The sequence below is a fragment of the Brevibacterium sp. SMBL_HHYL_HB1 genome (genome assembly GCF_018208375.1).
GTDB classification, from domain to species: domain Bacteria; phylum Actinomycetota; class Actinomycetes; order Actinomycetales; family Brevibacteriaceae; genus Brevibacterium; species Brevibacterium intestinavium.
Genome location: NZ_CP062936.1, coordinates 172,070 through 229,740 on the forward strand (window position 1 = coordinate 172,070; position 57,671 = coordinate 229,740).

Annotated in this window: 52 protein-coding genes (2 of these 52 running past the window's edge); 27 read left to right on the top strand and 25 right to left on the bottom strand. The window is 66.7% G+C overall.

Annotated features, from left to right (window positions below; genetic code table 11):
• From galU to IG171_RS00810, 3 genes are all read left to right on the top strand, one after another.
• Positions 1–300 carry the end of a UTP--glucose-1-phosphate uridylyltransferase GalU gene (galU, locus tag IG171_RS00800; RefSeq protein ID WP_212129107.1) on the top strand. It extends 603 nt beyond the left edge of the window, so only the last 300 of its 903 coding nucleotides appear in the window; the start codon falls outside the window, past its left edge; it ends in the stop codon at positions 298–300.
• Between the two features lie 85 nt (positions 301–385).
• Complete coding sequence (locus IG171_RS00805) at positions 386–1,003, top strand: GNAT family protein (protein ID WP_212129109.1); 618 nt, start codon at positions 386–388, stop codon at positions 1,001–1,003.
• Between the two features lie 132 nt (positions 1,004–1,135).
• On the top strand, positions 1,136–3,265 hold the full coding sequence (locus IG171_RS00810; RefSeq protein ID WP_212129111.1) for a hypothetical protein: 2,130 nt from the start codon (positions 1,136–1,138) through the stop codon (positions 3,263–3,265).
• Between the two features lie 158 nt (positions 3,266–3,423).
• Here IG171_RS00810 and IG171_RS00815 read toward each other — a convergent pair whose 3' ends face one another.
• Together IG171_RS00815 and IG171_RS00820 are read right to left on the bottom strand one after the other, a co-directional pair.
• Positions 3,424–4,881, bottom strand: a complete 1,458-nt coding sequence (locus IG171_RS00815; protein ID WP_212129113.1) for an NAD-dependent succinate-semialdehyde dehydrogenase — start codon at positions 4,879–4,881, stop codon at positions 3,424–3,426.
• Positions 4,882–5,137: 256 nt separating this feature from the next.
• Entirely contained in the window at positions 5,138–5,464 is a 327-nt protein-coding gene (locus IG171_RS00820) for a GNAT family N-acetyltransferase (protein WP_212129114.1), read from the bottom strand.
• Positions 5,465–5,679: 215 nt separating this feature from the next.
• Between IG171_RS00820 and IG171_RS00825 the strand changes: the two genes are divergently transcribed.
• Positions 5,680–6,303: a GNAT family N-acetyltransferase gene (locus IG171_RS00825; RefSeq protein ID WP_212129115.1), complete on the top strand. Its 624-nt coding sequence runs from the start codon at positions 5,680–5,682 to the stop codon at positions 6,301–6,303.
• A 390-nt stretch (positions 6,304–6,693) separates the two neighbouring features.
• Here the strand turns inward: IG171_RS00825 and IG171_RS00830 are convergent, their stop codons facing one another.
• On the bottom strand, positions 6,694–7,860 hold the full coding sequence (locus IG171_RS00830; protein ID WP_212129116.1) for a putative sulfate exporter family transporter: 1,167 nt from the start codon (positions 7,858–7,860) through the stop codon (positions 6,694–6,696).
• Positions 7,861–7,946: 86 nt separating this feature from the next.
• On the opposite strand from IG171_RS00830, the gene IG171_RS00835 reads away from it, so the two are divergent.
• From IG171_RS00835 to IG171_RS00855, 5 genes are all read left to right on the top strand, one after another.
• Positions 7,947–8,864, top strand: a complete 918-nt coding sequence (locus IG171_RS00835; RefSeq protein WP_212129117.1) for a LysR substrate-binding domain-containing protein — start codon at positions 7,947–7,949, stop codon at positions 8,862–8,864.
• A gap of 129 nt (positions 8,865–8,993) precedes the next feature.
• Positions 8,994–10,223, top strand: a complete 1,230-nt coding sequence (locus IG171_RS00840; RefSeq protein WP_212129118.1) for a PLP-dependent aspartate aminotransferase family protein — start codon at positions 8,994–8,996, stop codon at positions 10,221–10,223.
• Positions 10,223–10,795, top strand: coding sequence for a GNAT family N-acetyltransferase (locus tag IG171_RS00845; protein WP_212129119.1), 573 nt, complete (start codon positions 10,223–10,225; stop codon positions 10,793–10,795). The genes IG171_RS00840 and IG171_RS00845 overlap by 1 nt, the downstream gene beginning before the upstream one ends.
• A 317-nt stretch (positions 10,796–11,112) precedes the next feature.
• Complete coding sequence (locus IG171_RS00850; RefSeq protein WP_212129120.1) at positions 11,113–11,874, top strand: enoyl-CoA hydratase-related protein; 762 nt, start codon at positions 11,113–11,115, stop codon at positions 11,872–11,874.
• 188 nt (positions 11,875–12,062) lie between these two features.
• On the top strand, positions 12,063–13,694 hold the full coding sequence (locus tag IG171_RS00855; protein WP_212129122.1) for a long-chain-fatty-acid--CoA ligase: 1,632 nt from the start codon (positions 12,063–12,065) through the stop codon (positions 13,692–13,694).
• Between the two features lie 412 nt (positions 13,695–14,106).
• Here IG171_RS00855 and IG171_RS00860 read toward each other — a convergent pair whose 3' ends face one another.
• From IG171_RS00860 to IG171_RS00875, 4 genes are all read right to left on the bottom strand, one after another.
• Positions 14,107–14,742 carry a hypothetical protein gene (locus IG171_RS00860; protein WP_212129123.1) on the bottom strand — a complete coding sequence of 212 codons (636 nt, stop codon included), beginning with the start codon at positions 14,740–14,742 and terminating at the stop codon, positions 14,107–14,109.
• Between the two features lie 756 nt (positions 14,743–15,498).
• On the bottom strand, positions 15,499–16,449 hold the full coding sequence (locus IG171_RS00865; protein ID WP_249203629.1) for an IS3 family transposase: 951 nt from the start codon (positions 16,447–16,449) through the stop codon (positions 15,499–15,501).
• A gap of 71 nt (positions 16,450–16,520) precedes the next feature.
• On the bottom strand, positions 16,521–16,961 hold the full coding sequence (locus IG171_RS00870; protein WP_212127466.1) for a transposase: 441 nt from the start codon (positions 16,959–16,961) through the stop codon (positions 16,521–16,523).
• 409 nt (positions 16,962–17,370) lie between these two features.
• Entirely contained in the window at positions 17,371–18,234 is an 864-nt protein-coding gene (locus IG171_RS00875) for a hypothetical protein (protein ID WP_212129124.1), read from the bottom strand.
• Between the two features lie 108 nt (positions 18,235–18,342).
• Between IG171_RS00875 and IG171_RS00880 the strand changes: the two genes are divergently transcribed.
• Complete coding sequence (locus tag IG171_RS00880) at positions 18,343–19,263, top strand: 3-hydroxyacyl-CoA dehydrogenase NAD-binding domain-containing protein (protein ID WP_212129125.1); 921 nt, start codon at positions 18,343–18,345, stop codon at positions 19,261–19,263.
• Positions 19,264–19,340: 77 nt separating this feature from the next.
• Here the strand turns inward: IG171_RS00880 and IG171_RS00885 are convergent, their stop codons facing one another.
• Positions 19,341–19,694 carry a nuclear transport factor 2 family protein gene (locus IG171_RS00885; RefSeq protein WP_212129126.1) on the bottom strand — a complete coding sequence of 118 codons (354 nt, stop codon included), beginning with the start codon at positions 19,692–19,694 and terminating at the stop codon, positions 19,341–19,343.
• A 258-nt stretch (positions 19,695–19,952) separates the two neighbouring features.
• On the opposite strand from IG171_RS00885, the gene IG171_RS00890 reads away from it, so the two are divergent.
• The 3 genes from IG171_RS00890 to betT all read left to right on the top strand — a co-directional run bounded on the left by IG171_RS00890 (position 19,953) and on the right by betT (position 25,288).
• Positions 19,953–21,332, top strand: a complete 1,380-nt coding sequence (locus IG171_RS00890; protein WP_212129128.1) for an NAD-dependent succinate-semialdehyde dehydrogenase — start codon at positions 19,953–19,955, stop codon at positions 21,330–21,332.
• A 155-nt stretch (positions 21,333–21,487) separates the two neighbouring features.
• Positions 21,488–22,867: a TIGR00366 family protein gene (locus IG171_RS00895; RefSeq protein ID WP_212129130.1), complete on the top strand. Its 1,380-nt coding sequence runs from the start codon at positions 21,488–21,490 to the stop codon at positions 22,865–22,867.
• 354 nt (positions 22,868–23,221) lie between these two features.
• Positions 23,222–25,288 (top strand): choline BCCT transporter BetT, encoded by a 2,067-nt coding sequence (betT, locus tag IG171_RS00900; RefSeq protein ID WP_212129132.1) that lies wholly within the window; start codon positions 23,222–23,224, stop codon positions 25,286–25,288.
• Between the two features lie 101 nt (positions 25,289–25,389).
• On the opposite strand, the gene IG171_RS00905 is transcribed toward betT, so the two are convergent.
• Positions 25,390–26,379: an aspartate dehydrogenase domain-containing protein gene (locus IG171_RS00905; protein ID WP_249203904.1), complete on the bottom strand. Its 990-nt coding sequence runs from the start codon at positions 26,377–26,379 to the stop codon at positions 25,390–25,392.
• An 81-nt stretch (positions 26,380–26,460) separates the two neighbouring features.
• Here IG171_RS00905 and IG171_RS00910 point away from each other — a divergent pair, with 81 nt between their 5' ends.
• A complete protein-coding gene (locus IG171_RS00910; RefSeq protein WP_212129134.1) occupies positions 26,461–27,102 on the top strand; it encodes a DNA-3-methyladenine glycosylase I in 642 nt (213 codons plus the stop codon).
• Complete coding sequence (locus IG171_RS00915) at positions 27,099–27,566, top strand: NUDIX domain-containing protein (protein WP_212129136.1); 468 nt, start codon at positions 27,099–27,101, stop codon at positions 27,564–27,566. Before IG171_RS00910 ends, IG171_RS00915 begins: the two co-directional genes overlap by 4 nt.
• A gap of 24 nt (positions 27,567–27,590) precedes the next feature.
• Here IG171_RS00915 and IG171_RS00920 read toward each other — a convergent pair whose 3' ends face one another.
• The gene (locus IG171_RS00920) at positions 27,591–28,088 is read right to left on the bottom strand and encodes a hypothetical protein (protein WP_212129138.1); all 498 of its coding nucleotides are present in this window, start codon (positions 28,086–28,088) and stop codon (positions 27,591–27,593) included.
• A gap of 357 nt (positions 28,089–28,445) precedes the next feature.
• On the bottom strand, positions 28,446–28,895 hold the full coding sequence (locus IG171_RS00925) for a WYL domain-containing protein (protein WP_249203905.1): 450 nt from the start codon (positions 28,893–28,895) through the stop codon (positions 28,446–28,448).
• Positions 28,896–29,041: 146 nt separating this feature from the next.
• Between IG171_RS00925 and IG171_RS00930 the strand changes: the two genes are divergently transcribed.
• Entirely contained in the window at positions 29,042–30,352 is a 1,311-nt protein-coding gene (locus IG171_RS00930) for an ISL3 family transposase (RefSeq protein WP_212129141.1), read from the top strand.
• Here IG171_RS00930 and IG171_RS00935 read toward each other — a convergent pair.
• Positions 30,279–30,992 carry an HTH domain-containing protein gene (locus IG171_RS00935; protein ID WP_249203906.1) on the bottom strand — a complete coding sequence of 238 codons (714 nt, stop codon included), beginning with the start codon at positions 30,990–30,992 and terminating at the stop codon, positions 30,279–30,281. The genes IG171_RS00930 and IG171_RS00935 overlap by 74 nt on opposite strands.
• A 287-nt stretch (positions 30,993–31,279) precedes the next feature.
• On the opposite strand from IG171_RS00935, the gene IG171_RS00940 reads away from it, so the two are divergent.
• The 3 genes from IG171_RS00940 (at position 31,280) to IG171_RS00950 (ending at position 35,132) form a co-directional block, all read left to right on the top strand.
• Positions 31,280–32,560, top strand: a complete 1,281-nt coding sequence (locus tag IG171_RS00940; protein WP_212127313.1) for an ISL3 family transposase — start codon at positions 31,280–31,282, stop codon at positions 32,558–32,560.
• Between the two features lie 10 nt (positions 32,561–32,570).
• The gene (locus IG171_RS00945) at positions 32,571–33,803 is read left to right on the top strand and encodes an integrase (RefSeq protein ID WP_212129151.1); all 1,233 of its coding nucleotides are present in this window, start codon (positions 32,571–32,573) and stop codon (positions 33,801–33,803) included.
• Between the two features lie 96 nt (positions 33,804–33,899).
• Positions 33,900–35,132, top strand: coding sequence for an MFS transporter (locus tag IG171_RS00950; protein WP_212129153.1), 1,233 nt, complete (start codon positions 33,900–33,902; stop codon positions 35,130–35,132).
• A gap of 5 nt (positions 35,133–35,137) precedes the next feature.
• Here IG171_RS00950 and IG171_RS00955 read toward each other — a convergent pair whose 3' ends face one another.
• On the bottom strand, positions 35,138–35,650 hold the full coding sequence (locus IG171_RS00955) for a MauE/DoxX family redox-associated membrane protein (protein ID WP_212129156.1): 513 nt from the start codon (positions 35,648–35,650) through the stop codon (positions 35,138–35,140).
• 129 nt (positions 35,651–35,779) lie between these two features.
• Here IG171_RS00955 and IG171_RS00960 point away from each other — a divergent pair, with 129 nt between their 5' ends.
• A complete protein-coding gene (locus tag IG171_RS00960) occupies positions 35,780–36,346 on the top strand; it encodes a TetR/AcrR family transcriptional regulator (protein WP_212129158.1) in 567 nt (188 codons plus the stop codon).
• 28 nt (positions 36,347–36,374) lie between these two features.
• Here IG171_RS00960 and IG171_RS00965 read toward each other — a convergent pair whose 3' ends face one another.
• The 5 genes from IG171_RS00965 to IG171_RS00990 form a co-directional block, all read right to left on the bottom strand.
• On the bottom strand, positions 36,375–37,826 hold the full coding sequence (locus tag IG171_RS00965; protein ID WP_212129160.1) for an MDR family MFS transporter: 1,452 nt from the start codon (positions 37,824–37,826) through the stop codon (positions 36,375–36,377).
• Between the two features lie 538 nt (positions 37,827–38,364).
• Positions 38,365–39,375: an aldo/keto reductase family protein gene (locus IG171_RS00975; RefSeq protein ID WP_212129162.1), complete on the bottom strand. Its 1,011-nt coding sequence runs from the start codon at positions 39,373–39,375 to the stop codon at positions 38,365–38,367.
• Between the two features lie 83 nt (positions 39,376–39,458).
• A complete protein-coding gene (locus tag IG171_RS00980; RefSeq protein ID WP_212129164.1) occupies positions 39,459–40,133 on the bottom strand; it encodes a GntR family transcriptional regulator in 675 nt (224 codons plus the stop codon).
• A gap of 38 nt (positions 40,134–40,171) precedes the next feature.
• Entirely contained in the window at positions 40,172–41,545 is a 1,374-nt protein-coding gene (locus tag IG171_RS00985) for an MFS transporter (protein ID WP_212129166.1), read from the bottom strand.
• Positions 41,546–41,838: 293 nt separating this feature from the next.
• On the bottom strand, positions 41,839–42,594 hold the full coding sequence (locus IG171_RS00990; protein WP_212129168.1) for a helix-turn-helix transcriptional regulator: 756 nt from the start codon (positions 42,592–42,594) through the stop codon (positions 41,839–41,841).
• A gap of 83 nt (positions 42,595–42,677) precedes the next feature.
• On the opposite strand from IG171_RS00990, the gene IG171_RS00995 reads away from it, so the two are divergent.
• Positions 42,678–43,478 (top strand): sulfite exporter TauE/SafE family protein, encoded by an 801-nt coding sequence (locus IG171_RS00995; RefSeq protein ID WP_212129170.1) that lies wholly within the window; start codon positions 42,678–42,680, stop codon positions 43,476–43,478.
• A gap of 5 nt (positions 43,479–43,483) precedes the next feature.
• Here the strand turns inward: IG171_RS00995 and IG171_RS01000 are convergent, their stop codons facing one another.
• A complete protein-coding gene (locus IG171_RS01000) occupies positions 43,484–44,170 on the bottom strand; it encodes a DUF5134 domain-containing protein (protein WP_212129172.1) in 687 nt (228 codons plus the stop codon).
• A gap of 207 nt (positions 44,171–44,377) precedes the next feature.
• On the opposite strand from IG171_RS01000, the gene IG171_RS01005 reads away from it, so the two are divergent.
• From IG171_RS01005 to IG171_RS01020, 4 genes are read left to right on the top strand one after another with little or no spacing between them, the layout of a single operon-like run.
• Positions 44,378–44,728: a BlaI/MecI/CopY family transcriptional regulator gene (locus tag IG171_RS01005; protein ID WP_212129174.1), complete on the top strand. Its 351-nt coding sequence runs from the start codon at positions 44,378–44,380 to the stop codon at positions 44,726–44,728.
• Between the two features lie 11 nt (positions 44,729–44,739).
• Positions 44,740–45,516, top strand: a complete 777-nt coding sequence (locus IG171_RS01010) for a M56 family metallopeptidase (RefSeq protein WP_212129182.1) — start codon at positions 44,740–44,742, stop codon at positions 45,514–45,516.
• A gap of 38 nt (positions 45,517–45,554) precedes the next feature.
• A complete protein-coding gene (locus IG171_RS01015) occupies positions 45,555–47,762 on the top strand; it encodes a cytochrome c oxidase assembly protein (protein WP_212129184.1) in 2,208 nt (735 codons plus the stop codon).
• Positions 47,752–50,040, top strand: coding sequence for a heavy metal translocating P-type ATPase (locus IG171_RS01020; protein ID WP_249203907.1), 2,289 nt, complete (start codon positions 47,752–47,754; stop codon positions 50,038–50,040). Before IG171_RS01015 ends, IG171_RS01020 begins: the two co-directional genes overlap by 11 nt.
• A gap of 29 nt (positions 50,041–50,069) precedes the next feature.
• Here the strand turns inward: IG171_RS01020 and IG171_RS01025 are convergent, their stop codons facing one another.
• Positions 50,070–51,074, bottom strand: coding sequence for a bile acid:sodium symporter (locus IG171_RS01025; protein ID WP_212129186.1), 1,005 nt, complete (start codon positions 51,072–51,074; stop codon positions 50,070–50,072).
• A 101-nt stretch (positions 51,075–51,175) separates the two neighbouring features.
• The gene (locus IG171_RS01030; RefSeq protein ID WP_212129188.1) at positions 51,176–51,955 is read right to left on the bottom strand and encodes a hypothetical protein; all 780 of its coding nucleotides are present in this window, start codon (positions 51,953–51,955) and stop codon (positions 51,176–51,178) included.
• 247 nt (positions 51,956–52,202) lie between these two features.
• On the opposite strand from IG171_RS01030, the gene IG171_RS01035 reads away from it, so the two are divergent.
• Both IG171_RS01035 and IG171_RS01040 read left to right on the top strand, forming a co-directional pair.
• Positions 52,203–53,447, top strand: a complete 1,245-nt coding sequence (locus IG171_RS01035; RefSeq protein WP_212129190.1) for a DUF1524 domain-containing protein — start codon at positions 52,203–52,205, stop codon at positions 53,445–53,447.
• 63 nt (positions 53,448–53,510) lie between these two features.
• Positions 53,511–55,112 (top strand): AMP-binding protein, encoded by a 1,602-nt coding sequence (locus IG171_RS01040; protein ID WP_212129192.1) that lies wholly within the window; start codon positions 53,511–53,513, stop codon positions 55,110–55,112.
• Positions 55,113–55,137: 25 nt separating this feature from the next.
• Here IG171_RS01040 and IG171_RS01045 read toward each other — a convergent pair whose 3' ends face one another.
• The 4 genes from IG171_RS01045 to IG171_RS01060 all read right to left on the bottom strand — a co-directional run.
• Entirely contained in the window at positions 55,138–55,485 is a 348-nt protein-coding gene (locus IG171_RS01045) for a PaaI family thioesterase (RefSeq protein WP_249203908.1), read from the bottom strand.
• Between the two features lie 54 nt (positions 55,486–55,539).
• Positions 55,540–55,992, bottom strand: coding sequence for a MarR family transcriptional regulator (locus tag IG171_RS01050; protein WP_212129194.1), 453 nt, complete (start codon positions 55,990–55,992; stop codon positions 55,540–55,542).
• Entirely contained in the window at positions 55,989–56,651 is a 663-nt protein-coding gene (locus IG171_RS01055) for an NAD(P)H-binding protein (protein ID WP_212129197.1), read from the bottom strand. Before IG171_RS01055 ends, IG171_RS01050 begins: the two co-directional genes overlap by 4 nt.
• A gap of 127 nt (positions 56,652–56,778) precedes the next feature.
• Positions 56,779–57,671: the 3' portion of a LysR family transcriptional regulator gene (locus tag IG171_RS01060; RefSeq protein ID WP_212129198.1), read on the bottom strand. It continues 28 nt past the right edge of the window; only the last 893 of its 921 coding nucleotides appear in the window; its start codon lies off the right edge, out of view — the gene reads right to left on this strand; the stop codon is at positions 56,779–56,781.

The following is a 57,671-nucleotide window of genomic DNA, read 5'->3' on the forward strand; positions in this document are numbered from 1 at the left end:
GAGGCCCCGTCGAACCTCGCCGTCATCGGCCGCTATGTGCTGGCCCCGGAGATCTTCGACGTCCTCGAGACCACGGGGCCCGGCCGCGGCAACGAGATCCAGCTCACCGACGCCCTGCAGGAGCTCACCGGAGCGGCGAACGGCCACGGTGTCTACGGAGTCGTGTTCAAGGGCGCCCGCTATGACACCGGTGACAAGCTCGACTACCTCAAGGCCGTCGTGCAGATCGCCTGCGACCGCGAGGACCTCGGCGAGGATCTCAAGGGATGGCTCAAGGGCTACGTTCCCACACTCGACTGACCGGAACCCCCGGGCCGACCGAGACCGCGGGTCGGCCGAGACCTCTGGACCGACCGAGACCGAACCTGAGAGCGAGGGCAGCCGTGTGTGGCCTGTCATCCTGACTGATCGACAGTCCGATATCGTGCTGCGGCCGCTGCGTCGCCGAGACGAACAGCAGTGGCGCGAGGTCCGCCGCTTCAACCGCGATTGGCTGCGTCCCTGGGACGCGACGCTGCCGGCGCCCGGCCAAGAGCTGCCGGGGTTCCGCAGCATGGTGCGGATGCAGGACAGGCAGGCCAAGCGCAGTCAGTCCGTGCCCTTCGCCATCGAGGTCGGCGGTGATTTCCGCGGGCAGATCACGGTCTCGGGCCTGAACTGGGGATCGATCCTGTCCGGGCAGATCGGGTACTGGATCGACTCGCGTGTGGCCGGTCGCGGCATCACTCCCATCGCCGTGGCGATGGCCGTCGACCACTGCTTCTTCACGCTCGGACTCCACCGCATCGAGATCAACATCCGTCCGGAGAACACCGCCAGTCTGCGTGTGGTCGACAAGCTCGGCCTCCGCGACGAAGGTCTGCGGAAGCGGTACATGCACATCGACGGCCAGTGGTGCGACCACCGCACCTTCGCCGTGCTCGCCGAGGAGGTGCCCCACGGTCTGCTCGCCGCCTACCGATACGGGCAGGGCGGACCGGCCTCGGACCGAACCGCGCCCTGAGTCGGCGCGCGGGTTCCCACCGCACCGCCGGCTGGCACCGTCACCTGGGAATTGGGTGAACTTCGGACCGGTTTGACCGACACACCTGGCACCTTCACGTCGTCGCCGAGGCGCGCAACTTAGGGTGGCAGTGTGGACACCAGCATCATCGTCGTCATTGCCATCGTCGTGGTCTTCGCCGTTGCTGTGCCCGCAATGATTCGGAAGTCCGCGACGGAGCTCTCGCGCGCCGAAATCGACTCGGTCCCCGACAATGCGGCCGTCGTCGCCGCCGAGGCGCCGAACCCCGGACACGACCATTCGGAGCGCACACAGGTCTTCCACGACAAGCCCCGAAGCCGGCCCGCGGTCCCGGCCCCGGAACTCTCGACCGCCGAGGACGCCCCGGCCCTGAGTCTGTCGGCCCCCGGCCCGGAGCTGGCCGTCATCGACGGCCACGCCGAAACGGCCACCGTCGCCGAAACGGCCACCGTCGCCGAGACAGGCCCCGTCGCCGAGGCGGACCCCGAGTCCCAGCTTCAGACCATGCCCGTCGCGGTCGGGCAGACCCGCACGGCTTTCTCCGCCGAATTTGCGGCCACCGACCACGCGACCACCGTCGACGCGGCCACCGGCCGTGGGGGTGGCAGCCACGGAACCGGCGGACACGGACAGTCCACGGCCGGCAACGTCCGGATGCTCCACCCCGCCGTCCACGCGGTGTTCGACGACAGCTCCCGTCCGGCCGGGCAGTCGGGCAGCGGTCGGCCGACCGGTCAGCACGGCGTCGGCCAGTACGGCGGTGACCCGGGACGGCAGAGCCGACCTGCACACGGACATCCGGTCTTGGCCCGTTCGGCCGGCGACGATCCGCGAGCGACGAGTGCGCGAGGCGGCGCACCCCGAACCGTGCAGCCGGGCACGAGCCGCGGCGGTCACCTCGGCGAGGGTGATCCGAGACCGGGCGGCCCACTCAATTCCAATCCGAACCTCGGAGCCGATGAGGAACATGCGATGACTGAGCAAGCAACGACACTGCGGGAGTCCCTGAAATCGCTGGGCACGATGACCCGGGGGTTCGCCCTGGTCCTCCTGGCCTCGGTCCTCGGCGTGGTCGTCACGAGCGTGCTCGCGCTGTTCTCCGTCGTCCATATCGCCCTGGCCGGGGTCTTCCTCGGCCTCGGCGTCGTCTCCCTGCTCATCGTGCGCACCCTCAACCTGCGCCGCCGCGAGGTCAGGAAGCGTCTGCGCCGGCTCGAGCATCGACCGAAGCCCGAGGCGAAGCCGCGGACCGCTCCCGTGCAGCAGCGGCGTGCGCCCACGGCCGAACGCACCGCACCGGCTCGGACCTCGTCGCGCACGCACACCGGCCGGGCTTCGGGACCGAACGCGGCTGCGCAACCGGCCCCGACGTCGAGCTCGGCACCGACTGCGGCTCCGACATCGAGTCCGGCACCGACCTCGGCGCCGACGTCGAGCGGCACCGCCGCCCGGATCGCGGCCGCCGCCCGGGGCCGGAACGGAACGACGAAGGCCGCCCAGGCACGCGCTGTGATGGCCCGCAGCACCGAAGCGAAGAGGGCCCGCGAGGAGGCCGACACCGGCGAGATCCCGCTCGTGCGCATCCGCAAGGAAGCCACCGAGGGCCACACCACCCGTCAGGTGCTGCTGACGGGACCGATCCCCGCGGTCGAGGAAGGCACCCCTGCCGACTCCGCAGACGACACCACCGACCGTCGCAGAGAGAAGGCGGGGTCTGCCGAGAAATCACTGTCTGCTGAGACGACTGCCGCGACCGAGGTGACTGCCGCCGAGGAGGCGGCCGCTGCGGACCAGGCGGCCGAGACGTCAGCGGCCCCGGTTTCGCTCGGGTCCGACCTGCCCGACGAGGCAGACACGGCTGCGACAGACAGCGACGACGCCGACGTCCGTGCGGCACTCGACGCGGCGGCACCGAAGGTCGACGACCCGTTCATGCAGCGACTGAAGTCTCGTGACGGATGGTCGCCGACGCCGCTGCCGGTGCCCAGCTACGTCGATGCCCCCGAGGCCGAGCACCCGGCGCCCTCGGCGACCGCCGCCGATGCCAGCTCCTACGAGACCGAGGCGCGCAGCCGTGAGGACATCGCCGCACAGTTCGCCGCCGAGCTCGGCTACCGTCCCGAACTCAGTGACTCCGCCCGCGAGGAGGGCCCGCTCGAACACGGGCGCAAGGCGATCCGGACGACGAAGGCCGCCGACCTCGGCGCCGTCAACGACGTCCTCGCCCGCCGCCGGGCCTGAGCTCCGTCTTCTGGACCGAAGTCTGGGCCCGTGTCCGGCGGCGACAGCCCCATCTGCGACCAAGGGCTCGGTGCGGAACCAGAGCTATCTGTCGTAGGCAGAGCCGTCGGCCGCATCGGGCGAATCGGAGAAGACCGCCCCCGGGATCGCCGAGGTGGTCAGGACCGCGGGGTCGCGATGTACTTGATCTCGAGGAACTCCTCGATGCCGACCTTTCCGCCCTCACGGCCGAGACCCGACATCTTCACACCTCCGAAGGGTGCGCCGGGGTTCGAGACCAGGCCCGTGTTGAGTCCGACCATGCCCGCTTCGAGCCTGTCGGCCAGGCCGAGCGCACGCTCGAGGTTCTCGCTGAACAGGTAGCTGGCCAGCCCGAACTCGGTCTCATTGGCCAGAGCGATCGCCTCGTCGTCGGTGTCGAAGGTGACGATCGGTGCGACGGGGCCGAAGATCTCGGTGGTGCGGATCTCGCAGTCGGCGGGCACATCGGTGATGACGGTGGGATCGAAGAAGAAGCCCTTGCCCTCGATCCTCTTGCCGCCGGTGAGGACCTTCGCACCCTTGGCCACGGCATCGTCGACGAGGGAGGACACCTTGTCCAGTGCGTCCTGATCGACCAGCGGACCGACCTCGGTGCCGTCGTCGAGACCGTTGCCGACCCGCATCGAACCGAGCCTGTCAGCCAGTTTGGTCGAGAACTCCTCGGCCACGGACGAATGGACGAACAGACGGTTGGCCGAGGTGCAGGCCTCGCCGCCGTTGCGCATCTTCGCCTGGACGGCTCCGGCGACGGCCTTGTCGATATCGGCGTCGTCGCAGACGACGAACGGGGCATTGCCGCCGAGCTCCATCGAGGTCTTCATGACACTGTCGGCGGCCTGCTTGAGCAGATTGACGCCGACCTCGGTCGAACCGGTGAAGGTGACCTTGCGGGCGATGCCCGACTCCATCCAAGGAGTGACCACCCGGCGGGCGGAGTCCGAGGTGACGACGTTGAGCACCCCGGCCGGCAGGCCCGCGTCGATGAGAGCATCGACGAGCATGAACGACGTCAGCGGGGTCAGCTTCGCGGGCTTGAACACCATGGTGCAGCCGGCGGCGATGGCCGGACCGATCTTGCGGGTGCCCATCGCCAGCGGGAAGTTCCACGGCGTGATGAGGATGCAGGGTCCGACCGGTTCGCGTGAGACCATGACGCGGGTCTTGCCGTCGGCCGACTGGGCGTATTCGCCGTCGAAGCGCACGGCCTCCTCGGAGAACCAGCGGAAGAACTCGGCGCCGTAGGCGACCTCTCCCTTGGACTCGGCGAAGGGCTTGCCCATCTCCGCGGTCATCACGGCCGCGATGTCATCGGCGCGTTCGGTGAGCAGTTCGAAGGCGCGACGCAGGATCTCGGCGCGTTCGCGGGGTGCTGTGGCGGCCCAATCGGCCTGTGCCTCACCGGCGGCCCGGATGGCGGCTTCGGCATCTGCGGCGGAACCGTCGGCCACGGTGGTGATGGTCTCGCCGGTGGCGGGATTGTGCACCTCGATGGTCTTGCCGCCCTCGGCCGACCGCCACTGGCCGTCGATGAACAGGCCGGTGTTGAGTGTGTCGATGATCGGTTTGATGTCCACGACGGATCCTCCTTGGTTGTCGTCACGGCATGACCGCGTCGTGAGCTCGAGGGGAAGTCTTCGCCGGAGTTGTCAGGGCGCGGTTCTGCTCAGTGTAGTGGCCATCGAGCAGACGCGCTGTGCGGAATTCGTCGTCCGGAGCAGGCGGTGCGACCTCGGGCGGGGTCAGCGACCCTTGTTCAGGCGGGGCCAGCGACCCTTGCTCAGGCGGGGCAGGCGGGCAGGCCCGTCGGCCCGGCCGACGAGGGCGGTGGCCTCAGGCGAGGTACTGATCGAACTCCGTGTTCTTCTGCAGGAATCCGTGCACATAGGAGCAGGTGGTGCGGAACTTCAGCCCCGCCTCGGCGCTGGTTTCGAGTGCGTAGCGCACCAGCTGTGCGGCGAGCCCGCGACCGCCCCACTCGGGGGAGACCTCGGTGTGGGTGAAGGTGCGGATGGTGCCTTCAGCCGTGTCGTCGGCCCCGGCCTCGCGGTCGATGTAGTCGACGTGACCGATGACGGTGCCCGCGTGGGAGAGGGTGAAGCGCTTGGCTGACGCATCCTCGGTGATGGTGAAGGTCTCTCCCGAGCTCTCGATGTCCATGGTCATTCCTCCCGAAATTCCGCACGTGCGCTGCCACGCTTTCGTCCCGGTGGCACCGTGTGTGAGTCCGTCTCTGACAGTCGACACTATAGTTCCGTTGTCGCGAAACCGACTAACCTGATGGGCAGCCCCCACCGTCGGCCCCGGTTCGGGCCGCCCAGAGCGGTCGAACCGCCGCCGATTCCCGTCCGCACGTATATGAAGGAGTCGATCCCATGTCCTCACCCGCCTCGGCCACCCCGGCTACTCCTGTCACTCGGGTCGCTTCGGCCACCTCGGTCGAGTCGCACCGGCTGCACTTCAACGAGGCAGGATACGCGGTCGAGAGGCTCATGGCCTCCGACATCGCCGACTACGTCGCGTTGGTGGACTCGGCCTACCGCGGAGAGAGCGCGAAGCAGGGGTGGACGTCCGAGGCGGACATCATCGGCGGTCAGCGTCTCGATGCGGAGATGGCGGGGGACATGCTCGCCGAGGAGGACTCCGTGATCCTGCTCGTCCGCGACGGTCGGTCGCGGGCCGTGGCCAGCGTCTACCTGCGCGAACCCACCGACGGACAGGCCTACCTCGGCGTCCTCGCGGTCTCCCCGCAGGGGCAGGGCAAGGGGCTGGGTTCGGCGCTGATCGACCTCGCCGAGGCGTGGGCGGCCGAACGGTGGAGTGCGCACTCGGTGCGGATGAGCGTGATCAACAAGCGTGAGGACCTCATCGCCTATTACGAACGTCGCGGCTACGAGCGCACCGGCGAAGTCGAGCCCTTCCCCTACGGCGACGAACGTTTTGGACTGCCGAAGGTCGACGACCTCGAATTCGTGCTGCTGCGCAAGCGTCTGAACTGAGGCGGTTTGGCTGGGGCAGCGGGGCTGGCTGGGCCGCTGTGCTGGGTGAGGCCGCTGGGCTGAGGCTGAGGCCGTGGGGCTGGGGCTGGGGCCGCTGGGCTGGGCGAGGCCGCTGGCTGGATGGGGTGCTGACGAGGGTCGCGGCGGCAGAAAGTGGTCATGATCGGATACTTTCGGCGCTGAAAAATGTCCGATCACGACCGCTGTTTGAAGGAGGTGTCGGCCCGTCCACACTGTGCTCGGTTCCGCCGGGACGCGGCCCTGGAAACCCAGTCTCGGAAGCTCGGCCCCAGAACACCATCGCGGGCACGACAATCCGTCGAGGCAGCTGTGTCGATCCGGCCGACAGGGACGCCCGCCGGCCGGATGGAAGAGTGCACAGACCTGCGATCAGGTCAGCAGCAGCGCTCCGCCGAGGGCGAGGAGTGCGACGATAACCGTGACCGTGGCGGCCAGACCGATCGGTCCGGCCCCGAGGTTCTTCAGCGACCGCCATTGGACCCCGCGCCCGAGGGCGAACATCGCCATGGCCAGACACACGGTCTGGATCCAGCTCAGCCCCGTGATCGCGAACTCCGGCAGCAGCCCGAACGTGCGCAGCGCGGCCATGGCGAGGAAGCCGAGGACGAACAGCGGCACGATCGGCGGCCGCTTGGCCTTGACCGGGGCCGCCTCGGTCTTCGTCGACACCGTCCCCGAGGAGGGATCGTCCGGCGAACCGGCACCGCCGTCGATGCTCGCCGCGGTGTTGGCTTCGGCACCGGCCTCGGCTCTGGCATCGGCCCCTGACCCTGCCCCGGACCCGGCTCCGGCCTCGGCGGTGGTCGACTGCACACTTGCCAGGGACTTCGCTTCTCCGCGCCGGACCGCATAGCTGAAGACGGCGACGGTGGGGGCGAGCATGATGACGCGGGCGAGCTTGACGAGAACGGCGATCTCGAGCGCGGCGGGGCCGATGATGCCGCCGATCGCGACGACCTGAGCCACCTCGTGGGTGGAGGCCCCACCCCACATCCCTGCCGTCTCCGGGACCAGTCCGAAGGCCGTCGACAGCGAGGGGACGATCGCGATCATCAGGGTGCCGAAGAGGACGACGAGGCCGATCGCGGCGGCCACATCCTCCTTCTTCGACTTCAGGGTCGATTCGACACCGGCGACGGCGGCGGCACCGCAGATGCCGAAGCCGCAGCCGATGAGCACGGCGAGGTCCTTGTCGACCTTGAACACCCGGGCCAGGCCGAGCCCGGAGACGATGCCGACCGTGACGATGACGGCGGCGAGGACGAGGACGAGCCAGCCGAGATCGAGGATGTCATCGAGCACCACCTGCGCGCCGAGTGCGACGATGCCCAGCCGCAGCAGAGGCTTGGCCGCGAAGTTGAGTCCGGGGGAGAAGGTCTCGGGCAGATTCGGAACGAAGTTGCCGAGCAGGATGCCCAAGACGATCGCCACTAGAAGCGGCGAGAGGACGGGCTGGACCATGGAGATCGGCCAGGCGATGGCCGTCGCCGCGGCGGCGACCCCGAGGCCGGGGAGCAGAGAGATGATGCGATTCATGACTTCAGTCTGACAATGTGCGCACATCGGCAGTAGACGTCGATTCCGAAAGGACCCATATGGATCTGATATGCCATGATGGGCGTATGCATGATCTCGGGGACATGAAGAACTGGCCCGAGCTCCAGGCTCTGGGGCTGCTGGTGGCTCTCAGCGGAAATGCGCGCTCGATCGGCCAGGCCTCGGCCAAGCTCGACCTGGCTCAGCCCAACGCCTCGCGCAGCCTGCGCAACCTCGAACGCGACCTCAAGGTCCCGCTGCTGCGGCGCTCGCCGCGGGGGACCGAACTCACCGTCGAAGGGCAGGCCGTCGCCGAGTGGGCCTCGAAGGTCATCGAAGCCTACGGCACCCTCAACGCCGGGGTCCGTGCCATCCAGGAAGCCCGTGCCGGCACCGTCAAGGTCAGTGCCTCGCTGACCGTGGCCGAATACCTCATGCCCCACCACCTCACGACCTTCCGGGCCGCCCATCCGGACATCGGCATCGGACTGTCCGTGGAGAACTCCGCGACCGTCATCGACCGGGTGCGGCGGCAGAGCTGCGATCTCGGTCTCATCGAGTCCGTGTCCCTGCCGGCGGGCATGCGGGCGGCGGTCGTCGGCCGCGACCGGCTGATGATCGCCTGCGCTCCGAGCTTCGCCGCATCGTGGACGAAGCCGATCACCGCCGAGGCGCTCGCGCAGGTGCCGCTGCTGGTCCGGGAGCTCGGTTCGGGCACGAGGGAGGCCATCGACTCCGCCCTGTCCGAGGCAGGCGGTGTGCGGGTGGCCGGCGAATACGGGTCGAACTCCGCGCTGCGCATCGCCGCGGCCACGGCCGTCGCCCCCGTCGTGCTGTCCGAACTCGCCCTGCGCGACGACTTCCGAGCCGGCCGACTGCTGCCGCTGCCCGTCGACGACAGCGTCGACCTCTCCCGCGAACTCCACGCCGTGTGGTCGCCCAAGCGCCGACTGTCGTCTGGGGCGAGCATGCTGCTCGAACACATGATCAGCACCCTGGGGTGATCCCGCCTCGGCGGCGGCGCGCTCATCCCCGCCTCCGCGGCGTGCGCTCATCCGCGGCGTGCGCTCATCCCGGCTCCGCGGAGTGGGATCGGCCTGCGCCCCCGGCGGCGACACCTCTATATTGGGTTCATGACTTCGTCAGAATCCGCAGCCTCCCGTCCCGAGCTCGCCCCGGACACCATCGTCGTTGAAACCGGACGCCCGAACCGTGCCGACGGCGCCTCGGTGAACCCGGCGATCGATCTGTCCTCGACCTTCATCAGCACCGGCGACATCGAGTCCTCGCCCTTCGCCTATGCTCGGTTCGACACGCCGGCCTGGAGTCATTTCGAGGAGGCGCTGGCCAAGCTCGAGCACGCAGAGCTTCCGGGCCTGGTCTTCGGCTCGGGACTGGCGGCGATCTCGGCGGTGATCAGTGCGGTGCCCGCCGGCGGCACGCTCATCATCCCCACCCACAGCTACCAAGGGGCGCTGGCCTCGGCCGCGCAGATCGCCGAGAGACAGGGATTCGAACTCGTCACCGTCGACATCGCCGACACCGCAGCTGTCACGGCCGCTCTCGACGCGGCAGCGGAGAAGGGGTCGGCCGCCTCGGCGCCGGGTTCCGGTGCGGACCGACCAGCCGCCGGTGGAAGCGAATCCGGGACCGCCTCCGGGCTGCTGTGGATCGAATCGCCGACGAACCCGATGCTCGAGGTCGCCGACGTCCCGGCGCTGATCGCCGCCGCCAAGCAGCGGGGGATCCTTGTAGCCGTCGACAACACGTTCGCCACTCCGCTGCTGCAGACGCCGCTCGACCTCGGCGCCGACATCGTCGTCCACTCGGTCACGAAGTACCTGGCCGGACACTCCGATGTCGTCCTCGGCGCGGCGCTGACCAGCAGCGGCGAACTGCGCCAGCGGATGCACACCGAACGATCGATGCGCGGATCGGTCGCCGGCCCCTTCGAGGTGTGGCTGGCACTGCGCGGACTGCGCACCCTGGCCGTCCGTCTCGACCGCGCTCAGGCCAATGCGCAGACGATCGCCGAACGACTCGCGGCTCATCCGGCCGTCATCGAGACCCGCTACCCGGGCCTGCCGGACGATCCCGGTCATGATCGGGCCGCGGCGCAGATGAACGGCTTCGGCGCGATCATCGCCTTCACCGTCGACACCGCAGACAGAGCCACCTCAATCGCCGAGGCGGTGAAGCTGTGGACCCCGGCGACCTCCCTGGGCGGAGTCGAATCCCTGATCGAACGCCGGCGTCGCCACCCCGAGGAGCCGCAGACCGTGCCCGAGGGGCTGATCAGGCTGAGCGTGGGCATCGAGAACGTCGACGACCTGTGGACCGACCTCGAGGCGGCCTTGGGCTGATGGAGCCGTCGCCGGACTACGTGCTCGACCGACCGGCCGAGGAGGACCTCGATGAGCTCTTCGCCATCGAATCCGACCCGCGCGTGTGGACGCATCTGCCGAGCGGTCGGATGACGGCGAGGGAGGAAGCCGAGGCGATCATCGTCAAGCTGCAGTCCCAGTGGGAACTCGATGGGCTCGGGCCGTGGATGGTCAGACGGACCGTAGGCGGGAACCTCCTCGGGCACTGCGGCTGCTCTCTGCGCGGGGTGTCCGGGCCCGGCGCCTCCCACCGCGAACCCGGCGCGTTCTGGAACCTCGGCTACCGCTTCCGCCCCGAAGTCCAGGGGCAGGGGCTGGCGACCTCGGTCTCCCGCGATGCGATCGCCGCGGCCGCGGGCGTCGACGCCGACCTGCCGGTCGTGGCCTATCTGCTCGAGCACAACACCGCCTCGGCAGTGGTCGCCCGCAAGCTCGGCCTGCAGATGATCCATCGGGCTCCGGGCGCCGGCAACCCCGACTCCGCGGCCGTGCGGCTGGTCTTCGCCGATCGCAAGCTCACTCCCGCCCAGCTCGAGGCGACCCTGAGCTGACGTTGCGCCAGGCATCGTCTCCGCATTGTCTGCTGCGGGTCGATCCACTGCGAATCGCGGCCGAGAATCGTGATGGATCCACCCGCAGGAACCATCCATGCGCCCCGCGGGGCGGGCTCGTGTCCTTCCGCACCGTACTTCAGTGCCCCATGCGACAGGAGCGAGTGCCCTCGCACAGCGGACTCGTGACTCTGCGCGCCGCGGAGATGTGACGCATATCAACTTAACGTACGTTAAAGTAGCCATGGAGACCCATGGAAATCCGGCGAAGTGCGCCTTCGACGGAAGCAGCACCGAAAACGTACGAAGGAGTCGCATTGTCCACCAGCGTTCTCACCGAAGTCAGTGGCGATGTCACGACCATCACCATCAATCGCCCCGAGACCCTCAACGCGCTCAACCAGTCGACGTTCCGGGCCATCGGCGAGGCCGTCGCCGAGGCGGCCGCGAACTCCCGGGCCCTCATCCTCACCGGCAATGACCGGGCGTTCAGTTCCGGTGCGGACCTGCGCGGTGAGGCCGGATCGAGCGAGGACATCGAACTCGACCAGGCGAATGCGATCATCCGGTCGATCATCGAAGCGCCGATCCCCGCGATCGCCGCAGTCTCCGGCCCCGCCGCCGGCATCGGCTGCTCTCTGGCCCTGGCCTGCGACTACGTGGTGATGAGCGAGGACTCCTACCTCATGCTCCCGTTCACCAAGATCGGGCTCATGCCCGACGGCGGTGCCACGGCACTCGTGGCCGCCTCGGCGGGTCGGCATCGGGCCATGCGGATGGCGCTGACAGCGGAGAAGCTGCAGGCCGCCGATGCCCTCGACTGGGGTCTGGCCAGCGAGGTCGTCGCGTCCGGTGAGCATCTCAATCGGGCCGGTGCGCTCGCCGCCGCCTTCGCTCAGGGGGCGCCACAGGCGCTGGCCACCACGAAACAGGCCATCAACCGCTCGAGCCTGACCTCCCTCGACGAGGCTTTCGGACGCGAGGTGCGCGGCCAAGCGGGCCTGCGCGCAACCGAGGACTTCGCCGAGGGAGTCGCTGCCTTCGTCGGCAAACGTGCACCGGTCTTCACCGGCCAGTGATAACGACGTCGACGCAGACGACCGGCGCTGTTGCTCCTTGATAACGTTCCGGCTCGATCTGCGATCGGCGACCCCTTCGGAGATAGTCTGACGGTGACGATCGCCCACCGAGCAATCGGCGATCACGGACACGACCGGCCGCGGCCCCAGGGTCGAGGCAGGAACTGATCGCGAACAAAGGAGTCCCCATGCTGACAGGAATCCCGTCCACACAGGGCGACAGCTACCAGCTCAACACCACCAACCTCATCCGGCATGCGGCCACGGTCTTCGGTACGTCCGAGGTCGTCTACCGCCGCTCCGACGGCTCCTGGGGCCGGTCGGACTACGCCGAGGAATTCCGCCGCATGGCGCAGCTGGCTCACGGACTGGGCGAACTGGGCGTCGGCGCCGGATCGATGGTCGGGGTCCTCGACTGGAACTCCCGCCGCCACCTCGAGCTCTACTTCTCCGTTCCCGGAGTCGCCGCGACCATGCTCCAGCTCAACCTGCGCCTGGCCCCGGAAGACCTCGCCTACGTCGTCAGCCACTCGAAGTCCGACTGGATCTTCGTCGACGAGTCGCTCCTGTCCGTGGCTGAGGCTCTGGCGCCGAAGCTCGACGTCAAGGGCTGGGTCGTGATGACCGACAAGGCCGCGGACGAGATCGAGACGACGCTGACCAACGTCGTCTTCTACGAGGATCTCATCGCCGAACAGCCCACCACCTACGACTGGCCGATCATCGAGGAGACGACCGCCGCCTACGCCGGGTACACGACCGGAACCACCGGTCGTCCGAAGGGCGTCTACTACTCGCACCGCTCGATCTATCTGCACACCATGGGCGGACTGGCCGCCCTCCACGCGGACTTCGACGACTGCGTCATGCCGATCACCCCGATGTTCCATGTCCTGTCGTGGGGCTTCCCGCAGAACGCCGTGGCCGCCGGCGCCAAGCTGGTGCTGCCGGGCAAGTTCGCCGCCGAGGAGTTCGGAGCCATCGGACAGGCGTTCATCGACGAGAAGGTCACCTTGGCCAATGGCGCGCCGGCGATCTTCGCCCCGATGCTCGCGATGATGAAGGACATGCCCCAGCCTCCGGACCTCAGCGGGGTCCGGCTCGTCTCCGGGTCCTCCGAGCCGCCGCTGTCGATGATGCGCGGATTCAAGGAGATCACCGGTGCCGAGGTCATCCACGGCTACGGAGCCACCGAGACCACTCCGCTGGCGACGACGAACTGGAAGCTCAAGCCGGGCATGGATCTTGACGAGGAACAGCGCTGGGATCTCAAGCGCAGCCAGGGCCTGCCGATCGTCGGCGTCGAGATGAAGATCGTCGACCCGACGGGTCAGGAGCTGCCGCGCGACGGCAAGTCCGTGGGCGAGATCGTCATGCGCGGTCCCTGGATCACCGAGTCCTACTACAAGCTGCCCGACAACGCCGAGCGCTTCCTCGACGGATGGTGGCGGTCCGGTGACGTCGGCGTCATCGACGAACACGGCTATCTCAAGATCACCGACCGGCTCAAGGACGTCATCAAGTCCGGTGGCGAGTGGATCTCATCCATCGACATGGAGAACGCGATCCTCGACAACCCGAGCGTCAAGGAAGCCGCAGTCATCGGCGTTCCCGACGAGAAGTGGGATGAGCGACCCGTAGCCTATGTGGTGGCCGCCGACGGCGCCGAGGTGACCAGGGAGGACATCATCTCCACCCTCGGTGAGCGCTTCGCCAAGTGGCAGATGCCCGACGAAGTCAATGTCGTCGACGAGATGCCGCGCACCTCGGTGGGCAAGCTCGACAAGAAGCTGCTGCGCAAGAACTGGGACGAGAAGTGAGCTGAGCCCAGCGCCGGGGGTGCCGGCGACCAGTGGTCCTAGCGGGGCGCGAGGCCACGTTGGCCGGGACGCGAAGCCGAGTTGGCCGGGGACGCGGCGGCTGGGGCCCCAGCGGGGCGTGAGGCCAAATTGGCCAGGAGGCCCCAGCGTCTGGGGTCACAGCGGCCAGGACGCGGTGGCCGGGCCCCAGAGGCTGAGGCCCCAGAGGCTGGAGTGACGGTGGTTGGGGGTGCGGTGCCTGGGCCTCCGTGGCTGTGATTGTGGCCGCTGAGCCACAGCCTGGCGAGCAGGGGCACTCGAGACCACGGCGCAGTGCCGAGGACTCAGCCGAAACAACGGTGGAGCGCCGGGGCCACTGCGCGTGCACAGTAGTCCCGGCGCTCCACCGTTGTTTTGAGGCGTTGCAGTGTGCTCATGCGCCCGCCTTCTTCAGGGCATTTGTGATGGCCACTTTGATCTGGGCGAAGATCTGCGGTCGGAAGAGGTCGCCGAACGTGAGGTTGAAGACGGTGAATCCTGCATTGGTGAGGTCCATGCTGCGCTGGTGGTTCTCGCGAGCGGCGGCGTCCGGGCCGTCAGGGTGCATGTAGTATTTGCCGACGCCGTGGACTTCCACGATGACGGAAGCTTCATCATGCCTGAAGTCGTTCCTGCCGATGAATTTGCCTGTCGGCGAATGAGCCGCGACCTGGGGCATCATGCCCGTGATGCCGTAGCGGTGGAACTTGACCGCGCAGAATGCCTCGGCCGGGGACTCGTGGAGTTCGCTGGACAGCTCGAGGGCCAGCCGTGCTCGGTTGAGGCCGCGTACTCCTGGGGGCAGACAGGCCTGGATCGTCTCGTGGTCAACACGGTGGTCGTGCAGCGCTTGCGAGATCAACGGCACCGACACTTCGAGCGAGTGGTCGAGTGCGACATCGGCAAGCGTCCTGGCCAGAGTAGTCACGGGGTAGCTGTGAGCAGGGTCGATGTCGGCATCGACGAGCTCGCGGGCGTAGAGCCTCAGATCTGAGTAGGTGCGCGAGTACGCACTTCGCGTCAGTTCCACTGCCTCAGTCCCTGTGACAATCGGGTCGAGGCCATGGATCAGTGCGGCGGACACGTGTGAGAAGACATCGCCTGCCAGAACCGAGTCCCGTCGAGACGCGATGCGCATCCGCAGCCTCTCAGCCTTGTCTCTGATGTCACCGTGGAATTCTGGGAACGTGATGTTGGGTTCGTTCAGCAGCGGTCGGAGACAGTCGAAATGAGCGCTCGAGCAATCTGTCAGGAGGAGGTAATGGCCTCTGCGCACCTTGTCGAGACAGCAGTCCGATGCCGCGGCTAGTGCGGGGCGAGGCATGTCGAGTTCCGCGAGCTCTCTCCTCGTCACGATCCGGAACATGAACCCATTGTGATGATAGAAGTCGTCAAAAGCAAGCAAATAAGAGGAAATAATAATAAAACTGTGTTAAAAGTTGCACGAGCGTTTAACCGCAACAACTGGCTGAATTCATGGTCTTGATCTGACGTCAGCTCGTTACCTCGCTGCCTGGCGCATGGCCGAGTTCGCTGCCCAGTTCATTGTCCGCCTCACTGTCCTAAGCATGACTTGGCGCATGGGCCCGCTCATGGCTCCAAGCTTGACCCTGCGCATGGGCCCGCTCATGGCTCCAAGCATGGCCCGGCTGATGACTCTGCTCAGTGCCTGACACTCATTTCACTGTCAGGCACTTGGTTCGGCGCTCAGTTCTGGGCGCGGCCACTGAGCCTAGTTACTCGACGCAACGGTGGAACGCCGAGACCACTATGCGTGCGGTATATTTCAAGCTGTTTGTGACAGCTCGGTGTTTTCTGGGCTATTGATGCCGGCGTGGGTCGGTGGGCCAGCGGCTATGGGGCTGGTGTGGAATCGTTCCGGATGCGCGCAGTGACGGGCCTCCAGAGTGGCTTGGCGACGGGCCCGGACAAGCTCGGTACGTCCGTGATGGACATCGTTGGGAGTGTAATAATTCAGGCCGCTGTGGCGGTGGTTCGCGTTGTAGTCAGCAATGAACGCGGCCATGTAGTCACGAGCATGATCGATGGATTCGAACCGGGTGGGAAAGTCCAAGTGGTACTTGATGGTCTTGAACGTCGATTCACTAAACGCGTTGTCATTCGACACTCTGGGCCGGGAAAAGGACAGCTTGATCCCCAGCGACTGAGCGAACTGGACAGTCGTTGCCGCGCGCATGGGAGCCCCGTTATCGGCGTGTAGCACGGTCGGGTACTGCTGGTTAGTTGCCACAGCCTGATCGATCATGGTCTGAGCATGGACGGATTTCTCGGAAGTCTCGACCCGGTGGCCAACGATCTTGCGGGAGAAAACGTCCATGATGGCATAGAGGCGATAGATGACCTTGCCGGGACCGCGCAGCATCGTGATGTCCCAACTCCACAGTTGGTTCGGTGCGCAGGCAGCGTGGACCGGCTTAGGCCGTTTGGGCTGGTTACCACGGCGCTGGGCGCGACGGTCTCCGTTCTGCCCGTGTGCGGCCACCACTCGGTGAGCCGTCGACGCGGAGAATGGCACCTGCCCGGCATCGAGCATCCGCCAATACGCCTGGGTGACAGACAGGCTCTCATAGTCTTCAGAGTTCAACAGCGCCATGAACGCATCGGCCTCGGCGGTGGTGATCCGACTCGGGTAGTCGCGTTCCTTCTGCGGCACCTGCACCCCGGCCGGGACCGCCGGATTCTGGTGACGGTACCAACTCGTACGATGCACACCCATCAACTCGCAGGCCGCCGTGATCGACCAGCCGACCCTGATCAGATCGCCGATGAACCTGAACCCGATTGCCTTTACTGTGGCGGGCTCATCCAGTCCGGCCTGGTCGCCTCGACCTCGGGCAGCGTCGGGTCTGTCGCGGTCGCGCTCTTGGACATCGCTTCCAAGAGCGCGGACGCTTTTCCCAAGATATCGACCGCAGCTTCAGACTTGGCCAGTTTGGCCTTCAACGCTTCGTTCTCGGCCTGCAGCTGTGTGAGTTGCTTCTTCTCAGCGGCTTTGAGCTTGTTGTCACTGGGATTGCCATTCAACCGATCCGATCGCGAGGTCAGGCAACCATTTTCTCTGTCCACGAACCACTGATAGATCGTTCTGGGATTGACCCCGACAGTCCGAGCCAACTGGGCTTTAGAACCCATCTCGATACATTTGTCATATTCGTCCAGGATCTCGAGTTTCTGGGCCGTGGTGAAATGCCCGCGGCTCGAGGAACGGGACGGAACTTCAAAAGACATAACAGACTTCTCTCCCCGCCAATATTGTCAGATAACTGTCACAAGACAGCCTGACACAGAGGGCGTGCACAGTGGCCTCGGCACTCCACCGTTGTTTCGGCCGCCTCTCTGGCGCTCCGCCGTGGTCTCGGGGCTGCGTCGTTGTTTCGAGCAGGCCTTCGGCTCGTGTCGAGGGTCTGGGAGTGGAGCGCGGTGCAACAGCCGGGGGAGGGAAGCGCGGCACCAGGGTCGGAGAGGGAAGTGCGGCGCGGTCGCGAGGTAGGGTGGCGCCGCACCAGGGCCGGGAAGGCCGTCGGAGAAAAGCGCGGTGCGGCCACGGGGGAGCGAGGCACCGCACCAGCGCCGCGCCAGGGTCGGGGGAGGGAAGCGGGCCTCAGGCGCCTGGAGTGAAAGAAGGAGAAGCGGTGCCTCAGGGGTGGTGGAGCAAGTAGGTCCCGCCCTTGAGGCAGGTGTCGACGACCCAGCCATCGGCGACGAGGCCGGTGAGGGCATCCCGCAGAGCCTGCCGCCACCGGCTGGCCAGCTCGGCGTCCTGCCCACGCAGGTCCTCGATGTCGGAGGGGAAGTCGAGGGAGACGAGCTCGGCCTCCTTGGGCGGCTCGCTCAGCAGCGGTTCTCCGTCCTCGTCGGCGCGCAGGCAGGCGAAGGCGGAGCCGGGATCGGCGGTCGTCACTCGCGCAGGACGATCGAGGCGCCACGACACCATCATCCGGTCGCTGGCCTGCCCCGAATTCACTCCGTCGCGCATCTGCCCGTAGAAGTCCTCGAGGTACTCGACCATGCCGACGCCGAGGCGCTGGAAGTTGAAGTAGGCATTACGGGCCACCAGCGGATCGAAGGTCCAGGTCATCTCCGTGATGCCGAGATTGAGGCACCACAGGCGCTGATGCAGCTTCATCGCCGAACCCGCCCCGCGGCCGATGACCTCGTGCCGCACCCCGGCGATGTGCGAGTGCATGACCGTGCCCAGCGGCTGGCCGAAGAATCCGATGGTCACGCCGATCATCTCATCGGGTTCGTCGATGCTGTAGGCGGCCGAGACATAGTTGCCGGCATGAGCGAAGGCGATGATGAGGCTGGGTTCGAAGACATTCGCGCCGGTCTCGTCGACGTTCCAGACTTCGTCGAGCAGCAGGGAGGCCCGGGCCGCCTCGGCGGCGGTGTGGATCTCGCGGACCTCGATGCGCGCGGTCTCGGCAGCGGCCGCGTACTCGTCCTCGGCCAGGGCGATGATCTCCGAGTCCACTGCTTTCAGTCCTGCGTTCGCGCTCATGGTGACATTGTGCCACCGAAGAGCGCCGTCGGGCAGGCGCACACGGCAACGTTTCGGGCACGGCTCACAGGGTGCCGACGCCGTTGAGGGCAGGTATAGCCTGGACGCATGAGTTCAAAAGTCGCTGTCATCGGTGCCGGAACCATCGGCCGCTCGTTCGCCTACCTCTTCGCTCGCAGCGGGTGCTCGGTGCGCGTCTTCGACCCGCGGGAGGACCTCGCCGAGGTGGTCGCGGACCTCCAGGCCGCTGTCACCGCCGATGCCTCGGCGAGGAATCAGGTGGCCTCCCAGATCGGGACCGTCGAAGAGTCCGAGACCGTCGAGGCCGCCGTCGACGGGACGAGCTTCGTCCAGGAGTCCGGCCCCGAGGACGTCGGAGCCAAGCCGGAGCTGTTCGCCCGGATCGCCGAGGCGGCCGATGCCGAGGCAGTGCTCGCGACCTCCTCGTCGACCTTTCCGGCCTCCTCCATCGCCGAGCACCTGGACGCCGAGGTGGCCGCACGGGTCCTCGTCGGCCACCCGTTCAACCCGCCGCACCTGATGCCGCTGATCGAAGTCGTGCCCTCCCCGGTGACCTCGTCGGCTGCGATCGAGGCGGCGGTCGAGTTCTATCGCGGCTGCGGTCGTGAGCCCGTGGTGATCAGGAAGGAGATCCGCGGATTCGTCGGCAATCGCCTGCAGAACGCGCTGATGAGGGAGGCGATCTCACTCGTCCAGAACGGAGTGGTCTCGGCCCCCGAGCTCGATGCGGTGATGAGGAATTCGCTGGGCTTGCGGTGGTCGGCCGTCGGGCAGTTCGAAGGCATGCACTTCGGAGGAGGGGAGGCCGGAATCCGCGGGTTCATGGACCATATCGGCCCCGCCTTCTCCGCGATCGAGGACCTTCCCGTCGATGTCGATCCTGCGGCGATGGAGGAGGTCTTCGAGCAGGTCGAGCAGGCCTACGGCCAGTCTCCGACCGCCGAGGCGGCCGCGACCCGCGACCGGATCCAACGAGCCGTCCTCGACGCCCGGGGGCAGGATCACTGAGGCGCCGAGGTGTGTAGGCACTGGGCGCTGATGCCCCGGGTGCCGAGATCTGTGCGGCCGGCGAGGAGCGGGATGGCTCAGACGGCCGCTTGGTAGAAGTAGGTGGTGCGTTCGGCGATGAGCCCCTCGGTGTCGAAGAGGAAGAAGTCGGCGAATCCCACCGAGGTCTCGGACCCGTCCTTGAGGCGGCCGTTGAACACTCCGCGGCTGGAGGCCCGGTCGCCGTCGACGAGGATCTCCTGCAGGGAGTGCGCACCGGAATCGATGACCCGCTCGCCGTGGTAGAAGTCCGTGATCTGCTGCCCGACCATCGTCGGGTAGCCGGGGCGGTCGTAGCTGGCATCGGCGGCGAACAGCGCCGAGGTGGCGTCCGCATCTCCCGCATCGACGGTGGTGTAATAGCGCTTCACGAGTTCAGTCACACTGGCCATGGTCTTACCGTAGCAGTGCCGACCCGTGCGTGTTCGTCCGTCGCAGCGCAGATCGCTGCATTCAGATCGTCACAATGCTGATCGTCGCAGCGCAATCCTCCGCAGCGCGAGTGAGCCCGAGCGAACTGACAAGATGCTCAAGATCTCGCCGGCCGGTGAGAAGAGCGTTGCCGCCGCGCGGTTTCCGCCATAGCGTGGGAGATGTTCCCCGGGCCACCCGAGAACCCCGGGCAACCCCGAAGAGAAACGAGGACTGCCATGACCACCGTCTACCGTGTGACCGATCCGGCGACCGGCGAAGTCGCCGAGGAGTTCGCCACCGCCACCGATTCCGAGATCCTCGCCGCTCTCGACCGTTCGGCGACGGCCTTCACCGAATGGAGCCGGACTCCGGTGGCCGAACGCGCCGCGATCCTCACCCGCGTCGCCGAGATCTACTCCGAGCGCGCTGAGGAGCTCGCCGAGGTGATCAGGCTCGAAATGGGCAAGGCCGTGCCTGAGGGCAAGGGCGAGGTCGGCCTGTGCAGCCGCATCTACAAGTACTTCGCCGACAACGCCGAGGCGTTCATGGCCGATGAGCCCCTGCGCGGGCCGAAGGACGCCACCGCGATGATCCGCCGCAAGCCCGTGGGCTCGCTGCTGGGCATCATGCCCTGGAACTTCCCCTACTATCAGGTCGCCCGCTTCGCCGCGCCCAACCTGGCCCTGGGCAACACGATCCTGCTCAAGCACGCCCCGCAGTGCCCGCGCTCGGCGAAGATCATGGAAGAGATCTTCGTCGAGGCGGGCCTGCCCGAAGGCGCCTACATCAACATCTACGCCAGCAACGAGCAGGTCGCCGACATCATCCTGCCCGATCCGCGCAACCACGGTGTGTCCCTGACCGGTTCCGAACGCGCCGGTGCCGCTGTGGCCGCCGAGGCGGGCAAGAACCTCAAGAAGGTCGTGCTCGAACTCGGCGGATCCGATCCCTACATCCTGCTCGACTCCGAGGATGTGAAGGAATCTGCGAAGACCTTCTTCAAGACCCGGATGGGCAACACCGGTCAGGCCTGCAACTCACCCAAGCGCATGATCGTCATGGATGATCTCTACGACGACTTCGTCTCCTCCATCACCGAGGAGGCCAAGAAGCAGACCCCCGCAGCACCGGGGGAGGAGGGGTCCCGCCTCTCACCGCTGTCATCGGTGGCCGCCGCCGACCGCTTCGTCGAGCAGGTCCACGACACCGTCAGCCAGGGTGCGACCCTGCTGGCCGGAGGGAAGAGGTACGACGGAGGCGGAGCTTATGTCGAGCCCGTCGTGCTCACCGATGTGAAGAAGGGGATGCGCGGCTACTACGAAGAGCTCTTCGGCCCCGCCGTCATCGTCCACCGGGTCAGCAGCGAGGAGGAAGCCGTCGAGATGGCCAATGACACCCCGTTCGGCCTCGGTGCGGCTGTGTTCTCCAGCGACATCGAGCGAGCCGAACGTGTCGGGTCCCAGATCGATGCGGGCATGGTCTTCCTCAACTCTCCCGAGGGCACCCGCGAATACCTGCCCTTCGGCGGCGTCAAGCGCTCCGGCGTCGGACGCGAGCTGGGACCGCTGGCGATGGACGAGTTCGTCAACAAGCAGATGGTGTACAAACAGCACTGATCCGAACCGGTCGGCACTGATCGGGGCAATCACCACTGACCGAGGCCGACCACCACTGACCGGCACCGGCCGCTCAGGGCGCTGTTCTCTACCGAGGACAGCGCCCTGATTGTATGCTGAGACTGTACACAGCGAGTTCTCAGCGGGAGGCCCCCATGTCGGCACAGAAGCCGTCGACCCAGGTCAACGTCGCAGCCTCAAAAGGGATCATGCGGCCGATCAACCGATTCCTCGAACAATGGATCCCGTCGGCACTGACCTTCGCGATCGTTCTCACCCTCATCGTCGCGGTCCTCGCACTCATCTTCACCGACGCCGGACCCGGCGAAGTCGTCATCGGCTGGGGCGAGGGACTGGCCGGGCTGCTGGAATTCATGACCCAGATGTGTCTCATCCTGCTGCTCGGACACATCCTCGCCAACACCGGACCGGTCCGCAGCCTGCTGGCCGGGCTCGCCCGGGTGCCGGGAAATGCGACCTTCACCTATGTCTTCGTGTTCCTCGTCGCCGCCGTCGCCAGCCTCATCACCTGGGGCCTCGGCCTCGTCGTCGGGGCCCTGCTGGCCCGTGAGATCGCGGTGCAGTCACGCGAACGCGGCATCAAGGTCCACTTCCCGCTGCTGGTCGCCGCCGGGTACTCCGGATTCGTCGTCTGGCACATGGGCTACTCCGGCTCGGGACCGCTGACCGCGGCGACCCCGGACTCCTTCCTCTCCGAGTCCCTGGGCGGTACGACAGTGCCTGTGACCGAGACGATCTTCGCCGGCTGGAACCTGCTGGCCATCCTCGGCGTCATCGTCGTCTGCGGTCTGCTCTTCCTCCTCATGGCACCCAAGCCCGGAGCACCGGTCTACGAACTGCCCGCCTCGGTGACCTCGGAGAAGCAGGATCAGATCGACGAGGAGGTCGTCACCCCCGCCGATCGCATCGATGCTTCGCGCATTCTCACGCTCATCGTCGGCCTCGCCCTCGTCGTCTATCTGATCATCCACTTCGCCCAGGGCGGGGGACTGACCCTGGACATCGTCAACTGGTCGTTCCTCGCACTCATCATGCTGCTCGTGCGCAGCCCCTTCGAGCTCATCCACCTGACGAAGGGGGCCGCCTCCAACGTCGGTGAGATCCTCCTGCAGTTCCCGCTCTACGCCGGCATCCTCGGCATGATGTCGGCCACCGGCCTCATCGCCGTGTTCTCCGATGCCTTCGTCTCGATCGCCAACCCCACCTCGTTCGGGGTGCTCGCTCTGCTCTCGGCCGGTCTGGTCAACTTCTTCGTCCCCTCCGGCGGCGGCCAGTTCGCCGTGCAGGGGCCGATCATGCTCGACGCCGCCAACCAGCTCGGCGTCGACCCCTCGGTGGCGATCATGGCCGTGTCCTACGGTGACCAGTGGACGAACATGCTGCAGCCGTTCTGGGCTCTGCCGGTGCTGGCCATCGCCGGTTTGAAGATGCGCGACATCCTCGGCTACACGGTCATCACCTTCCTCGGCGCAGGGGTGGTGATGGCGCTGGCACTCTTCTTCGTCTCCCTGTGAAGCAGCCCGCCCATCTGCATGGGAGGGAACTCGCGCGCCTGCCTGGGACGGGGCTCGCCCGTCTGCCTGTGAGACCTGTCGCATCAGACCCGCCAATCTGACAGCGAGGCCTGCCGGAACGGACTCTCCGGGACCGGCGTCAGCGCCATCGCCTGCGACGCTGAGGCACCCTGTCCGGAAAATGACCGTAAGTGTCTCTGTGGTAACCTCCACTGTTGGCCGCCTCCTGGGTGAGGACGGCCGACGAGGACGGAACCCTCATCACGCAACAACCGTTGTTCATGCCCGGTATCGCACACTGTTCGACCGGGAACGATGCCACGACGCCATCGCGTCCGGATAAGGAGCTCACACATGTCAGCATCAGTCGACAGCTCTCCCAGTGAGCCGAAGGGAGATGCTCAGACCTCACGCCCGCCGGTGAATAAGCGGGTGTTCATCGCCGCAGCGATCGGCACCCTGGCCATCACCATCTGGGCCCTCATCTCCCCATCCAACGCCGAGGCGGTGCTCGGCGCCGTGGTCGGATGGACCTCGGACTGGTTCGGATGGTTCTACGTCCTCCTCGTCCTGGCCGTGCTCGTCTTCGTCATCTACCTCGCCGCCTCCCGATACGGCAACACGAAGCTCGGTCCCGAGCACTCGAAACCCGAATTCGGGCTCGTCGCCTGGGCGTCGATGCTCTTCGCCGCCGGCATCAGCACCGACCTCATGTTCTTCGCCGTGTCCGAACCGGTCACGATGTACCTGCAGCCGCCCTCGACCGAGGCCGAGACCGTCGACGCCGCCCGCGAATCAACGGTGTGGGCGCTGTTCCACTACGGCCTCAACGGTTGGGGCCTCTACGCCCTCATGGGCATGGCGCTGGCCTACTTCGCCTACCGGATGAACATGCCGCTGGCGATCCGTTCGGCTCTCGCGCCCATCTTCGGCAAACGCGTCCAGGGCACTCTGGGCGAAACCGTCGACCTGGCCGCTCTGCTGGGCACGATCTTCGGTGTGGCCACCTCGCTGGGCATCGGTGTGGTCATGGTCAACGTCGGCCTCAACACGGTCTTCGGCCTGCCGATCGGCACGGCCACTCAGGTCGGCATCGTCGTCATCGGCGTCGGTGTCGCCACGCTCTCAGCGGTTTCGGGAGTGGACAAGGGCATCAAGTTCCTGTCGATCCTCAACGTGGTGCTCGCGATCGGACTGAGCCTGTGGGTGCTCGTGGCCGGGAACACGAAGTTCCTGCTCAACGCGCTCGCACTCAACGTCGCGGACTTCATCCGTCTGTTCCCGAACATGGCCGGGCAGACCTTCGCCTTCGAGGACACCGGAACATGGATGACCGACTGGACCCTGTTCTTCTGGGCCTGGTGGATCGCCTTCGCCTCGTTCGTCGGACTCTTCCTCGCCCGCATCTCCCGCGGTCGGACCATCCGCCAGTTCGTGATGGGCACCCTGACCATCCCGTTCATCTACATCTTCATGTGGATCTCGATCTACGGGAACTCGGCGCTCGACCTCATCCGCAGCGGTGACATGGAATTCGGAGAGCAGACCGTGCTCAACCCCGAAGGCGGATTCTACGAACTGCTGTCGAACTACCCGGCATTCGCCTTCATCGCCGGACTGGCCACGCTCACGGCACTGCTGTTCTATGTGACCACGGCCGACTCCGCAGCACTCGTCATGGCCAACCTGTCCTCGAACCTGCGGAATCCGCAAGAGGACGGCCGCGCCGGGCTGCGCATCTTCTGGGCCCTGGCGACCGGTGCCCTGACGATCGCGATGCTCCTCGTCGGCGGCATCGGCGCACTGCAGAACGCGACGGTGATCATGGGGCTGCCCTTCGCCTTCGTCGTCATCCTCGTCATGATCGGTCTCTACAAGGCGCTGCGGGTCGAAGCGAACAGGGTCGACAGCGTCGACACGAGCCTGCCCGCCTCGCTGGCCCGCCGCTCCCGCGGACGGGGGAACGAGACGTGGCAGCGTCAGCTCGGTCGGGTTCTGTCCTTCCCGAACGCCGCTCGAGCCCGCGAGTTCGAGCAGGACGTCCTCCTCCCGACGCTGACCGAGGTGGCCGCGGAGATGGAAGATCGGGGCATCAGCTCCCGCTGCGGTCGGGTCGATGCCGAAGGCGCCTTCGTCGACGACGGCGAACTCATCGAGTTCGAGGTCGACGGCGAGGGCGAGTTCCCCTTCCGGTACCAGGTCTGGCCGCACAAGGTCAGCGTTCCCTCGTTCGGCGGAGTCGTCCCGCGCGGCACCGAGGACTACTACCGCATGGAGGTCTACCTCGACGGCGGCACCGGTCAGGGCTACGACATCATGGGCTACTCGAAGGAGCAGATCATCGATGACGTGCTGGACAAGTACGAACGCCATGTCGAATTCCTCCAGCTGCAGGAGAACATCAACCACGGCGAGGACTGAGCGACTCAGCCGGCGGACACCCGCCCGGCACAGCCGGCGGAGGCTCGCTCGGCTCAGCGGGTGAGCACCCACCCGGCACAGCCGGCGGGTATGCCCCCGACTCAGCGGGTGAGCACCTGTCGCAGAGTGCGCGCCACGGACAGGGCCGTGAGTCCGCTGGTCGCCGGATTCTCCGGGCTCGGTGTCGACCGGATGTCGAAGGCGAACTCGCCTGCGGCGCCGGCGGCACGGATCCGGTGAGTCGACCGGGGCTGTCCGGCGACGGCGCAGATGTCGACCCGCACTCGGTGCAGGGCCGCCTCGAGCAGAGCGGCGTCGCTGGCAGCCACTGTGTCCGAGGCGGTGGCTGCGCCGGGAGCCGCGGGTGCGCCGTCGGCGGAGGCGTCGGTGTCGACGACCGTGCCGGTCTCGGCCGCTGTGCCCGGCGAGGTCCCGCCATGAGGCAGACCGCGCGTGGCCCATGCCAGCGCCACGGCGATGTTGACGTTGGCGGGGAACTTCTCGATCGCCTCGGCGGGGTTGCCCGTGAACACCGTCAGCGGGCCGTCCTCGGGACGCAGCCGGCGCAGCCGCTCCGCCTCCGCTTCCGTCATCCACGGCCGGATGAGTCCCGTGGCCTCCTTCGAGGTGGTGATCTCGACGGTCTCGAGCGCATCGGCCTGGGCCGCGGCCTCGAGCACGTCGAGACCGCCGATGGCACCATTGGTCACCCGCAGCCGGCCGGGCCCGGCGAGGAGGGACTCACGCGTGACCGGATCGGCTAGGGCCCCCACGCTCGTGAGCACCAACGGTCGGCCCGCGGCCACGACGGCGGGACCGAGGTCGGCGGCGGCCGGCACCCCGGCGCATTCGACGATGACGTCGAAGGGGGCGAACCACCTCGGCGAGGGTGTCCCGGACACGGCCTCCGAGCTGCCCGCGAGGACGGTCAGATCGACGACCTCGGCACCGTGGTTCGGGCGGTCGGAGTGCTTCGACGGATCCGAGACCAGGGCGGTCAGACTCAGGGACCCGGCGGTGAGCTCCGGGGCGAGCAGTTGAGCGACATGGCGGCCGATGGCGCCGAATCCGAGCAGCAGCACAGTGGTCATGGCCGCACCATATCGGAGCCGACTGACAAACCGCTCGGACCTGCCTGCGGGCATGTCCGGCCGACGCGATACGGTTGCGGAATGGACGAACAACCACAGGCGAACGTGGAAGCACCGCGAGCGAGCGTGACCGGCGGTGCCGTCGTCGGTGAGGACGGCCTGGCCCGCACCCCCTGGGCCTACGGCGATCCGGTGCTGGTCAGCTACTACGACACCGAATGGGGCCTGCCCGTCCACGACGAGGCCGGACTGTTCGAGCGGATGAGCCTCGAAGGCTTCCAAGCCGGTCTGTCCTGGCTGACGATCCTGAAGAAGCGGGAGCGGTTCCGCGAGGCCTTCGCCGGCTTCGACCCCGAAACCGTGGCAGGCTACGGCGAGGCCGAGATCGACCGCCTGCTCGCCGATGCCGGAATCATCCGCCACCGCGGCAAGATCGAGGCCTGCATCAACAATGCCGCACGCGTGCTCGAGCTGCGCGACGAAGGCGGCCTCGACGCGTTCATCTGGTCATTCAAGCCCGCGGACACCCCGCGACCGCGCACCGTGGCCGAGATCCCGACCGCCGGCCCGGAGTCCGCAGCCCTGTCGAAGGCGCTGAAGAGGAGGGGATTCCGCTTCGTCGGCCCCACCACGATGTATGCACTCATGGAGGCCATCGGAATGGTCGATACGCATCTGCTCGACTCCCACCGCCGAGGTGCCTCCGGGGTGTGGTCGGCATGAACGACATCCGCGTCTCCGCGCTCGTCCTGCTCCACCCGCACCGCCGGGAGCTGCTCATGGTCCGCAAGGCGGGCACCACTTCGTTCATGCTCCCCGGCGGCAAGCCCGAGGCGGGCGAGACCGCTGAGGAGACCATCGTCAGAGAGATCGAGGAGGAGCTCGGGCTCAGCCTGCGTCGGGAGCGGCTGCGGGCCTTGGGCACGTTCTCCGCCGTTGCCGCGAACGAGGCCGACCATCGGGTCATCGGTGATGTGTTCTGCTACGAGGGGCTGCCGGATCGACTCGACGTCGACGACATCCGCCATCTGGCCGAGATAGCCGAGGCCGGATGGTTCCCTATCGACCCGCTGCCCGCGGACACGGCTGACCGCCAGTTCGCGCCGCTGACCCGCAACGAGGTGATCCCCGCACTGGCTCGCGCGCAGGCTGAGGCCGGGGACTGGACGGAGGCCGGTGCGGGCTGAGACCCGGGACCACCCGCGCCCGCATCAGACCATGCGCCGCTGGAATTCGAGGTCGAGTGCGACCAGATGGAGCGAATGCACCAAGGCGACGGCGGCGATGAGGAAGCTGAGGACGATGTCGAAGACACCGAAGTCCGTCAGCGCCGGCGGATTGACATAGCCCGGTGACTGCAGGAGCGTGCAGCCGATGATGACCGACCCCGTGACGATGGCGATCAGCCCCGTGACCGAGGTCCGGCCCACCGTCGCCAGACACAGCAGACCGGCCGTGAAGAGGAGCACGAAGAGCGCGAAGACATCGACCCCGCGACCGGTGACGAGGACTTCGTGCCAGAGGTTGCCGTAGGTGGCCGTGCTCTCGTCCGCGGGGGAGTAGTAGGGGAAGAACGACGCGGTGAAGACCAGCAGGCACAGAGGCCCGTAGAAGCGGGCGTAGACGGAGTTCGTCCTGCGGATGCGGGTGGTGACCTCCTGAACTCGGACGCTGTGCTCGGACACGACAGTCGGCTGTCCTTCGTCCATGGGGTTCACTGCCGGCTGCTCTCGAGATCGTCGCAGCCGGTCCTGAGTGCGGTCGAACCGCAGCCGGTGCCAGGATCGACTGCGACCGGGCCGCAGCCGATGGTGTGCAACGCTGCCGAGACGACGAATGCGCAGCGGAACGGCATGAGCATCGAAGTTCTCCAATCGAGGACAAGCAGGGTTTGGTCGAGCAGTTTCGCAAACAGTTAGTCGACACCGTGCACACCGGTGGGCGAAACATATCCTCGAAAGTTACAGCCGCGTGTTAGACAGGGACAAGGAATGGGCGTGACTCACCTGTCGTGCCCGCGAAATTTCGCACATTCCCACAATAGTGTGTTGTTTCTATTGTGGTTTTCATCCCGATTTGCTCGAAATCGGAATCGAATGACCGCCGAGGCTGCTCTTCTGCGCCGCCTGCCCGAGTCGCTGCGACAATCCCTGCAGGCATTCGCACAGCTCGGGACTGTCGACGACGGTGAAGTCGACATCCAGCCGCGCCAGGGTCAGCGCCATGGTTGCCACGCTCTGCCCGCCGATGGTCACCTGTGAGCGCTCGTCGTCGAGGGCTTCGACCGATCCTTCGGCAGAGACGAGGGCGGCCATCACCTCGGCGGCGGGCGCCTCGACGATGACTTCGGCCGAGTGCCGCCAGCGAGGACCGGAGATATGCCGTTCGACGTAGTCGCCGATGTCCTCGGCCGGCAGCGGTCGCGGTTCGAAGCGGACTCCGCTGGGGGTCTTCGGCAAGATGTGTTCGGCGCGGAAGATCCGCCAGTCGCGAAGGCCCGGATCGAAGGTGAGCAAGTACCAGCGGTGCTGCCGGTTGACGGGCTCTTCGTAAAAGAGAGTGTAGATCGGTGATTCCAGGACACGGCGCGTCGCTGCGCGGATAGACGTCGAGGTCTTCCGATGATGGAAGTTCTCACACAACCCATCCGAAAGACCTCGACGTGGCCAAGCCTACTTTCTCAACCCCTGACCTCACGACATTCTGCCGACTCGACACCCTCGATCTGACCTGCACCGGCCAAAACATCACCGGGCAAAAGGCCATCCTGGAATGCCAGCCAAACACTGCTGATGACTGGTGCCGACGGTGCGGCGGCCACGGGATCATTCGCGACACCGTCGTCCGCCAGCTGGCCCACGAACCTTTCGGCCACCGACCAACCACGCTTCACATTCGCCTCCGCCGTTACAAATGCGTCGAGTGTGGCCGCGTCTGGCGTCAAGACACCACAGCTGCGGCGCCACCACGAGCGAAGATCTCGCGAACCGGCCTCGACTGGGCGTTGCGTGCCCTCGTGATCGATCACGACACCGTGTCCGTCATCGCTGCGAAACTCGCCGTGTCCTGGCACACCGCGAACTCCGCCGTCCTCGCTGAAGGTAAGCGGTTGTTGATCAACGACCCGACCCGTTTCGACGGGGTCAGCGTCATTGGTGTCGACGAGCATGTATGGCGGCACACCCGGCGTGGTGACAAGTACGTCACCGTCATCATCGACCTCACCCCGATCAGCGAGGGAACAGGCTCGGCACGTCTGCTCGACATGGTGGCTGGCCGTTCGAAGCAGGTGTTCAAACAATGGTTGAAAGACCGACCGAAAGAATGGCGTGAGGGCATCGACGTCGTCGCGATGGACGGATTCTCCGGCTTCAAAACAGCCTCAGCTGAGGAGCTGCCCGACGCTGTCGAAGTCATGGACCCCTTCCACGTCGTCAAACTCGCCGGTGATGCCCTCGACGAGGTACGTCGCCGAGTTCAGCAGGAGACAACCGGCCATCGCGGACGAGCAAAGGACCCGTTGTACCGGGCAAGAAGAACTCTGCACACGGGCAGCAGCTTACTCACGACCAAGCAGCAGGAAAGAATCGCGAACCTCTTCGCTGACCCGAACTTCACCGAAGTCGAAGTCACCTGGGCTGTCTACCAAGACATTGTCAGCGCCTACCGAACCGCGGACTGCAAAGAGGGCAAGAGACTCTTGCAAACGGTCATCGACGCCCTGACAACGAATCTGCCACCCGAACTTGTCGAGCTCAAACGGTTAGGACGAACGTTGAAGCGTCGAGCTGCTGATGTGCTCGCATTCTTCACCCGACCGGGAACGTCGAACGGTCCCACTGAAGCGATCAACGGCAGACTCGAGCATCTACGCGGGTCCGCGCTGGGATTCCGCAACCTCACGCATTACATCGCCAGATGTCTGCTCGAGTCCGGTGGCTTCCGACCGGTCCTACACTCTCAATTACGATGAGCCGGTTGACGAGCCGGTAGGGCTCGACCTCCAGGTGAACGCCCGAGGTACTCCCCTCCGCCTCGGCGCTGGTCCGGCCGCCGGCGTCGGGGCCGTCCTGACCGCCGGCGCCGTCCTGACCGCCGGCGCCGTCCTGACCGCCGGCACCGTCCTGACCGCCGGCGTCGGAGCCGTCCTGATCGGCGGAGTCCTCGCCGCGGTAGATGAAGCGCAGCCGTTCCTGACGGTGACAGTGGTCGATGAGGACGACGATGAGTTCGGGATCGACGATCGGCATCGGCTGGTTTCCGGCGACGGGAACGGTGAAGTGCGCGAGGTTGTGCAACCGGGCGCGCAGGGCCGAGGGGAGGATGTTCTCGAGCTTGGCCAGCGCCCGCGCCGAGGTCTCTTCCATCCCGCCGATGATGCAGCTCAGGCCCGAACGGAGACCGACGGCCACGGCCACCGCCTCGTCCGAGTCGAACAGCAGAGGAGGTACGGCCGAGCCGTAGGGGGAGAGCCGGTATCCGCCCTCGTTGCCGCGTGTGCCGTCGATGGTGTATCCGATGTCGCGCAGCGCACCGATGTCGTTCCGGACGGTCCGCGGACTCACGCCCAGACGATCTGCCAGTTCCCGACCCGACCAGGTGCGGGGCACCATCAACAGTGACAATAACCCGAGAAGTCGTGCTGCAGTCTGTGACATTTCCATTGTCTTCCGTCGTTTAGGAAGACCTCCTGCCTGATATCAGAATACCATTGTGCAGATTATTTCGGGGTGGTTCGAAAACAATGAGGTGGCCACCCAGAATTCGGAGGAACAAAGACGTTTATGCGGCTCTTCATAGATAGGGCGGTGGGGAAGAGTTGAATCCGGCGTCGATGACAACGGGACCCTGGGTGCAATGATGTAGGTGTTCAAGACTCCATCACGACCCAAGGTCCCTCGTGTACGACTTTACCCCGCCCTGCCTCGATACCACACTCTCCCTGCCGGAACTCGGACTCACCGCGATCGGGCAAGACCACACTGGTCGGCATCTGACCGTGCTGTGCCTGATCACCGACAACGACAGGTCCTGCCCTGTCTGCCGTCGACGCGGACTCGTCCGGGCCACCAGGATCCGCAAACTCGTTCATCCCCCGATCGGCCTGACCGCGGTGACCTTGGCTATTCGCATCCGCACCTACACCTGCCCTTCCTGCCACCAGCGCTGGTCCCAAACACTTCAGCGAGCCTGCGCCGGCAGATCGAAACTCTCGACGACAGCACGCTTGTGGGCATTGAAGTCCGTGGTCATCGACAAGATGAGCATCCACGTCATCGCTAAGAACCTCGCTACCTCCTGGAACACTGTGTGCACGGCTGTACTCGACCTCGGCCGATCTCTGCTCATCGCTGATGCCACCCGGTTCGAGGGTGTATCCACAATCGGTGTCGATGAGCACTGCTGGTCCCACCGCGGCATCGACAGGTGGGTGACTGTCATCGTCGACCTCACCCACCGACCGGCACGCCTGCTCGACATCGTCCCCGGCCGCTCCGCCGACGTCTTCGCCGACTGGTTGAACAACCAGCCCGATGCGTTCCGTGACGGCATCGAGCATGTCGCTATGGATGCCTTCGCCGGCTATAAGAAAGCTGCCACTGACGTGGTGCCTGATGCCACCACGGTCATGGACCCCTTCCACGTTGTCGCCCTCGTCGGCACGAAGCTCGATGAGACGAGGAGGCGGCTACAAACAGAGCTGCACGGTCGCAGAGGACGGTCGGGTGATGACCTGTACGGGATCCGCAAAACGGTTCGCACCCGCGTCGGTTTGCTTACCGGCAAGCAGAAGCACCGCCTCAACTCGGTCTTCGCCGCCGACAATCATGCTGCCCTGTTGGTGTGCTGGCAGTTCTATCAAGACACGATCGCCGCCTATGCTGCCCCACCGAGCAAAGGTAAGAAGCTCATGAACCGACTCATCGACACCCTGACAGGAACGATTCCTGATGAGCTCAAAGAACTCCGGAGTCTGAGGACAACCTTCCAACGTCGTCGGGCCGATATCCTGGCCTACTTCGATCATCCTGGAACCTCGAACGGGCCAACCGAAGCGATCAACGGCAGACTCGAACATCTGCGCGGTATCGCACTGGGGTTCCGCAACCGGGGCAACTACCTGATCCGTTCTCTGCTCCACGCTGGAGGACTGGGACCTCTTCTACAGCCCTATTTATGAAGAGCCGTTTATGCGCAATCAGCACAATGCTCACATTGATTCAGTCGACGCGAATGCGGATTCTGAGCTGGTCGTCCACGATTACCTCGACCTCTATTCCTCGGCGAGGAAGAAGGACAAGGGGTGGATCCTCGACGAGATCATGATCGTCACCGGATGGTCGCGGGACCATGCCCGTCGCCGTCTGGCCCAACTCGCCGTTGCTGCCGGGGCCGGCGCACCGTCTCCGGATGCGGCGAGGGGTGTCCGACCGCAGCCGCGGTGCTCCAAGTACTCCGCGGAGTCCCGCGCGCTGCTGGTCACGGTGTGGGAATGGTCCGGCTACCAGAGCGGGAAGTATCTGGCCGCGGCGATGCCTGCTCTGCTCGACGCGGCGGAGCGCCACGGTGCGCTCGTGCCCGGTCGCGGGGGATACAGCAGTGAGGTCCGTGCCGAACTGCTCGCCGTCAGTCCGGCATCGATCGACCGGTACCTGCGCACCACCAGAGCCGGTGACTATCGCGAGCGGCGCGTGTCGACGAAGCGGTTCACCACCCCCAGCGAAGGATTCCTCGACCTCGCCTCGGGCGCGAACGAGGCGGAACCGGGCTTCTTCCTCATCGACACCATCGCCCACGCAGGGCCGACCCGGCCGGGCAACTGCGTGTTCACCTTCAGCGCCACCTGCCTGCACACGGGGTGGGTGTTCACTCGCAGCCTCGAGGACAACTCCCCCGGTGCCGCCGTTGACCTGCTCGAATGGTCGCTCGACGAGGTTCAGGGGATCCCGTTCTGGGTCAACGCGATCGAGCTGAGCAACGAGGCCGAGCCCGTCCACGAGGCGATGGGGCGGTGGGCCGAGAACCTCGACATCCGCTTCAGTCCTGTGTTCAAGAACCACCGCCGCGACCGTCTTCCCGAGGCCTCGCGGCATCAGCACCTCGTTCACGAGTACGGCAGCATCTGCCGCTACGACACGGATGAGGCCAGGCATGCGCTCAACGAGCTGTGGCGAGCCGTCGACGATCGACTCAACTACTTCACACCCACCCGCAAACCGGTCGGTTGGGACGACGACGGTCGCGGTGGGCAGTGCCGCGTCTACGACGAACCGAGCACGCCGTACCAGCGGATCCGTGCCGCCGGCGTGATGTCGTCGCTTCAGGAAGCCGAGATCATCGACTATGCGAACGGGCTCGACCCGGCGCGTCTGACCGAGGAGATCGTGTTCTGGCAGAAGCGTCTGCAGGAGCTGGCGGCCTGACAGCGCCGAGGCGGGGCCGGGTCGGCGGGTCGGGGCCGGGGCGGGCGGTGTGCCGGGGAATCGCTCGCGCTGCTCCAGATGTCGTAGCCTCGAACTATGCGCTCCGATCCCTCTGACCAGCAGACCTACACCTCGGCCCTGTTGGGCCTGGTGTGGTCTGCCATGTTCGGGTTCTCCGCTTTCTTCTTCAGCTATTCGACGATGGTCACGATCGCCGCGGCCAACGGGCTCTCGACCGTCACCGGCGGTTCAGTGCTGACGACGATGATGCTCGGCGTCATCGTCGCCCAGCCCTTCGCTCCCTGGGCCGGACGGGTGTTCGGCTTCAAAGGTGCGCTGATGTTCGCGCTCGTCCTGCAGTTCATCGGTCAGCTGCTCGGGCTGTTCGTCACTCCGGCCCTGCTGGCGCTGGTGCTGGCCAGTCTCTGCGGAGGCATCGGCTTCGGACTCTTCGTCGTCCTCGCCAACGCGGCGGTGCCCGGGACGACCTCGGCGGGACGGATCGGCAAGGCACTCGGCTTCTTCGGCGGGATCACATCCCTGGCCGCGGCCGTCGGTGCCCCGTTGGGGCTGTGGCTGGTGGAGACGATTCCGATCTGGATCTTCCGCCTCATCGTCTGCGCCTGCCTGCTGGTGGCCATCCCGACGGTGCTGAAGTTCGTGCCCGGGCGCTCGCCCCGGTCAGCGACGGACTCGGCGGCTGCCACGGGCTCCGGTGACGCAGATGTGAGGATCCGGTCCGGACGCAACGAACGGCGCAGCCTGCGGTGGGCGGGACGTCGGGCCGGGGAAGCTCTCGGTCTCGTGCTCATGCTCTCCCCGTTCCTCGTCGGCATGATCGTCTTCGGGCTCATCATCGGATTCGGTCCCGGCGAAGACGTGGCCGGAGCGGCCCTGTTCATCGCGGCCATGCAGGTCTCGGCCGTGATCGGGCGCTTCATCGCCGGCTCCGTCGCCGACAGCTTCCCGCCCTTCGCCCTCAACGTCCTCGGTCTCGCGCTGGCCGCGATCGGCCTGGTCTGCGCCGTCGTGCTCTACGGCGGCTTTCTGTTCGTGGCGATGCTCATCATCGGCTTGGGGCTGGGCACCATGCAGTCAGCGAGTCTTGTGATGGCCTTCGCCTCGGTCAGCTCTCCCAGCCGGGCCAGTGTCGCGTGGAACATGAACTTCGACGTCGGCCTCGCCGTCGCCGGTGTGCTCGGCGGCATCGGCTTCACCTATCTCGGGTCCTCGTCGACCTTCCTGCTGTGTGCGCTGCTTCTGCTGCTGGCCGGTGCGCTGTCCTGGATCTCACGGACTCTGGAATCGAGGCGATCGGGTCGGAGCTGACGGGGTCAGCGGCGGGTTCTCGGTGAGGGGAGTCGGTGTTGTGTGCGCTTGACCCGTCGACCTCGGGCCCGGAGCCTGCGTGCCTCGGGGATGAGGACTGCGGAGACGGCTGCGAGGAAGATCAGCTGCATGATGGTGCGCGGGACGAGCGTGTCGTCCCAGGGCGGATGCTCAGCGGTCAGCGCCAGGTGCACATTCGCGGGAAACATGACGATGAGCATCAGGCCCAAGCCGATCGCCGCCCAGATGCGCGTGGGACGAACCAGAAGTCCCGCGGCGCCGAGGAGCTCGAGGATGCCGGTGACGGTCACGAGTGCGGCGGCGCTCGGGAGCCAGGGCGGGACCATGGCGATGAGGGCATCGCGCATGCCTGCGAAGTGAGAGATGCCGGTGACGGTGAACATCACCGCCAAACCCCACCGGATGGCCACCGGCCATGGTTTGAGCCCTGGACGCGACACATGTCCGATGACGCGGACGAGGGCGGTGGTCAGCAGCAGGAACAGCAGCGGTGCCATTCGGTCCTCCCGGGACGGATGCGCAACGGATGACAGAGACTTGATCAGATGAGACGGACTTGACACTGACAAGATTGGCACTTGGCGATGATCTTGTCAATGAAAAGTTTGCTCGGGTACGATCGAACTGTGACGTATCATCATGGGGATCTGCGGCGGACGCTCCTTGCCCAGACCGCCTCGGCGATCGCCGAGGACGGTGTGGCCCGACTGAGCATGCGGGCCCTGGCGAAGCGGGCGGGTGTCTCGAACGCCGCGCCGACCTATCATTTCGGGGACAAGGCGGGACTGCTCACGGCACTGGCGGCGGAGGGGTTCGACCTGCTGGCCGATGCGATGACCGGTGCCGCCGAGGAGCAGGGGCTGGTGGCGCGAGGGGTCGCCTACGTGGAGTTCGCGCTGAGATGCCCCTCTCATTTCACGGTCATGTTCCAGCCTCGGCTGCTCCACGACGACGACCCCGAACTCACGGCCGCGCGGCAGCGGGCCTGGGCCGCGCTCTCGGTCGGGGTCGCCGAGGTCCGCTCAGTCCCCGACGGTGACTTCGGAGTCGCCTCGTGGTCGCTCGTCCACGGTTATGCCACCCTCGTGCTCAGCGGGGCGGTCGAAACCGACGATGCGCTCCAGCAGGCTCGCTCCGTGGCGGCTCATCTGGTCTCGGGAACAGACGGGCAGGCCGGAACCGGACAGGCCTGAACTCTCAGGCTCACCGGCCGAGGCCGGGTCAGCGACCCGTCGACTTCTTCTGCCCCGGTTCCAGGCCGTGGGAGTTCCGACTGAAGAACGCTCCGATGATGCCGAGGATTCCCACGCACGCGGCGACGAAGAACGCGACATTCGCCCCGTGGATGAGTCCGGAGACGCCGTAGGTCTGCGGATCCCGTGCGGCCGAGGCCATGATCGTCACCAGTGCCGCAGTGCCGACCGAGGCGGCGATCTGACGCATGGTGTTGTTGAGCGCGGTGCCGTGAGGGATGAGGTGGGAAGGCAGCTGGTTGAGAGCGGCCGTGGTCACCGGCATCATCACCATGGCCACGCCGAACATCCGCACTGTGTTGACGATGGCCAGGTAGAGGAACGACGTGTCCGGTTCCAGACGGGCGAACATGAACGTCGTGCCCGTGAGCAGGATGAATCCGGGCACGGCCAGCCAGCGCGCGCCGACGGCGTCGAAGATGCGGCCGGTCACCGGCGACATCAGTCCCATCACCACTGCGCCCGGCAACAGCGCCAGTCCCGATTCCATGGCCGAGAACGTGTTCATGTTCTGCATGTACAGGGGCAGGACCATCATGCCGCCGACCATGACGATGAACACGCACATGCCCAGCAGGGTGTTGAGGGTGAACATCCGATAGCGCAGGATGCGGAACTCGAGGATCGGCTGCTCGAGCTTGAACTGACGGTAGATGAACAGGGTCAGTGAGATCGCGCCGATGGTCAGGGGGAGGAGCACCTCGGTGCTGATCCACCCGGCGTCACCCGCTGTTCCGAAGCCGAAGAGCAGGCCGCCGAAGCCGAAGGTGGAGAGGATGATCGAGGTGACGTCGAGGCGCGGGAAGGTCCGCTCAGTGACGTTCTTGAGCATGAAGTAGGCGATGACGAGGTCGATGATCGCGATCGGCAGCATCATGTAGAACAGAACCTGCCACGGCATGTGATCGACGATCCAGCCCGAGAGGCTGGGGCCGATGGCCGGGGCGAAGGCGATGACGAGTCCGAAGGTGCCCATGGCCGAACCGCGCTTCTCGACCGGGAAGATCGCGAACAGGATCGTCTGCATCAGCGGCATGACAATGCCGCCGGCCGAGGCCTGGATGACGCGTCCGATGAGCATCACCGGATAGACCGGAGCGATCGCGCAGATGAGGGTGCCGACGATGAACAGCCCCATGGCGGTGAAGAAAAGACCGCGCGTGGTGAACTTCTGGATGAGGAACGCGGTGACCGGGATCATGATGCCGTTGACGAGCATGAAGCTCGTCGTCACCCACTGTGCGGCACCGGCGGTGATCTCGAAGTAGTGCATGAACGCCGGCAGGGCGGTGTTGAGCAGGGTCTGGTTGAGGATGATGACGAACGCGCCGGAGACGAGGACGGCGAGGACGATGTTCCGGTTGATCGGGGCGCCCTCGGCTTCGTTCTGCTGGCTACTGTCTCCGTTCGTCAATGGCATCCCTCACCCATTCATTCGCTGCGTATCGTCTTTTGGCGACAGCTCATCTTCGGAGGTCGGCTGCTGCGGCCCCTCATTGCGCCCAGAAAGTCAATTCCCAAGTTATATAACTGTCTCAGGCAGTTTAGCGCACGACCCTCGCCGAGGCAGAGCCGGGTCACTGTGATTTCACCTACCCGGCTGCGAGCCGATATCGATCGTGCGGGTAGGTGTCGCGCAGAGGAGGCGGAGCTCGACGTTTTGCGCAGATGGGAAGACAGCGAGGAGTTCGGCGGGGCGGCCGCAGTGGGGACAGCCGCAGCAGGCCGGGCGCGGTGGACGTCTCCTGCCGGCGGATGTCTCCTGCGGGTGGATCCGGCTGGATCTGGACCGGCATTCCGAAGTGGATCCACCCGCAGGAGACATCGGTGACGCCGCGAACGCCGCTGATGCCGCGAACGCCGCTGATGCCGCGAACGCCGCTGATGCCGCGAACGCCGCTGATGCCGCGAACGCCGCTGACGCCGCGAACGCCGCTGATGCCGCGTGCGCCGCGATCTCAGGCGAGGCGGCTGGGTGGCGACTGCGTCTTGTTCGGGTCCGTCTCCGGCAGGTCGCCGAGCACCTCGTCGATGCGGGTGAGCACATCGGCGTCGAGTGTGACTCCGGCGGCTTCGGCGTTCGACGCGATCTGCTCGGGGCGCGAGGCTCCGACCAGCGCGGTGGAGACATTGTCGTTGGCCAGCACCCAGGCGACGGCGAGCTGAGCCATCGTCAGTCCCAGATCCGCGGCGATCGGTTCGAGCCCGGCCACTGCGGTCAGGGTTTCGTCGTTGAGGTAGCGGCTCTTGATGGAGTCCGCGCCTCCGCCGGCCTCATCCGTGGCCCGGGATCCGGCCGGTGCCGGTTGGCCGGGCTTGTACTTTCCGGTGAGTGCGCCCTGGGCGATCGGCGACCATACGACCTGGGAGATGCCCAGTTCCTTCGACGTCGGGATCACCCGGTCCTCGATGACGCGCCAGAGCATGTTGTACTGCGGCTGATTCGACACGAGTTGGATGCCGAGATCCCGGGCCAGATGGTGGGCCGCTCGCAGCTGATCGGCGTTCCATTCGCTCACGCCGATGTAGAGGGCCTTGCCGGCCCGGACGATGTCGGCGAAGGCCTGCATCGTCTCCTCGAGCGGAGTCTCGTAGTCGTAGCGGTGGGCCTGGTAGAGGTCGACGTAGTCGGTGCCGAGCCGACGCAGCGATGCGTCGATCGACTCCATCATGTGCTTGCGCGAAAGCCCCGTGTCGTTGTGGCCCTTCGGTCCGGTGGGAAAGTAGACCTTGGTGAAGATCTCGAGTGATTCGCGCCGCTGCCCGGCCAAGGCATCGCCGAGGACCTCTTCGGCCACGGTGTTCGCGTAGACATCGGCGGTGTCGAAGGTCGAGATGCCCGCGTCGAGTGCGGCATGCACGCACTTCTTGGCCGTGTCGTTCTCCACCTGCGAGCCGTGGGTGAGCCAATTGCCGTAGGTGATCTCGGAGATCTTGAGTCCGCTGTTTCCCAGATATCTGTGCTCCATGACCTCAGCCTACGACCGTCTCGGTTGCTCTGGAACCCCCGAACCGGCAGGAGCGCCCGCCCCGAGCGACGGCGGCCAGGGGCTCAGAGTTCGAGGAACCCACCGGTGTCGCGCGCAGGCGTCGACGGGGAAGCGTGCTCTGCGATGTGGCCGCGCAGCGTGTCCGCGAACGCTGCGGCGTCGCCTGAGCGCAGATGGCGAGTCAGCGCTTCGTGTTCGGCGATGATCTCCTCGCAGCGTTCGAGCAGACGGTGTCTGATCGTGAACAGGGTGAAGCGGTGACGGTCGGACAGCTGTGAGTACATCTCGAGCATCACCCGGTTGTCCCCGGCCTCGACGAAACCGCGGTGGAACGCCAGGGTGAGGTCGATGAACCGGGCGACGTCGCCCTCGGCGAAGGCGGCACGCTGCTGGTCGATCGACTCCTCGAGGCGCTCGGCCAGGCGCCGGCGCAGCTGGTCGGGGGCGCGGTCGACCGCGGTCGTCTCAAGGACGTAACGAGCATCGGCGAGCTCGACGATCGTGCGCTCGTCGATGCCCTGGACGATGGCCCCGCGCTTGGGGTAGATGAGGATCCACCCCTCGTCCTGCAGTCTGGCCAGAGCCACGCGCACCGGGGTGCGACTGACCTCGATCTCTGCGGCCAGAGCCGCCTCGCCGAGCATGGTCCCCGGAGCGTGGACGCCGCTGAGGATCTGGCTGCGGATGGCCCGGTAGGCCCGTTCGGCCGCGCTCAGCGACTCCTTCTTCTCACTCATTGCTGTTCGTCTCCGCTCCTTCCCGTGTCCCGGATCGCTCATTCCTCGGCCCCGGATCGATCGGCCGCCGTGGTCTCCTGCTCCTTCGTCATCGCCGCACGGGAGCGACCGCGTCCCGGCCAGTGCAGGTGAGGGACGGCTGGGATGGCGAAGCCTGCGGCGATGAGGAGGACGAACGTGGCCATGAGGTTGATCCAGAGGAACCCGCCGGCGCCGAGGACGGAGCCGGCCATCGCGGCCATGACCGCCCCACCGAGGTTCATCGCAGAATCAGACGCCCCCTGCAGCGTCACCTTCGCCCGCGCCGGCACCGAGCAGGTCAGCAGCGCCGAGCCGCCGATGAGGAACATCGACCAGCCCACCCCGAGCAGGGACAGGGCGGTGCTGAGCAGGAGCATCGAGGACTCCGGGGCCAGGGCGTCGATGACGCCGAGGGCGATCGTGAGAGTGAAGATGCCCGCGCCGACGGCGATGACGATTCCGGGCCCCCATTTGTCGGCCATCCACCCGAAGACGGGGGACAGGGCGTACATGCCGGCGATGTGGATGCTCACGACGATGCCGATCGCGCCGAGGGTGAACTGCTGATGGTCCATGTGCACCGGAGTCATGACCATGACATTGGTCATCATCATCTGCCCGGCGATGATCGTGACCATCGCGAACAGCGGCACCGGCCGGGCCAGGGCGAAGCGCAGGGCCTCGCCGAGCTTCATCGGCGCTCGGGCAGGATCCGCCTCGGCGCTGGCCTGCCCGGAATCGTCCGCCGAGGCGGCTGTGCCGCTGCCATCGTCAGCCTCGTCCGCGCCTTCGTCGGGCCGAGCGGTGCCCGCGGTGATCGTCTTCGTCAGGGTCGAGGCGAAGAGCGTGGCGAGGGCGAAGGCGGCCATCGAGATGAGATAGGGACCGGCCAGGCCGTTCATGCCCAGGGTCTCGCCGAGGTGGGCCCCGGGTGCGGTGAAGCTGGGCCCGAGCACTGATCCGACGGTGGTCGCCCACACCACCAGTGACATCGCCCGTCCGGCTGCGGCGGGATCGGCCAGATCGACGGCGGCGTAGCGAGCCTGCAGGCCGGAGGCGGTCGAGGATCCGCACATCATCATCCCGAGCATGAACAGCGGAAGGAACTGGAGGGCGACGCCGATGAGGACGACCACGGCCCCGAGCGTGCCGATGCCGAAGCCCAGGGTCAGCGCCTTCCGGCGTCCGGAGCGGCGGGCGAGGACGGCCAGCGGGTAGGCGATGAGTCCGGCGCCGAGGATGACGCTCATCTGCGCGAACCCGGCCATCGCAGTCTGTCCGGTGATCTCCTCGGCGAGCAGTCCGCCGACGGCGTAACCGGAGGCGATGCCGGCTCCGGAGAGCAGCTGGGCGGTGATGAGTTTGGCCTGTTCGCGGATGTGGCTGGTCATCGATGTCTCGTCTTCATGTGGTTCAGGGGCGGTCAGTCGGTCTCCGGCATGCGCGGCTCGGTGGGCCGAGGCCGGTGATCCGTGGCCGGTGGTTGTGGGCGTGCGCGGCCTCAGGTCGTGCGGTCGTGCACCAGCCCAATCTATCTTGCATGCATCTTGGATACAAGATGTGGCTGAGTGCCGAATGGCTCGTTCAAGGCCGCGCTCAGATATGGAAGCGTCCACGATTTCTTATCTGCGCGCCGCCTTGAATGAGCTCCCTCGGAGCGGGCAGGGGCCCGAGCTGGCTTAGGTCACTGGAAGGTGGACGGAGCGCGGCCGATCTCGCGGGAGAATGCGGCCGAGAACGCCGCCGGTGAGGAATACCCCAGGCGTTCGGAGACCTGCGTGATCGAATGGGAGCTGAGCAGGCGCAGACTCACCAGCACCCGCGCTCGGGTCCTCCACGCCGCAGGGCTCATGCCGATCTGCGCGCGGAAAGCGCGGTCGAGGCTGCGTTCGCTCATCCGCAGCTCCTCTGCCCAGTCCCTGTTGCTCAGCCTCAGGCTCGGGCGCTCGAGATAGTCCGTGCAGGCCCGCCGCAGCGCCGGATCGCGGGGGAGGGGGACCTCGAGCGGCACCGCCGAGGCGCGCTGGAGTTCTGACAGGATGAGCGCGAAGACATGATGCTGATGGGACGTCAGCGACTCGGTGAGTTCGAAGGAATCGGCACGGCGCAGCAGCTCACGCAGCAGCGAGGTCACCGTGACGACCGTGCACCGCTCCGGCCACCAGGGGACGCTCGCCGGTTCGATGTAGAGGCTCCAGGTCGTGACATCGAGGAACCGCACGAGGTGGTCGGTCTCGGCGGGAATGAGCACCGCCTGGTGGGTCGGCACCGTCCACGACCCCTCCTGGGTCTCGACGAGCATGACTCCCGTCGAGCCGTAGAGCAGCTGCGCTCGCCGGTGGCGGTGATAGGGCAGCACCGTATCGGGCGGATACCGGGTCCCGACCGGCAGCACCTCCCAGGGGTGGGAGTCGACGTCATCGATGGCTGGAGTGCGCACGACTCGATCCTAGTGGCGAAGTCTCGAAAGAATGCGACAGAGTGTCGATTGCCTGCCTGATGGCGGTGGGCTGGAATGGACGAGTGGAATTTCTCGGACTCGTGCTCATCGGCTGCCTCGTCGGGCTGACGACCGTGCTCTTCGGCTTCGGCGGCGGCTTCGTCACCGTCCCGATCATCACCCTCGTCGACGCCGACCTCGGACATGACACGGCGCGGGTGGCGGCTGCCACCTCGGCGCTGGTGATGCTCGTCAACGCCATCGTCGCCACCGTCTCGACCCGGCGGGAGACGCTGGCGCACCTCAAGGGGCGCTGGTGGCTGCTGGGGCTCCTGGGCCTCGGCGGGGCACTCGGGGCCTTCGCCGGACGATTCGCTCCCGAAGCCCTGCTGCAGTGGGGGTTCGTCGCCTACATCGCGGCCACGGCCATCGACCTGCTCGTCCGTCCGGGGTTCTTCCGGCGAAAACCAGCGGTCGTCAATGAGGTCGGCGCAGCCAGCGAGGGCGGGCGCGGGATCTCCGCGGCCTGGGGCGTGCCGATCGGCGGTCTGGCGTCCTTCCTCGGCGTCGGCGGCTCGGTGATGACGGTGCCGATGATGCGCCGGTCCGGGGCGACGATGACTGTGGCCACGACCCTGGCGAACCCGCTGACCTTGGTGATCATGTCTCCGGCCGTGCTCGTGACGATTCTGACCCCGGCCTCGATCGAGGCTGCCGGAATCGTCGGCTCACTCGACCTGTTCGCCGCCGCGGCCCTGCTCATCGGCGGGCTGCCGATCATCGTGTTCCTGCGCCGCCGGGTTCCGAAGATCCCCGAGATCCTCCATGCTTGGGGGTACTTCGTCCTGCTCATCGCTGCCGGAGTCGTCGTCGCCGTGGCCTGAGGTGCTCACATGAGCGCGAGCATGCCCGCCATGCCGAGGCCCATGACGGCATGGCAGAGTGTGTGGATGCCGATCCGGCGCGAGCGCACGAGCAGGAGCAGCCACCAGACTGCGGCGAGTGCGGACAGGGCGATCGCGACCCAGTTGACGGCCGTCGCCCAGTCGGGGGTCTGGGCCATCGCCTGTGCCATATCGGATCCGCCGGAGTGGGCGTGGTCGCCGTGGTGGGCGTGGTCGCCGGAGTGGGCGTGGTCGCCGTGGTGGCCGGCGTGCCCTTCGCCGCCCGCATCGCCGTGCGCGCCATCGTCCATGGGGTGGGCCATCAGGAGAGGCATCGCCAGGAGCATCCACACCATTGCGGCATTGAGCACGATGTGTGAGGCGAGGCTGATCCTCGGTGTCCGTCCCCTGAGTCCGACCCCTCCGATGATCATGACCACGGTGAGGACGGCGAAGAATGCGACCTGCCCCCATGTGGCGATCGTTCCCGTGCTGACCCAGACCATGGCGATCATGCCGATGCTCATCACGAGGTGGTTGGAGTGCACGATCAGATCCATCCGGGCCGCGCCGACGTCCGGACGTGTCGGACTCCGAGTCTCGTTCCAGTGTCTGAGGACGTGGATGAGGCAGACGAGTCCGGTGAATGCGAAGGTCGCTGTCAGAATGAGGGACCAGGGAAACGAGATCATCCCGGAATACTACACGTTGTAGTAGTGTGATGCATAACGGCAGCTCGCGAAGTGCGTCGCGGCGGCTCCTGCGGTGCGTCGCGGGGGCGCCGTCGCGCGTCTGAGCGGTTCAGCGGTGCGAGGCGGGTCCCGGGTGGGAGGTGTGCCGATCGTCAGGCCGACCGGGTATCCTCTGTGATACGACATACCGACGAGCGAGAGCGGAAGATGAAGCGCAGGAACAACGGCGAACTGGAGAACGCAGTTCTCACAGCACTGTGGGAGCGCGGCGAACCCATGGCGGTCGCTGAGCTGCAGTCCGCTGTGTCCGCGCCGAAGCCTGCGTACACGACGATGATGACGGTCCTGACCCGGATGGAAGACAAGGGTCTGATCACCCGTGAGCGGGTCTCACGGTCGCTGATGATCAGCCCGGTGCGCTCTCAGGCCGCGACCGCGGCTTCTCGGATGTCGCAGACGCTGCGCGACTCGACCGACTCCCGTGAGGTGCTGATGTCGTTCATCGGCTCGCTGGATGATGACGAGATCGAAGTCCTGCGCTCCTTCGTCCGCGACTGATCCGGACCGGCATGCTCGTCACGGCGATCGCTCTCCTCGTTGCGGCTGCCGCTGTCTTCTTCTTCTCACCGGTCGTCCTCTCCTACGGGAACTGGCAGTCCCGACGGCCGAGCCTGGCGCTCAAGGCCTGGCTGGCCGCGCTGATCGGCGGCCTGCTGCTCAGCGCCGCCGCCGTCATCGCGCTCATCGCCGGCGCCCTCGACGCTGAGAGCACAGGCGCCGGCTCACAGGCGCTGGTTCCGTGGATCGCCGGTTGGGTGGCCCTCTCCGCGGCCGGAATCGTGCTCGCTCTCGTGCTCAGCGCATCGGACGACTTCGGACGTCGGCTCAAGGCCGAAGCCCAAGTCCTGCGCTCGAGGTGGACGGACTGGTACATCGATGCGCCGTTTCGCATCGTCACCGTCGACGATGACGACCCCCGCGCCTGCTCGCTGGCGGGCCGACCGCCCGAGATCTACCTGAGCACGGGCATGCGCCGTGTCCTCAGCGATGACGAATGCGCGGCGATCATCGCCCATGAGAAATCGCATGTGCTGCGACGGCACAATCTCGTCCTCCGGGTCGCGGCGGTCAACTCCGCCAGTCTGCCTCGGCGACTGCCCGTGTCCCAGCGGTTCCGGGCCAATGTGCTCACCCTGGTCGAGATGATCGCCGATGACGATGCGGTGCAGGCGACATCGGCGGCCACGGTCAGAGGTGCCCTCGAGACCATCAGCGGTTTCAGCGGCGATGCCTCGCTGCGCCTGCGGTCGCTGCGGCTGCGGCGCATGCACCTGGGAACCGGCTGAATCGCGCTCGAGCCACATCTACTACACTGTTTCGTAATATGGTGGACACGACGACGGCAGTTCGCGGCGAACCGGCCAGCGGAACCGACACAGCCAAAGCACCTGCAGCCGCAGCAGTGCTCACGATCTCAGTTATCGCCGCGACTGTCGCGATCATCACCGGGATCCTCGCCGGCCCCGAGGTCTACACCTCGATCGCACGGGGGTTCCCGGGCTCCGCGGTCGTCGTCCTCGTCGCGGTGCTGCGGTCCGTGCACGAGGTCTTCTCCGTGCTGTCCTTGGGCATGCTCGCCGTCGTGCTCATGTTCACCTCCCGCACCACCCGGCCGGGGTGGTCGCGGACCAGCATGACGGCGCGCGGACTGCTGCGGGCCTTCAGCGCGATCTGGGCGACTGCGGCGCTGCTGCTCACCGTCGTCGACGGACTCAACACCAACGGGATGACGCTGGCGGCACTCAACGATCCGGGACAGATGGGCTTCGCCCTGACCGGGACCTTCTATCCGGCCGCCTGGCTCATCGTCACCGTCGCGGCGTTCATCGTCTTCGCCGTGTCCCTCCTCGCCGAGTCCTGGGCCGCCCATGCGGTGAGCCTGTGGATCGGCATGGTCGCCATCCTCGCCCCGGTCGTCATCTCCCAGGTTCTCGTCGGACCCAACCACGATCTGGGCGAAGACGCGGCGATCATCCAGACTCCGCTGGCGACAGTGGTGCTCGGGCTTCTGGCCGCCGGGGTGCTCCTCGAACTCGTCCACCCGCATTGCGGGGCCCTCGGCCGAATGGCCCGGTCCAAGCTGATGTGGGTGGGAATCATCGTCATCGCCTGCGCCGACGTGGTGATCTCGGTGTTCAAACTCGCCGGGACTCCGCTGCTCGACTCGACGACAGGCTGGCAGCTGCTCACCCGCTGGGCGGCCCTGGCCGTCATCGTCATCGCCCTGGTCGCGGCCGCCCCGGCGAAAGTGCGGAACGGTGCGCATCACGGGGATGCGAGCCCCGCCTCGGCGCGGTCGGGATCGGCACGGACCGGTGCGGCGCGGGTCGGCGTGCTCGTCGGGGTCACGGTCTGGGCGGCGATGACGGCGTCCATGGTGCTCGTGCCCTCTCCGAACTACTTCGCGCCCAACAGCACCGTGGCCGTGTTCCTCGGCTACACCGTCGAGGCCGCCCCCGATCCGATCGTCCTGCTCACGCACTGGCGGATCAACCTCCTGCTCACCTCGGTCGCGGTCGCCGCCATGACCGCCTACGGCTTCGGTGTGCTCAGGCTCCGCCGCCGAGGCGACTCCTGGCCGGTGATCCGGACGATCTGCTGGATGACGGGGTGGATCATCACCATCGTGCTGATGAGCTCGGGCCTGGGCAAGTATTCCCCGGCCGACTTCGGCATCCACATGATCGTGCATATGACGCTGAATATGCTCATCCCGTCCTTGCTCGTCGGAGGCGGGCCGATCACGCTCCTGCTGCGAGCGACCACCGGCACCGGCCGCCTCGGGCGGCAGATCCACGCTCGGGTCAACCAGCTCATCGCCTGGAAGGGGCTGCGTATGCTGCTCCACCCGCTGTTCGTGTTCGTCGTCTACGTCGCCTCGTACTACGCCCTCTATCTCACGCCGCTGTTCGGCGAGATCATCCGGTACCACTGGGGCCATCAGCTGATGAACGTGCACTTCATCATCGTCGGCTACATGTTCTTCTCGCTAGTCGTCGGCGTCGACAAGCTGCCGATCGAACTGCCGCACATCGGTCGGCTCGGCTATGTCATCGCCGCCATGCCCTTCCACGCGTTCTTCGGCATCGTCCTGATGATGACGAACACTCCGGTGGCGCAGAACTTCTATCGCACCCTCGATCTGCCCTGGCTCGACATCGCCGCCGAACAGTACTTCGCCGGCGGCATCGCCTGGGCCGGAGGAGAACTGCCCCTGCTGGGTGTGGTCATCGTCTTAGCCGTCCAGTGGACGAAACAGGACAAGCGGGACGCCCGGCGCTTCGACCGCCACGAGGACGCGGGCCTCAGCGATGAGTTCTCGGCCTACAACGACATGCTGCGCAAGCTGGCCGAACGAGACGGGGTCGTCGCTGCCGACAGCGAGTCGGACGCGGCCGCGGATTCGGTCGCGAGCAGCGCGGACTCCTCCGCCGAGGCAGGGCCGGAGACGGCCGCGAACACGCCCGCAGGAAGCGCGAACTCGGCCGCGAGCAGCGCGGCGCAGGAAGGAACGAACGAACGTGAGCAGTGACAGCACGGTCCGTGAGGACAGCTCGGCGCAGTCGACGGGACTGACCGGCGGGGTCGATATCGACATCACCGGGATGACGTGCACCGCCTGCGCCCGTCGGGTCGAGAAGTCGTTGAACCGCATCGACGGAGCCACCGCGTGGGTGAACTTCGCGACCGAACGCGCTCGCGTCACCGGCCTCGACGACCCCGAGGTGGCCCTGGCCGCGGTGAAGAAGGCCGGTTACGGGGCACAGGTCCACAGACCCGGCGACGATGCCTGGTCCCAACGCGCCGCCGAGGTGCGGCTGAGCTCCCTGCGCCGACGCCTCATCCTCGCCACCGTCCTCACCGTGCCGCTCATGGACGCCACCATCGCGCTCGCGCTGGTCGAGGCGTGGCGGTTCCCCGGCTGGGAATGGGTCTGCGTCCTCGTGGCCCTGCCGATCGTGACGTGGGCCGCCTGGCCGTTCCACCGCTCAGCGTGGAAGAACCTGGTCAACCGCACGACGAACATGGACACCCTGGTGTCCCTGGGCATCATCGCCGCCTTCGGCTGGGCGGTGGTGACCGCGGCCTTCGGCTTCAGCGGACCCGATGCCTGGCTGGGACTCGGGGTCGTGCCCGACGGCGCCGATGCCCTCTACCTCGACGTGGCCGCCGGAGTGACGACGTTCCAACTGGCCGGCCGGTACTTCGAGACCCGGTCACGGCGCAAAGCCGGGGACCTGCTGGCCGCGCTCAGCGATCTGGCCCCGAAGACCGCCCGCGTCCGCGGTGAGAACGGAGCCTTCGTCGACACCCCCATCGAATCGGTCCGCCCCGGCGACATCGTCCTCGTCCGCCCGGGCGAGACCGTGCCCGTCGACGGCACGATCGTCGACGGCACCGCCGAACTCGACACCAGCAGCCTCACCGGCGAACCGGTGCCTGTGCCCGTGGCCGCCGGCGATCGCGCCGTCGGCGGTTCGTTCGCGACCAACGGGCAGATCACGATCGGCGCCGAGGCCGTCGGCGCCGACACCCAGCTGGCGCAGATCGCGACGATGGCGGAGAAGGCGCAGTCGCAGAAGGCCCTGGTCGAGAGCCTCGTCGACCGGATCACCGCGGTCTTCGTCCCGGTCGTCCTCGTCCTCGCCTTCGTCACCCTGCTCGTGTGGCTGCTGCCGCTGGGGCACTCACCATCGCGGGCGATCGGGGTCGGCATCTCCGTGCTCATCATCGCCTGCCCCTGTGCGCTCGGTCTGGCCACCCCGACCGCACTCATGGTCGGCATCGGCCGGGGCGCCCGCTCGGGCATCCTCGTCAAGGGCCACACCGCGCTCGAGGCCAGCGGCCGGATCGACACGGTGCTGCTCGACAAGACCGGCACCGTGACCACAGGAACCCTGCAGGTCGCGGGGTCGTGGCTGCCCGAAACGGACCGCAGTCAGCTGCTGGAGAGGATCGCCGCCCTCGAAACGCGGTCGGAGCATCCGGTCGCCCGCGGCATCCTCGATCACCTCCGATCACTCGCCGAGGCGGGGGCGGCCAGCGCCGGCACCGCCGCCGCGGTCACGGACGTGACCGTGCTGCCCGGGGTCGGGGTCGAAGGCGTGGTCGATGGGCATTCGCTCAAGGTCATCAGCGTCTCCGCTGCCGCTGAGCAGGCCGATCTGGGTTCGGAGCTCGCCGACTGGACGAGTGCCCAGGCGCAGGCGCAGCGCACCGTCGCAGTCGTCATCGACGATGGGACTCCGATCGCCGGATTCGCCCTCAGCGACGACATCAAGCCCGGCGCCATCGCCAGTGTGGAGCGGCTGCGGGCCCTGGGGCTGCGCACCGTTCTGCTGACCGGTGACAGCTCGGCTCCCGCCGGTGTCATCGCCGAGAGGATCGGCACCGAAGAGGTCATCTCCGAGGTCCTTCCGGGCGACAAGGCCGCGGTCGTGACCTCCCTGCAGGAGGACGGTCACCGAGTGGCGATGGTCGGAGACGGCATCAACGACGCCTCGGCGCTGGCCGCAGCCGATCTCGGCATCGCCGTGGTCACCGGTTCGGACATCGCGATGAAGTCGGCCGACATCATCATCGTCCGCGACGACCTCGGCGCCATCGCCGAATCGATCATGCTCTCCCGCAAGACGCTGGGCACCATCCGCGGCAACCTCGTGTGGGCGTTCGGCTACAACGTCCTGGCGATCCCGATCGCGATGTTCGGCCTGCTCAACCCGCTGATCTCGGCCGCCGCGATGGCGATGTCCTCGGTGTTCGTCGTCTACAACAGTCTGCGTCTGCAGCGGGTGAAGCTGCACCCCTGAACGGGTGAGTCGCTCCGATTGTCACTCGGTCATTCGGTCGAGCGCGTCGGCAGCCGGGACGGTGCGGCCGCGCCGGAATCCGGGAGGAGCCGCGGAACGAGACGGACGAGGACGACCATGGCCACCAGCTCGACGAGCGTCTGGGTGACCACGACGAGCGGGGCCAGGGCGAAGCTCGCTGGCAGGGCGAGGACCAGCGGCAGGACGACGAGCGAATTGCGAGTCACCCCGCTGAAGACGACGGCCCGCCGGCCGGGAACATCCAAACCGGCGACCCGTGCGGAGACCATGCCGATGACGACCATGATGACGGCGAAGAGACCGTAGACGGGAACGGTCAGCATCAGCGACCCCAACTGTGCGCTCACCTCGGCGATCTGGGAAGCCACGACCACGCCGAGCGTGATGACCACGAGCGGAACCATCGCGGCCGATGCCGCCCCTTCCCAGACCTGCGCCCGGCGGGTGCGATCCGCCGCGAACTGGGTCAGTGCCGCAGCCGCGAGGGGAAGGACGATGATGAGTGCGAAGGCCTCGACGAACGGTGCGTATTCGACGGAGGCGACGAACTCGGAACCGACGAAGAGCCACAGACAGACGGGAAGCAGCAGCATCTGAGCGACCATGAGCAGCGGTGAGGCCGCGAGCAGACGCCTCTCGTCGCCACCGGCGAGACCGGCGAAGACGATGACATAATCGATGCACGGAGTGAGCAGGACGAACAGCACTCCGACCAGGAGCACCTCGTCGTGGGCGACGATCCGGGCCAGCGCCCAGACGACGACGGGGACGACGGCGAAGTTCACGATGAGGATCGTGGTGAGGAATCTCCAGTCGGCGAAGGCGCTTCCGATGCGGGAGAACGGGACGCCGAGGAATGTGACATACAGCAGCAGAGCCAGCACCGGATGAATCGCGACCGCGGCCGGGTGCGCCGCCGAGGGAGCGAGGAGGCCGACAAGACCGCCGAGGATCAGGCCCGCGAGGTAGAGCGGAACCTGATGTCGGTCCATCCACGCCACAGCAGATTGCATGCAGGTCCACTCCTGTCCGATCGTCCGGAGACGATGCCCATCCTATGACAGTCCGCGTCCACGCCGGCAGGCCTCGCTGGCCCCTCGGTGAGCAGCCGGGTTCAGCTGTTCCAGCGCCGGGTCCGCAGCACCGGAGGCAGTCCGAAGTAGATCGGCGGACGAGCAGAGGCCGGGCCGCTGTCGCCGGCCGAGGCCTCGCCGGCCGGGCCGCTGTCGCCGGCCGAGGCCTCACCGCTGGAGGCCTCACCGTCCCACGCTTCACCGGGCTCGCCCGGCAGCCCCAGCGCCCAGGCGCTCTCCCAGCTGATCAGCTCGCCGGCATGGCAGACGGGATCGCCGCCGCTCGAAGGCGGCTCGGCCCACGTCCACAGGTTGACTCCGTACTCGATCAGCGTGAGCCTCTCGCCGACTTCCCGGGTGGAGTTGTCCCTGACCAGCCCCCTGCGCAACCGCTCCGAGGTCTCCTCGAGTTCGGTCCACCCGTCCTGCCGATGCGGCAGGAACACCCACGTCCCCGCGGGGACGCGCTCGGCCACGAGCTCTTCGGGCCCGATGACGTCGACGGAAGGAGTCCCGACAGAAGACGCCTCGACGGAAGCCCCCTGGAGAGAAGCAGCCTCGGCAGTCGCCCCCGCACCAGAGACACCCGGCGCACCGGACGGGTCCGCGAACTCGGCCAGCAGCTGGCCGAAGCATGCTTCGGCCACGGCGGGGGAGGGGACGACGATGAGCAGGTGGGCCGCCTCGGCGCGGATCTCATCGAGGCGGAGGTGAGTGAACGCGTTCGTCCGCATCTCCGCGAGCACCTGCGTCCAGTGCCCGGGCATGGTTCCGCGGGAGAGGAAACCGCTGGTCCGCGGACGCTCCTCATCGTGTCGCATGGTCCGTCCTCCTCGCCGAGGCTGCTCATCATCTCCTTCCATCATGCCCCTTCGCCTCGGTGACGGCCACGACCGGATCGGTCCCGTAACGAATCGGTCACTTTGCCCGCGTCGTCGGTTACGCCGGGGAGGCGGAGGAATATGATCGCCGAAGTGGAGCGGGCATCGGCATCTGGGCCGCACTCGGTCCACGACCACATTCCGACTCCACCTGCCGCCCGGCTCCGAGTACCACGACGGGATCCCGATGTCCTCATCTTCCTCCTCCGACCCTGCCTCGAGGCGTGTTTCGGCGCGCCTGTCCTCTCGCGTTCTCCTCGCGCTCATCAGTCTGCTGACCATCGCCCTTGTGGCCGGATGCGCCGAGGCCGGCGACGCGAATGCGACGTCCGATGACTCCGCGTGGTCGACCGAGGAGGACCCGACACCGCAGGAGAACCGGAACTCCGGTTCCGACGACGACGACGCCGAGGACGACGAAGACGCCGAGGCGGCCGCGGAGGACAGCGAAGACAGCAGCGAAGGCGGCGAGGACGACAGTTCGGAGGTGGGTCGGGCGGGCAGCTCGACGCCGGGCACAGCGCTGGCGATGCTCGACGAACTCACCATCAAGGGCCGGGCGCCGAAGACCGGTTACGACCCGGACCTGTTCAGATGGCGTTCGGACGCCGACCACAACGGCTGCGACACCCGCAACGATGTGCTCCGACGCGATCTGAAGAACATCACGCTCAAGGCCGGAACCAAAGGCTGCGTCGTCATCGCCGGGGATCTGGCCGATGACTACAAGGGTGAGACCTTCGCCTTCGATCGGTCCCCGAACAACATCGACATCGACCACATCGTCGCCCGCTCGAACGCGTGGCAGACCGGGGCGGCGGACTTCGACGAGAACACCCTCAAGGAGTTCGGCAACGATCCGCTCAACCTGCTCGCGGTGAGCTCGAACCTCAACCGTCAGAAGGGCGATGGGGACGCCGCGACCTGGCTGCCGCCGAACAAGAGCTACCGCTGCGAATACGTCGCCCGCCAGATCGCGGTCAAACACAAGTACGGACTCTGGGTCGTCGAGGCGGAGAAGACCGCGATGGAGCGCGTGCTCACCGACTGCGACGAGCAGCCGGCATTCTCCGAAGACTCATCCTGGCCCGCCCCCGGCGACGGCGACAACGTCACGACCGCGCAGGAGACGAAGAAGCCGGCGAAGCCCGAGGGCTCCTCCGAGTCGTCGGGTTCGAAGGGTTCGACCGGCTCCGGCTCCTCCGGGTCCTCGAACGGGTCGACGCATTACAAGAACTGCACCGCCGCGCGTGAGGCCGGTGCCGCACCGGTGCGCGTGGGCGACCCGGGGTACGGCTCACCTCGATCGCGACGGCGACGGCATCGGCTGCGAGTAGCCGACTCAGCGCCGGGCTGCTGGCCTGCCCGATGGATCCCGGTGTGTTCTGGATCTCAACTGTTCGGTAATCTGATTCCTGACCCACGGCTCTGAGGCTTCCTCTCTTCGAAGCGGTCAGAGCCTCAGCCTGTGTCGCCGACGATGAGGAGACTGATCATGTCCGGATTGGACACCGCCCTGACGCCTCTGCGCTTCCTCGAGAGGTCGCTCGAAGCCCACCCCGAGCGGGAAGCGATCATCGACGGTCCCCGGCGCTTCACCTACCGGCAGATGGCCGACACCGTCCAGCGCCTGTCCGAAGGGCTCAAACGCCGCGGACTGTCCGACGGTGACACCGTCGCCGTGCTCGCGCCGAACAGCGCCGAGGCGCTCATCGCCCACTACGCGGTGCCGCTGGCCGGCGGTGTGCTCGTCATGCTCAACACGCGCCTGGCCCCACCCGAGATCGACTACATCCTCGGCCACAGTCAGGTGAAGTTCCTCTTCGGTGATGCGGGCCTCCTCCAACCGGTCGTCGACGCCGGCGCAGCGAGCGGGGTCGAGGCCATCGTCGTCCACCCGGACGAAGACGGAGCGCCGGGCGAACTGAACCCCACGGACGGTCGGGTCGAAGCCTATGCCGAATGGACCGCCTCGGCGCCGGAGAACCCGCGGGCCTGGGAAGTCGAGGATGAGACCGCGACGATCACCGTCAACTACACCTCGGGCACCACCGGCCGGCCGAAGGGCGTGATGTACACCCATCGCGGCGCCTACCTCAATTCGCTGGGCGAAGTCATCACTCAGGACTTCGCCCCGCGCACCCGCTACCTGTGGACGCTGCCGATGTTCCATTGCAACGGCTGGTGCACGACCTGGGCGCTGACCGCGGTGTCAGGCACGCATGTGTGCCTGCGGGCCGTGCGTGGCACCGAGGCCTGGCGACTCATCGACGATGAGAACATCACCCGTATGGCCGGCGCCCCGGTCGTGCTCAACACCATCGCCGGGGCCAAGGAGGCCCACACCATGGACGGTGCGCTGTCGATCACGACCGCCGGTGCCCCGCCGTCGCCGACGACGATCGCGCTGCTCGAAGAGCTCGGCATCGAGGTCATCCACGTCTACGGGCTGACCGAATCCTACGGACCCTATTCCGTGTGCGAACCGCAGCCCGAATGGATCGGCCTGCCTGTCGACGAACGCGCGGCCCTGAAGTCGCGACAGGGGATCGGCATGATCAGCGCCGACCGCATGCGCGTGGTCGAAGTGCGCGACGACGATGTGCTCACCGATGTGCCGGCCGATGGGGCGACGATGGGTGAGATCATCATGCGCGGCAACAACGTCATGAAGGGCTATCTGGGCGCCCCGGAAGCCACTGCCGAGGCCTTCCGCGGCGGGTGGTTCCACACCGGGGACCTCGCCGTGATGCACCCGGACGGCTATGTGCAGATCCTCGACCGCGCCAAGGACATCGTCATCTCCGGCGGTGAGAACATCTCGACGATCGAGGTCGAGCAGGCCATCGTCGCCCATGAGTCCGTCGCCGAGGCAGCCGTCGTGGGCATGCCCGATGACAAGTGGGGACAGCGGCCGCTGGCCTACGTCGTGCTGGGGCCCGGCGCCGAGGTGGACGAGGCCGGACTCATCGCGTTCGTCAAGACCCGCATCGCCTCCTACAAGGCGCCGAGCGCCGTGGAGTTCGTCGTTGCCCTCCCGACGACCTCGACCGGGAAGATCCGCAAGAACGCGCTGCGGGAGCGGGCGCAGGGATAGTCCCGGCCGGGCTCGTCGGGCAGCCTCAGGCGTTCGGCAGGGGCACGTTCTGCAGGCGCAGCTGACCGCGGGAGAGCTGCTTGCCGGTGGCGGAATCGGTGATGATGACCTCCCACAGCTGCTGGGTCCGACCCTGATACAGGGCGTTGGCCTCGACGTCGACGCGGGCGCCGGTGCTCGGACGCAGGAAGTCGGTGGCGTTGTGGACGCCGACGGCGAATTCCCCGCGATCGGCCACGGCGTGGCTGGCGCCGATGCTGGCGGCGCTTTCGACGATGGACGTGTAGACACCGCCGTGGATCACGCCCCACGGGGTGTAGTGGTCCTCACCGAGTTCGGCATGGTCATCGCTCCTCGCAGTTCCGATTTTCAACGTCGAGGTCAGCCTACAGAAGCGGTGTCGTCCTGCCGCACATTCTCAAAGCGCTCAATGCCCCTCCGGTGGCATGATGTCGGATGAAGCCCGTCGCGCGATGGCGGCGACTTCGTGGAGCACCTCGGCAAGCCTCTCTCGGTCGTGGGAAGACAGGCTCGTCGCCAACTCGCTCGAGGCTTCGTCCACGGGCGCATAGAACTCCCGCAATTCAGCGAAGCGGTCCGAGGGAGTCAGTCGGGCCGAGCGCCCGTCTTCGGGGTTGCTGTCCCGGACCAGCCACCCGTCTTTGACCAGACGCGAGAGGATCCCGGTCAAGGTGGCGCGGTGATAGCCGGTCCGCTCTGACAGATGCGAGGGCGTGCACGGACCGTCCCGGTCGATGACGTCGAGAATATCGAGGTCGCGGGGATTGAGCCCGGCGGCCATCGCGACTCTGTCGTTGACGATGCGCAGTTCGATGCGCAGCACTCGAACGGCTTCTCGGAGGCTGTCTGCTTCGCTCAACGCTTCCGTCCTCTGCGCTCGGTCGTCGGCGCAACGACCGAGCGCGAATAGTCATTGCTCGTCAGCAGGCTGACCATGGCGGCGGCCAGATCGGGTCGAGACGTGGATCCGCGGGTGGGGTTGCCGGGCTCGAGGCGGTAATCGGAGACGGCATCGGTGTCGATCAGGCGTCCGGGACGGACCACGGTCCAATCGATGTCGCGGACAGTCTGCAGATACTCCTCCATCGCCCGCATGTCGGCGTAGAGAGTTCTCCCGATGACTCCGCGCAGAAGAGGGAAGACCAGATGATCTGCGAACCAGTTCATCGGCGGAGGCGGATACGTCAGTCCGGCGCTGACGACGATGAGCCGGCTGCTGCGCTCACTGCTGCGCATGGCATCGACAATATTCCGGGTTCCTTCGGAATAGACGGTGATCGCCCGGCGACGGTAGGGCGACCCGAGTGCGGAGATGACGGCGTCGGAGTCTGCGACTGCTTCGGACACACCCGCGTTGCTGACGGCATCGGCGCGAGCGAATTCCAAACCGGGGTCGTCAGGCAAGGGGAGCGGGTCATCGCGTCGACTGACGGCGGTGACTGTATGTCCAGATCTCAGGGCTTCCCTGCATACCCAGAGCCCTGTCGGACCTGCTGCGCCGAACACGCTGATACGCATCCGAACCTCCTGGCAACTCAGTTGGCGAACGGTATAGTACGGAAATCATACTATCTTTAGTATGAAAAACATAGTACTCTGCTGCAGTGGATGCTGTGGCAGAGACGCCGAACGCGCCCCTGGCTCCCTAGCCGATGAGGCTCAGGCACTCGGTGACGATGTCCGAGAGGATGCGTGTGTTCGCTGCGAGTTCGGAACCGGCCGGGTTCTGCGGAGTGGCCAGCAGGAGGGAGCGGGAGAATGCCGGATCCTCGATCGGCAGCAGCGCGACCCCGGGATGGTGGCCCATCGAGGCCAGCAGCGGGACGAGGCCGACGACCATCTCCGCGGCGATCATGCCGAGCATCACCGAATAGTCATCGGTGCGGAACTCGACCTCCAGCTGATGTCCTGCGGCCTTGAAGGCGTCGACGACGACGGTGTCGATCGGATCGTCCCGGGTCGCGCCGAGCAGCCAGTTCTCGTCCTGCAGGCTGACCAGCGTATCCACGTCGACCGACTCCCGGCCCGCCAGAGGGTGGGAGACCGGCAGCGCCAGGTGCATCGGCTCGCGGAACACCTCGGTCGTGGTCACGGTGTCGGTGAAGGGCAGATCGTAGCCGGGCACCGAATAGAGCAGAACGGCATCGTAGTCGTGCTGATTGACATGCGCGACGAGCTGGTAGATCTCCTCGAGCGTGCTGTCGATGTGCAGACCGGCGAGCTTCGACTTCTTCACGGTCGACGGCAGCAGCGCCGAGGCGGCCGTGGGGAAGGTGCCGAACTTCATCCGCGTCAGTCCGCTCTGCGCATGCGCGCGCACATCGTGCAGCGCCCGCTGGGACAGGGTGAGGATCCGCTGGGCCCGATCGAGCATGATCTGCCCGGCCGTCGTCAGCGTCGACCCTCGTGTCGAGCGCTCGACCAGAGCGGTGCCGCAGAGCCGGTCGAGGTTGCGCAGGTGGTAGTCGACCGAAGGCTGACTCCACCCCAGCTGCTTGGCCGCGCGGGCGACCGAGCCCGTCTGGGCCACGGCGGTCA

Excerpts from the sequence above, each read along its gene's own strand:
- IG171_RS00875 (WP_212129124.1), bottom strand. The coding sequence starts at position 18,234 with ATGAGCGCGAACGCAGGACTGAAAGCAGTGGACTCGGAGATCATCGCC.
- IG171_RS00825 (WP_212129115.1), top strand. The coding sequence starts at position 5,680 with ATGTCCTCACCCGCCTCGGCCACCCCGGCTACTCCTGTCACTCGGGTC.
- IG171_RS01030 (WP_212129188.1), bottom strand. The coding sequence starts at position 51,955 with ATGCGACACGATGAGGAGCGTCCGCGGACCAGCGGTTTCCTCTCCCGC.
- IG171_RS00845 (WP_212129119.1), top strand. The coding sequence starts at position 10,223 with ATGGAGCCGTCGCCGGACTACGTGCTCGACCGACCGGCCGAGGAGGAC.
- IG171_RS01015 (WP_212129184.1), top strand. The coding sequence starts at position 45,555 with ATGGTGGACACGACGACGGCAGTTCGCGGCGAACCGGCCAGCGGAACC.
- IG171_RS00840 (WP_212129118.1), top strand. The coding sequence starts at position 8,994 with ATGACTTCGTCAGAATCCGCAGCCTCCCGTCCCGAGCTCGCCCCGGAC.
- IG171_RS00865 (WP_249203629.1), bottom strand. The coding sequence starts at position 16,449 with ATGGGTGTGCATCGTACGAGTTGGTACCGTCACCAGAATCCGGCGGTC.
- IG171_RS00830 (WP_212129116.1), bottom strand. The coding sequence starts at position 7,860 with ATGAATCGCATCATCTCTCTGCTCCCCGGCCTCGGGGTCGCCGCCGCG.
- IG171_RS00955 (WP_212129156.1), bottom strand. The coding sequence starts at position 35,650 with ATGGCACCGCTGCTGTTCCTGCTGCTGACCACCGCCCTCGTCCGCGTC.
- IG171_RS00885 (WP_212129126.1), bottom strand. The coding sequence starts at position 19,694 with ATGGCCAGTGTGACTGAACTCGTGAAGCGCTATTACACCACCGTCGAT.
- IG171_RS01005 (WP_212129174.1), top strand. The coding sequence starts at position 44,378 with ATGAAGCGCAGGAACAACGGCGAACTGGAGAACGCAGTTCTCACAGCA.
- IG171_RS01055 (WP_212129197.1), bottom strand. The coding sequence starts at position 56,651 with ATGCGTATCAGCGTGTTCGGCGCAGCAGGTCCGACAGGGCTCTGGGTA.
- betT (WP_212129132.1), top strand. The coding sequence starts at position 23,222 with ATGTCAGCATCAGTCGACAGCTCTCCCAGTGAGCCGAAGGGAGATGCT.
- IG171_RS00910 (WP_212129134.1), top strand. The coding sequence starts at position 26,461 with ATGGACGAACAACCACAGGCGAACGTGGAAGCACCGCGAGCGAGCGTG.
- IG171_RS01040 (WP_212129192.1), top strand. The coding sequence starts at position 53,511 with ATGTCCGGATTGGACACCGCCCTGACGCCTCTGCGCTTCCTCGAGAGG.
- IG171_RS00985 (WP_212129166.1), bottom strand. The coding sequence starts at position 41,545 with ATGACCAGCCACATCCGCGAACAGGCCAAACTCATCACCGCCCAGCTG.
- IG171_RS00950 (WP_212129153.1), top strand. The coding sequence starts at position 33,900 with ATGCGCTCCGATCCCTCTGACCAGCAGACCTACACCTCGGCCCTGTTG.
- IG171_RS00980 (WP_212129164.1), bottom strand. The coding sequence starts at position 40,133 with ATGAGTGAGAAGAAGGAGTCGCTGAGCGCGGCCGAACGGGCCTACCGG.
- IG171_RS00975 (WP_212129162.1), bottom strand. The coding sequence starts at position 39,375 with ATGGAGCACAGATATCTGGGAAACAGCGGACTCAAGATCTCCGAGATC.
- IG171_RS00965 (WP_212129160.1), bottom strand. The coding sequence starts at position 37,826 with ATGCCATTGACGAACGGAGACAGTAGCCAGCAGAACGAAGCCGAGGGC.
- IG171_RS00915 (WP_212129136.1), top strand. The coding sequence starts at position 27,099 with ATGAACGACATCCGCGTCTCCGCGCTCGTCCTGCTCCACCCGCACCGC.
- IG171_RS00820 (WP_212129114.1), bottom strand. The coding sequence starts at position 5,464 with ATGGACATCGAGAGCTCGGGAGAGACCTTCACCATCACCGAGGATGCG.
- IG171_RS01010 (WP_212129182.1), top strand. The coding sequence starts at position 44,740 with ATGCTCGTCACGGCGATCGCTCTCCTCGTTGCGGCTGCCGCTGTCTTC.
- IG171_RS00835 (WP_212129117.1), top strand. The coding sequence starts at position 7,947 with ATGCATGATCTCGGGGACATGAAGAACTGGCCCGAGCTCCAGGCTCTG.
- IG171_RS00880 (WP_212129125.1), top strand. The coding sequence starts at position 18,343 with ATGAGTTCAAAAGTCGCTGTCATCGGTGCCGGAACCATCGGCCGCTCG.
- IG171_RS00920 (WP_212129138.1), bottom strand. The coding sequence starts at position 28,088 with ATGGACGAAGGACAGCCGACTGTCGTGTCCGAGCACAGCGTCCGAGTT.
- IG171_RS01025 (WP_212129186.1), bottom strand. The coding sequence starts at position 51,074 with ATGCAATCTGCTGTGGCGTGGATGGACCGACATCAGGTTCCGCTCTAC.
- IG171_RS00895 (WP_212129130.1), top strand. The coding sequence starts at position 21,488 with ATGTCGGCACAGAAGCCGTCGACCCAGGTCAACGTCGCAGCCTCAAAA.
- IG171_RS00890 (WP_212129128.1), top strand. The coding sequence starts at position 19,953 with ATGACCACCGTCTACCGTGTGACCGATCCGGCGACCGGCGAAGTCGCC.
- IG171_RS00945 (WP_212129151.1), top strand. The coding sequence starts at position 32,571 with ATGCGCAATCAGCACAATGCTCACATTGATTCAGTCGACGCGAATGCG.
- IG171_RS01000 (WP_212129172.1), bottom strand. The coding sequence starts at position 44,170 with ATGATCTCGTTTCCCTGGTCCCTCATTCTGACAGCGACCTTCGCATTC.
- IG171_RS00935 (WP_249203906.1), bottom strand. The coding sequence starts at position 30,992 with ATGGTGCCCCGCACCTGGTCGGGTCGGGAACTGGCAGATCGTCTGGGC.
- IG171_RS00905 (WP_249203904.1), bottom strand. The coding sequence starts at position 26,379 with ATGACCACTGTGCTGCTGCTCGGATTCGGCGCCATCGGCCGCCATGTC.
- IG171_RS00855 (WP_212129122.1), top strand. The coding sequence starts at position 12,063 with ATGCTGACAGGAATCCCGTCCACACAGGGCGACAGCTACCAGCTCAAC.
- IG171_RS01035 (WP_212129190.1), top strand. The coding sequence starts at position 52,203 with ATGTCCTCATCTTCCTCCTCCGACCCTGCCTCGAGGCGTGTTTCGGCG.
- IG171_RS00870 (WP_212127466.1), bottom strand. The coding sequence starts at position 16,961 with ATGTCTTTTGAAGTTCCGTCCCGTTCCTCGAGCCGCGGGCATTTCACC.